This window comes from Psychrobacter sp. 219-2-C (assembly GCF_049560815.1).
GTDB classification, from domain to species: Bacteria; Pseudomonadota; Gammaproteobacteria; order Pseudomonadales; family Moraxellaceae; genus Psychrobacter; species Psychrobacter faecalis.
The window spans coordinates 692,056-749,726 of the sequence record NZ_CP186933.1 but is presented as its reverse complement, the minus strand read 5'-3'; the positions used below and the strand labels follow the sequence as shown (position 1 = coordinate 749,726).

The window sequence follows — 57,671 nt, the reverse complement described above, 5'->3', positions numbered from 1 at the left end:
TACGCCCATCAACTGCGGGGCAAACTCTACCACATAAGTCTCTAATCCTAAGGTGACCAGTGCTTTTGCCGCTTCAAGCCCGAGTAGTCCTCCACCCACGACCACGCCTCTTTTTACTTTGGGCTGCTCAGCAATGGCAAGAATGTCGTCCAAATCAGCAATGGTGCGATACACATGACAGTGTCGATGCTCTCGTCCTGGAATCGGTGGCACAAACGGATATGAGCCTGTTGCCAGTACCAGCTCACTATATTCAATTTGCTCGCCAGCTTTAGTGGTGATGTATTGATTGGTGGTGTCGATATCTACAATACATTGATTCAAATGCAGCTGAATCTGGGCTGATTCATAGGTGCTCAAATCAACCAAGTTGAGTTTGCTGACATCTTTATGCTCAAAGTAGCTCGATAAATACACCCGATCGTAAGCAGGACGGTTTTCTTCAGCAAACACATGAATTTCAAACTGCTCATGCAAGCCTTTTTCTATGGCGCGCTCAATAAAATGATGCCCAACCATACCGTTGCCAATCACTACCAACTTAGTTTTACCTGCCTTATTCACTATAGTGCTACTCATGTGATTATCCTTAGTCATGCGTTTATCTAAATAGTGCTTACAGCAATTACACCTTCAATAACTGTGCCAAGCACCGTTATATAGCACCATATTTCTAAGCGAAAGGCTGATTACTACAGAAGAAAGCCTGTGTCAATGACAGTGTCTTTCTAAGGCAGCGTGGTATTTTCGAGTATATGAATAGGCATGATAAATAAGACAGTCTTCGCTCATTGAATGTGAGGATATAAAAAATAGATGCACCAAAATAGATAAAACTATGCACCAATTTGTTTGTTTTTATAGCAGTGAGGATTTTAAATTTATCTCGATAAAGTTAGTATTTTCATATAGCTATTAGAGTATGAGTAATTTATCCAAGCTACTTGGATGTCATCTATAGCAACGTATAGACGCTTTTATCAAAGGTAAATTTTATCTTCACAACACGGCTCATAGCGGCAGCTGGCACAGCCATTGCACCCCCTTAAATGCTCTAACAGGTTAGCTCGTTCAATACAATATGTTCTTCGACTTTCCCTGTTGGCCCTAAATTTCACTATTTAAGGAAACCGCTTATGTCGTCATCGCCATCACCGAGCCCTACTGCACCAAATAAAAACAAGCTTAATATCCTCTCCTTTACTGGTAAGAATAAGATACTCCATCTTGGATGGATGGCTTTTTTTCTGACCTTTTTTGTATGGTTTAACCACGCACCATTCTTATCTGCCATCGGTGAGACCTTGAGCTTGACCAAAGACCAAGTCAAAACCTTGTTGATATTAAACGTTGCTTTGACTATTCCCGCTCGAGTCATTATTGGCATGCTGACCGATCGTTTTGGTCCGCGCCTCGTCTATACCGCCATTTTGGCTATTGGAGCGATTCCCTGTTTTACCTTTGCCTTTGCGCAAGATTACAACACGCTGGCATTGTCTCGTTTCTTTTTGGGCTTTGTGGGCGCAGGGTTTGTGGTGGGCATTCGTCTCATGAGTGATTGGTTCCCTGCAAGCGAGTTGGGTACGGCTGAAGGTATTTATGGCGGTTGGGGTAATTTTGGTTCTGCTGCTGCGGCCTTGCTGTTGCCAACAGTAGCTATTATTGCTGCGGCTATGTTTGGTGGCGATGAAGGATGGCGTTATGCGACGGCCACCTCTGGGGTGGTGATGATGCTCTATAGTGTGATTTTTTATAAGATGGTACGTGATACTCCCAAGGGTGCCACGTATTTTAAACCCAAAAAATCTGGTGCCATGATGGTAACCTCAACAGGCGACTTTTGGCTAATGATGGCGTTTAAGCTGCCAATGTATTTGGCGTTAGCGCTTCTGGCATGGAAGCTATCACCTGCTGGCGTCAGCTTACTCAGTCAGTCGAGTGTCAATATCGTATACATCGGATTGGTTGTTTTATATATTTATGAGTTCGTCAGTAGCTATCGTTTTAATAAAGAGGTGTTTACGACTCCTGTGCCAAAAGCGCATCAATATGATTTTAAGCAGGTCGGCATCCTAAATGTTTTATACTTTGCGACCTTTGGCTCAGAGCTTGCCGTGGTGTCTATGTTGCCACTTTTTTATCAAGAGACATTTAACCTATCGATTGTGATGGCAGGGGTTTTGGCCTCAAGCTATGCATTTATGAATTTAATGTCGCGACCGGGCGGCGGTTGGCTCAGTGATAAGTTTGGGCGCAAAATCACGCTGTTGATTTTGACAGCAGGCTTAGCCGTTGGTTATCTATTAATGGGCATCGTTGATTCAACATGGCCGATTGCCTTGGCACTATTCATCACAATGTTTTGCTCGTTCTTTGTGCAGGCGGGTGAAGGCGCTGTATTTGCTGTCATTCCACTGATCAAGCGTAGCATGACCGGACAATTTGCTGGCATGACTGGTGCTTATGGGAATGTTGGTTCAGTTGTTTATTTAACTGTATTGAGTCTGGTCTCTTATCAGGTGTTCTTTATGGTGATTGCAGCGACCGCCGTCATTGGCTTCTTTGCGCTGTTCTTTTTAAAAGAACCTGAAGGTGTCATCATCGAAGAGATGCCTGATGGTAGTTTTGCCCAAATACAAGTGAGCTAAATATGCAAATGAATGAGGCGCTGTGGCAGCTTGATTTTCATAGCATGCAAGGGCGGAAATCCGAGAATCAAGACAGCTTGCTAATCACAACCTGCTTACCATATGACAAGCTTGCCGCATCTGCACCTTTATTGGTGCTGATGGCAGACGGCGTCAGTGCCTGTCAGTTTCCCAAACAAGCCAGTCAATTGGTGGTCAATACTGTCGCGCACCATCTTACCTTAGCACTCAAAAATAAGGCACTTCAAGAAATGGTATTGGCAGAAAACCAAGCGCAATCAGCCCATAAAACACAGGCCAATGGTCAAGAAACATCCATAGACTTTGATGACCATCAAATTGCAATATTGATTCGGGAGGCGGTCCATAAAGCCAACGATGCCCTCTATTTCCCGCAAGTCTATGAGCGCGTGCCACCACTATTATCGACCTTGTCAGGCCTGCTATGTATCGGCGACCGTATTCATCTGTTTCATACAGGCGACTCACGTATTTACCGTATTGGTATTGATAGCATGGAAGTACTTACTAAAGACCATCGCATTCATCATGGGCAAGATAAAGGCGCGCTATCTGCCGCTATTGGCGCGGATACGATGGTCAATCTCCAGCAGTCAGTGTTTACCTTGCATCAAAATGAGTGTTTAGCCTTGATGACCGATGGTGTTTATGAGTCTATTGCAGCGCCCGAGCTTCAGTTCGAGTTATGTACAGCAGTAAGGGCGCTATGTCATCCGAATCAGACGATAGATACGTCGGAGCATAGCTCTATTGACTGGGCGATGAATAGTCTTAGTGTCAGCCAAAGCATATGCCAGCAAGCGTTTAATGAGGGCAGTCATGACAACTTAAGTATGATAATGCTGGGCATGAATATACAAGCACGCCATAAGCAGACGTTTAATGAGCAGAATTCTAGGTCAGGCGAAAGTGCTCATACTAAGGACAATAGTGATTATGAAAACCCTAGCCTTCATGATATCCATCGTTATCAGTTGTTAACGGGGTTGGAAGTTGGGGCGCGGATTGATGGTTTTATCGTCAAGCATATTATAGCCCGCACTGCTCGTAGCGAAGTATATCTAGTAGAAGATGAAAACCATCATCCATTTGTATTAAAGTCACCAAGTCTTAGTGCTATTGCCGATGGTCATTATCTGCGCGAATTTTTAAAGGAGCGTAAAATCGGCCTAAGCTTATCTAAGCACAGACGGGCAGGCGAGCCTGCCTATAATCAAGCGGATCCTAACACCCTATCTATCGACCGAAACTTTACAGACATCACAGACATCACAGACATCACAGACATCAGCGGCATAAAACCCTATATAGACGCGAGCTCAGCGCTTAGCTCATCAGGGTTGCTGCGCTATTACCCCATACCAGCCAGCAGTACATATCTATATTATCTGACCGAATATATTGAAGGTGGGAGTCTAAGAGATTTCATGGATCGTCATGCGCCTTGTGATGTGTGGCAGACCTATGACTTACTCACCAAGATTGGTATGGCGGTTCGGGTGATGCATCGAAACTATCTATTACATCAAGATATCAAGCCTGAAAATATACTACTGACACCGTCAGGTGCGGTCAAATTGATAGATTTCGGTTCAGCCAGCTCATCTATACTCAAAGACAGTACGCGACCTCCCAATGGGGATTTGCACTACGTTGCACCAGAATATTACACCGATGCACCAAAAGGTGTGCACTCTGATTTATTTTCCATAGCTGTGATTGGCTATGAATTGCTAACAGGTGAGCTGCCATTTAGCTCACAAGCGTTAATGCATTCACATCAGGAAAATCATACATTGACCCTACCTACTGAGTTATTACGTCAGCACCGTGTACCCGCTGCCAGCCAGCAAGCATTAATGCGTGCGCTGCATTCTAATCCCCACGCTCGCTATCAAGCGATTGGCGAGTTCTTACAAGATTTTAACCCTGACAATCACAATCCTAACCATATTAGCGACCCTGAGCCGCTCATCATACGCAGTCCATTACTGGTATGGCATAGCATTTGCTTTATCCAGTTTATAATTATTTTTTCGCTGTTGGCTTATTTTTTATAAGTTCAGTCTCAGCACAAAAAATGATATGACACGCCATTAATTAATGCTGCGCGTTGCGGCTAAGGGATTTTTTGCTCATGTCATCAGATAGATCAAAATTAACAATACAGACAACGTCTTATGCTCATTTAAATGCGGGTATTGTCATTATTGGTGCTGGCATGGCAGGCAGCCGTTTTGCCATTGAGTTGGCACGTGCGCGCCAACAAAGTCAGTCGTCAAATAATCAAAGGTTATTACCGATTATCCTTATCAGTAAAGAGCCGGAGGTCGGCTACAACCGCATTATGCTATCACCAGTACTGGCAGGAGATAGTGCCTTTGACGATACTTATTTATACCAGCAATCAGATTATGAACAGTTGGGTATTATTGTCTTAGCAGGGACTGCTGTTACCGCTGTGGACACCAAGCAACAATCTATTGAGCTAGATAGTGGACAGACGCTGGTTTATGCCAAGCTGGTTATCGCTACGGGTTCGAGCGCTCGAGTCATACCTTTTCCCAATCATGATGCGACAGGCGTACATGTGTTCCGAGAGGTAGCTGATGTTAATGCTTTAATTGAATACGCGAATCAAGGGAAAAAAGGTTTGGTGATTGGCGGCGGTGTCTTAGGATTAGAAGCCGCTTGTGCGCTAGCTTCCCAAGGGGCAGACATGACGGTCGTTCATGTAGATAGCTATGTTCTTAACAGGCAGCTTGACTTACCGGCTGCCCAGCTATTGCAAGCTGAACTGGCTCGTCGGGGCGTAGCTGTGGAGGTCTCTGCTATTACTGATTGTATTATGGTCAATGACCAGCATGAAGTGGCGGGGTTATCACTGAAAGATGGACGTATCTTGCCAGCAAATTTTATCGTGATGGCAGTAGGGGTGATGCCTAATATAGCACTGGCGAGAGACTGTGGTCTTGAGGTCAACCGAGGCATCCTTGTAGATAACTTTATGCATACGAGCTGTCCTCATGTCTATGCAGTTGGCGAATGCGTAGAGTTGGATGGTGAGCTATTCGGTATGGTGGCACCTGTTAATCAGCAAGTGGATGCCTTAGTCTCTGTGCTAAAAGACACTCGACTATCGGGCGACAGCTTAGGTTCTAAAGAGAACTGGCAGCCTTTTCGCAGTACACCGCTGTCCTTAAAGCTAAAAGTATCTGGCATCAGTGCTTTTTCAGCAGGGCAAGTCGACTTTGAAGAGGAGGAAGCGGCAGCTATCGAAACCATTACTTATCAGCAAACCAGTATAAATCACTATCATTGCCTTTACCTTAGAAACAATAAACTGATCGGCGCTGTACTCTACGGTGAGGTCAATGAGGGCAGTTTCTATAGCCAGCTGATCAACAGCAATAGTGATATCGCGCCTATAAAAGCGGATTTAATATTTGGCGAGGCTTACTGTGATTTGGAGAAGGTAACGACAGATAGTGAGGCTAACGGAGACATGGATAACGATAGCGATCTGGATTTATTAAGCGCAGCAGACATAGTAGGAGCGGCGTCATGAGTGAAGTGATCTTGAGTAATAAACCGAATACTAGTCAAGAATTAGAAAGTCGTATACGTCGATCTAATAACAAATCTGATGACATGATCAATCCTTCAAAAACGGCTCTTATTGCCACTTATACTGAAGAAATGACATCCACCATACGCACCACTTGTCCTTACTGCGGGGTAGGGTGTGGCGTCTTAGCCAGTGTCGATGCGATAGGGGTAGTGAGCGTAAAAGGAGATCCTGAACATCCTGCTAACTTTGGTAAACTATGCTCAAAGGGCAGTGCGCTGGCACAAACCTTAGGCAGCGAGCGCCGCTTAACTGAGCCTTATTATCAAAATAAACTAGCATCGATGGCACAACAGCAACCCATAACTTACCACTCTCATGCTTATAGCGCTACCGCAGCACTGAACAATCTAGCCTCTACCGTGCCGACCGATTGGAATAGTGTTCTAGATGATATCGCTACTCGCTTAAATGAAACTATCACCAAGCACGGTCGCGACAGCATTATGTTCTATGTCTCAGGGCAGCTGCTCACTGAGGATTACTACGTTGCCAATAAGTTTATAAAAGGCTTTATCGGTAATAATAATATCGACTCCAACTCACGACTGTGTATGTCATCGGCGGTAGCAGGACACAAACGTGCCTTTGGCGCAGATTTAGTCCTCGGTAATTATGAGGACTTAGAGGCCTGCGATTTATTGGTGCTGGTGGGCTCAAACATGGCATGGTGTCACCCTATTTTGTTTGGACGCTTTTTGGCCGCCAAAAAGGCTGATCCCAGTAAAAAACTGATTGCCATTGACCCACGTCGTACCGATTCCTGTGAGTTTGCCGATTTGCATCTACCGATAGCAGCGGGCACCGATACGCATTTATACAATGGTTTATTACATTATCTTAGCGAACACAGCTGCGCTGATATAGGTTATATCGAGCATGGTCATGGTGTTGATGATGCTTTAGCGGCAGCCAACGTCTGGAGCATTGAAAAAGTTGCTCAAGCTTGCCAAGTCAGTATCGACAGTATCCTTGAATTTTATCAGCTAGTCGCAGCTCATGACAAAACAGTAACTGCGTTTAGTATGGGCGTCAACCAGTCAAAGAGTGGCACTGATAAGGTTAATGCCATTATCAACACCCATCTGCTTACGGGACGAGTGGGCAAACCGGGTGCCAGTCCTTTTTCACTCACTGGTCAGCCAAATGCCATGGGCGGTCGAGAAGTAGGCGCGCTGGCTAATTTGCTGGCGGCACATTTAGATTTGAGTAATAGTGTTCATCGTCAACTGGTGGCTGACTTTTGGCAGGCACCTCAGCCTATTACTGCAGAAGTAGGCGTCAAAGCGTGCGATGCTGCCGATGCTATCTTAGATGGGCGGATTAAAGCCATTTGGGTTATGGCAACCAATCCGGTCGTGAGCTTACCTGACGCGGATAAATTTCGCCATGCATTAGCGGCTTGTGACTTGGTCATTGTCTCTGACTGCTCGGTAGACAGTGATACGGTTAAGTGCGCAGATATTGTATTACCTGCCCAAGGTTGGGGTGAAAAGTCAGGCACAGTCACCAATTCTGAGCGACGAATATCAAGACAACGCGCTGTAAAGCCTGCACTCGGTCTTGCCAAACCTGATTGGTGGATACTCTCGCAAGTGGCGAGGCGTATGGGGCTATCAGGGTTTGATTATGATCATCCTAGTGAGATATTTAATGAGTACGTGGCGCTCACTGCTTTTAAGAACAACCCTAGTCAATCAGCATCAAAAAACAATCAACCGCGCTATCTCAATTTGGCTAAAGACTTACCAATGCCAGTTCTAAGTCGCGCTGACTATGAGGTAATACCCCCCTTTCAGTGGGGTGGCGCGCGTATTACACCCACTCAAGTAAACCTCATTGCTATTACGCCTTCAGATAGTGCTAGCCTGCCTAATTTTCATCACTTCCATCAACATCAACGTCGGCAAAACTCGAATAAGAGCGATGTTAAGAATAGAGATAAGCGGCATAACACTGACTTCGACCCCTCAACCGTGAATCTACGCCTGATTACGGGCAGACTACGAGATCAGTGGCATACCATGACACGCACAGGGCTGTCGCCACAGCTCAATCAACATGAATCTGTGCCGACGCTGACTGTCCATCCTAATGAAGCCAAACAACTCGGTGTTGAAAAGGGCGACTATGTGCAGCTACATTCTCGCTATGAGCAGATCCTGCCGAATAGTGAGGCAACAACTATTGATACGAATAATGTTAGTAAAAATGCCGATACAGATAATGAGAATATCGAGCAAACGGTTTTAGCGCAAATCGCTATCAGTGATAGTATGCGTGTTGGTGATGCCTTTATGCCCATACACTGGAGTAATGCCTTTGCTAGCTTTGCACGGGTAGGGACGCTCATCCCGACATTTATAGATCAATATTCAGGACAGCCTGAGCTAAAAAACTCAGCGATTCGCATGAGCGCCGTGCCTATGCAGACACTTGGCAAGATTATGGTGCATCCTGATTTGCAGGACACCATATTAGTGCACTTGCGTGCGATGACTGCTCATTTTAAGAAGAAAGCAATAGCGGGTGAGTCGCAAACAGCGTCTACAAATTTTGAGTTAAATGGTGCATGTTCGTCTCTCTCACTACCAGCGCTGACATGGAGTATCAGCAGGCAAGCCAATAGTGTGCTCATTACTCTTGCCAGCCCAGCCGAGCGCACAGCTAGGCAGTTGCTTGACCCTAAATTTTGGCAGCAGTTTATCGATGACTATCAAAAGTCTGTATCAGAAAGATTGTTGATTGACAATGCTGACGATACTCTGACGGTTAATAGCGCTTTCACCTTGAGTAAACCAGAGAAGCAACTACGCTTTATCTCGACTCAGTCGGAGGTGAGGAGTGAGGCGTTAGACCATATACCAAGTCCTTTATACTCTGCTATGCCGAGTGATCAGCTGCTATTAGCCATTTATTTTGCACCAAAAGTGATGTATTTGCCTAGTACACATTGGCTTGACATCTGCTTTGCCAGTACCGATGCCATACCAGTACAGCAGCGTTATAAATGGTTGCTGGCAGGCCGTCCAGCTACCGGCTATATCGATCCAGGTCCGTTGGTGTGCTCTTGCATGGCAGTCGGAGAAAACATTATTGTCAATGCAATCGCCAAGCAGCAGTGTCATAGCGCACAAGCAGTGGGCGAAGCGTGCCGTGCTGGTACCAATTGCGGCTCGTGTGTGGGTCAAATCAATGCGCTTATTGAGGAGTATGCGTCATAGCTGTCTTATAACTTCCTTATAGCCGCCTTATGAAATACAACCAATTGATCAATATGGCATGGGGCTTGCACCGTATATTGCACTAACAGCATCATTAGGAGTCACCGTCATGACGGATTCATCTGCCTTTATCGCAACACTACCTCCAAACGATTTATCTAATAAAAAGTGTGTCGTCAATACACTAAACGCGCCATTAAATATAGCAGCTACAAAAGTAGGTACTGTGCATTTAGTCGGTGCAGGCTCTGGTGATCCTGAGCTGCTCACACTAAAAGCTTTGCGAATCATGCAGAGCGCTGATGTGGTGCTTTATGATAGTTTGGTCTCAGAGGATATCTTGGATATGTGCGAACCAACAGCAGAGAAGATATTCGTCGGTAAACGCCGAGCCAATCATGCGCTGCCGCAAGAAGGCATCAATGAGCTGCTGGTCAAGCACGCGCTGGCAGGTAAAACAGTTGTAAGACTTAAAGGCGGCGACCCTTTTATCTTTGCGCGCGGCGGAGAGGAGCTTCAAGAAGTGGTACGCCATGGTATCTTTTTTGAATCTATTCCCGGTATTACTGCCGCCAGTGCCGCTGCTAGTAGTACAGGTATTCCATTGACGCATCGAGACCATGCGCAGACAGTGAAGTTTGTAACGGCATATAAGAAATCAGGAGCGCCCAACAATAACTATGACGAGCATTTAGATAGCACCCAAACCGTCGTTTTTTATATGGGATTGCATCAGCTAGATGAATTGACCGAAGGGTTAATAGCAGCGGGACGAGATAGCGAAACGCCTTTTGCGGTGATTAGCCATGCCAGCTTGCCCACGCAGCAACTGCTCATCGGTACGCTTGATAGTATCGCTAAGCAGCAAGCCGAAGCGAAATTGCCAACCCCAGCATTACTGATTATGGGCGATGTGGTGACGCTATATCATGAATTTGCAGACTACAACCTTGGTGCATTTGGTAAGCGTGCAGTCTGCAATATTAAGCAATCCATCACCGATAAACATCTTATACCTACTTTTGAGAGTGTTGCATAAAATATAGGGTTAGCCTAAATGCTCAATAAGATGACTTTAAGACAGGCTAATCTTTTAACTATAAATTTCGTAATTGCTCAATTAACCAGCGATGTATACCACTGTCACTGGTACGTGGATGCCATGCTGCGATTACCTTAAAGGTGGGCGGTAATGCTTCGATTTCAATCTCTTTGACTTTATTATTTGGTAATAGTCGCGCAGGGTAAAAGGCAATCATGTCGGTGGTGTGCAGGATATCTGGCACGGCTGAAAAGCTAGGAACTGACATCACAATATGGCGTTTAAGCCCTTTTTCTGCAAACCATTGATCATGCGATCCGCGCAAATTGGCACGCGAAGGCGATACCACCAGCTGTGGGTGTGCGGCAACTTGCGCCAGTGTGAATATCTCTGTTGCAAAGGTGTTTTTATAACCCGTCACACATAAATGCTGTTCTTCAAATAGCGTCACATACGATAAATTGTCAGGGATAAACTCTGGAAAAGTAATCAGTAAATCAAGTTCGCCTGCCGCAATCAGCTGATTGATATTGTCTGATGCAAAATCTCTCACTATCAGCTTTAAATGAGGCGCTTCACAGCGTGTGATACTAAATAACTGCGGCAATAATGCCTGCGTCGCATAGTCGGTTGCACTAATCGTAAAGACGCCTTTGTAGGTTTGCGGCGTAAACACTTCTGGCTCTAACAATACTTCCAACTGTTTTAATATCTCGTCAATCGGCTGCCGCATTGCTAGTGCTTTTGGTGTTGCCACCATGCTATTGCCTTGACGAATAAACAAACGATCATCAAACAAATCCCGTAGCTTACGCAACTGCTCACTAATCGCTTGTTGCGTCAGTCCCATTTTGCGCGCAACTTGCGAGAGATTTTTTAGATCAAGTAGTGCCTGCAATACTCTAAGCTGCTTGATATCTAGCCGATTCATACCATTCATAACACTTACCATTAATAGTTGTACCCTAGACAAGAAAGGCTTGTTTCTAATTGTACCTACAAAACTCTATGCTAACCAACATTACTTAAGCAGCCCATTAAACCTAAAAATAGATTCAGTGGCTCAAAAAATACGCCTATCCGTTTGCTTTAAAAGAGAGTGTTATGAAACAAGCTATGCTAAATGTGCCAAAAATGAAAAATACCAGTGCGTTATTTTCATCTGTACAACTTGGACCTTATACCCTTAAAAACCGTATCGTGATGCCGCCTTTGACGCGCTCTCGTAGCACGCAACCTGACAATATCCCTAATGATTTAATGGCAAGCTATTATGCACAGCGTGCCTCAGCAGGTTTTATGGTGACTGAAGGTACACAGATTGAGCCGCGTGGCCAAGGCTACGCGTGGACGCCCGGGATTCATTCACCAGCGCAAATTGAAGGCTGGAAAAAAGTCACGCAAGCAGTACATGCTAAAGGCAGTATTATTTTTGCGCAGCTGTGGCACGTTGGCCGCGTGTCTCATACCAGCTTACAACCCAATCAAGCGCAGCCTATCGCTCCATCTGCCATTACTGCCACTAACGTCAAAGTGTTTATTGAGACAGGTCCAGGCGAGGGCGCTTTAGCCGACCCAAGTGAGCCACGGGCACTGAGCACAGAAGAAGTGGGTGAATTGGTCGCTATGTATGCACAAGCCGCGCGCAACGCACTAGAAGCAGGTTTTGATGGGGTAGAGCTACACTGTGCCAATGGGTATTTGGTCAATCAATTTATCTCTGAGCATAGCAATACACGTGATGATCAATATGGTGGTTCGTTGACCAATCGTCTGCGTTTTTTAAAAGAAGTGGTTGCCGCCGTCAGTGAAGTGGTTGGCGCTGATCGTTTAGGCGTACGTTTTGCGCCTTTATTTGCCAGCACGGATGAGACTCGTGTGTATCTAGGCTTAGTAGAAGCAGACCCTCATCATACCTATATTGAAGCGATTAAAGTACTTGAACAGGCGGGCATTGCTTACTTATCCATTGCAGAGGCTGATTGGGATAATGCGCCTGATTTGCCAGAGCCTTTTTATCAAGCGGTCAGAGCTGAGTTTTCAGGACGTATTATTTATGCCGGTAAGTACACTGTGCAGAAGTCGGTCGATATATTATCTAAAGGTTATGGGGATTTATTTGCTTTTGGTCGTCCTTTTATTGCTAATCCCGATTTACCTGAACGCATAGCCAATCATTGGCCACTCAATGAGGCAGATCCTGCCACGATGTATGGTGGCACTGCCATTGGCTATAGTGATTATCCTCGCTATCAAGAATAGTCAAAAAAGTAGTGCATAAAACAAGGTCGATCACGGCCTTGTTTTCACCGCAGTAAGCGATGGGTATAAGCGGTACGATGACACTGTAAAAATGCACATAATTCTAAAGATATTTTATTTGTCAGTATTTATCAGTTGGTAGACGCAATGAATAAAAGTTTGAAAGACAGGCTGATACGCATATTAGTAGGATATGTCGGACTTTATCCGACGCTCAAAACCCATGCTATCAGTGACTCTAAAACAGTCTATTTAACATAATATACATTATGCGAAAACAAACCAACGGTCTTAAGAGTTATGTACACAACATTTTTATCTAACTTCATCTGTCATAACTGTCGTTCGTTTCCAGCCAAACTTAAATATCTACAATATTCATCTTCGCATTTAATATTAATACCAGCACCGACTTTAAAATTCATTTAAAACCTCAGCGCCAGCTAACGACAATGCTCTAGCAAATACTCGCGTAAAGATTTTCCATCCTTATCTAGGATGACATCCGTCACTTGGCAAGCCACGTCATGACCAACGCTTTTACATGACAGTTCATAATACACATCATCGCCTTGTGCCAAACTGACTTGCACCAATCCTTGCTCGGTCACTGCAAATTGCTTATCTTGCTCATAATCAGGATCTTGCGAACTCCATAAAACATCATAACCGATATGACAAGACATTTGCTCTCTATCAAAATAATCTCGCTCAAGCTCCATGGCTGCTTTTAGCTCTTGACTGCCATATTGGTGCAAAACCACTGGATAATCCTGACCCTGATTATCGATATCTTGTTGGTACATATCTGCGATGGTCGTGACTTTCATGGCAAACGTCGTCTGCAAGGCTTCTGTTAGATTGGCGGTCGCAGAAATAGCAGAAAACCCTAGGAATAGCATGATTATAGAAAATAGTGTCTTCTGCATGGCGTCCTCCATCTGCTATCACATATTTAGTGGTATATTCATTAAAACACATATAAACTACTACTTTACTGCACAATTGTGTTGGTAAGGTTTATCGGACAAAAACCTTGTTTACACAGCACCATTATTAACTTTGAGCAGTTATGAGTACTATTGATGAGCAAAACCTCATTTAACTCAGTACTTATTTAGGTTTCAGGTCCAATGCCGCTATTATAATTTTAATAAGCTACGATAAGGATATTCTTATGATGCCGTCATCTCGTTCTAATATTTTTCAGTCAAGTTTTTATAAATTAACGACTGTTGCCTGCTTTGCCTCCATACTTGTTGCGACTGGCTGCTCATCTTCTGCTGAATCCAATGTCAAAATACCCAGCCAACAAAATGGCAACACCTCAGCACCCGTTGTCTCCGATATGAGCCAGCAAACGCTTAAGCAGCAAGCTTTACGTATCCAGCGAGCCCTAGCGAACAACGACTTTGCGCGCATTACCAACGACATTCATCCGACGCGCGGCGTGCGTTTTTCCATGTATGCCTATGTGCGCCCTGAGACTGATAAAGTCTTTAGCCGTGAACAATTCGCGCAGTACTTACAACAAGCCAAAATCCGCTTTACTTGGGGTGAACGTGATGGGTCTGGTGAGCCGTTAGTGATTCCGCTCCCAGAATACTTGGAAACATGGGTCGATGGCGATACCTATAACAATGCCAGTATCAGCGTTAACGAGTTTAAGCACAGCGGCAATATGATTAATAATTTAAAAGAAATTTATCCCAATTCTGAGTTTGTTGAGTTTTACCATAAAGGCTCAGAGCAATACTCTGGTATGGATTGGCGTATCCTACGCTTAGTGTTTGATGAGTACCAAGGCAAGCGCTATTTGGTCGCTATCGTCAATGAACAATGGACGGTTTAAGCAATTCTTATCTATAAAAACAATTGCTTACAGTCGTAAAAATCAATAACGGGCAGTGTGATTAAATCAATACACTGCCCTTTTTATTTGCTTTTATTGCTATATATTCACTTTTGATTAGAGCGGCGTTTGGCGAAAAAACTTCACCATTATGTCGTAAATATCAGGATAAGCCTCAATCAGCTTTTGCGGCGTCTCAAAAAATACTTCACTGAGTACCGCGAAGAACTCCGCTGGATTGGTCGCGCCATAACGGTCGAGACCTGATTTATGATGGCTTTGAAAATCCTCAAAGTCTCGGCTCATAATCTTGGTCCAGTGCGCCGGATCCATATCAGGTTGCAGCGGCGGAAAGCCATTGGCACGACCATTTAGCATATCAAGCTTATGCACAAACTCATGAATGACCACGTTGTGACCATCGCGCTCGCCTGAGTGTTTGGCATCCTTCCATGACAGAATGACAGGCCCGCGCAGCCACGCTTCTCCGCTACGGTGCTGACTGCCCTCATGGACAATCCCCAACTCATCGACAGTGGTGATTTCGCTTTTATAAGAACCTGGATAAATAATAATGGCCGACCAGCCAGCGTACCACTCAAGGTTTAGGTTTAAAATAGGGAGGCAAGCTTGTAAGGCGATAGATTGCTTGACCGCGTCGGTAATCTCAAAACCCTGTGCGCCAGTAATCGACTTATCCGCCAAAAATAACGTCGCCAGCTCAAACAGACGTATTAGCTCATCCTCATCTAGCCTATCAAGTATCACAATACGCTTAGCCGCTTGCAGCCAGTCAGCATGGGTAAACTCGCTGTTGTCTAATATGCGCTGCTCGCGCCAGTCTTTTATCATGCTAAACATATTGAATTTCCTTTAATTTTTGTTGTTAGACTGTGCTTTTTATTATTGGCGTTATGTGTTTCAAGGGGTTAAGTGATGCTGACAATAAGCCTGTTTATCAAGATTCTAACGACAACATATTCATAATTAATTTAATCAAGGTTTCTTTTTGGTTGGGGTCAGATTCAGCGACCAATAACGTTAATGCGGCAAGGCCTGTATTATTAATAACCATGTCACCTTTATCATTGAGCAGTCGATTATTACGATGCAGAAAATCTACAAACAAAAAAGCGCCGCTGCGTTTATTGCCATCGGTAAAAGGATGGTTTTTGACCATAAAGTACAGCAGATGCGCCGCTTTACTCTCGATGGTCGGGTATGCAGGCTCGCCAAACACCGTCTGCTCTAAATTACCTAGTACACTGTCCAAGCCATCACCACGAGGCTTGGCAAATAACTCAGTCGCCTCACCTCTATCTATCAGCTGTGCTTTCAAATCCGTCAGCGCTGCCATTGCCTCAGTTGGACTGGGTAAGATACCGCCCTCTTGCCCTGCGGGATCGTCAAGCAAGCCTTCATCATAGCGCTGTAACCATAAGAATGTCTGTGTATAACGGCTGATAATCTCAACCAAGCCGCGACCTTCATCGGTTTTCAGCTCGGGACTTTGCGCGGTTTTTCGAATTAAATTTAACGCTTGTTGTAGCTCGCTTGAGTTTTTATCAAAGCGCTCTTGATTGAGCGTGTAGCCTTGGACCAAGTATTCACGTAAGCGCTGCGTTGCCCAGCGTCTAAACTGCACACCTTGAGGGGACTTGATGCGATAGCCTACTGAGATAACCACATCTAAGTCATAAAACGTCACAGGGCGATCAGAATTTGCAATATGCATTTTTTGCATATTGCTTTTTTCAGCAATTTCTTCATCGTTTATAGCATTGGCAATATGACGCGAAATCACTGATTGGTCACGACCAAACAGCTCAGACATTTGTGCTTGCGTAAGCCAGACAGTCTCTTGCTCAAAGCGAACGTCTACCTGTGCCTTTCCATCAGCGCTTTCATATATCTCTACCTTTGCCACGTCATCATTCATAACGTTAATCATCTCAGCTCTCCCCCAATCCTAATCCCAATATAAATGCTTACGCTGTGCTTATTATTCTTAATAGGTAAATCATACAGCGACTGCATGATAGAGTACATAACAATGACTATTCTGTGCCTGTGCCGATGCTTGGAGTATCTCGTGGTGTATAACCGAAATGCTGCTTATAAATACGAGCAAAGTAACCTTGGTCGCTATAACCGACTCTATGCGCCACTTCATCGATGGTTACGTAGCTTTTGGTTTTTAAAATATGATTGGCTTGCTTTAAGCGCAGTTCTTTTACCCATTCCGAAAAACTATAGGGCAACTCAGCAAATAGCTTATGCAAGTATCTGACCGATATATGACAAGCAGCAGCGACCATCGCTGGGGTTAAAGTAGAGCTTTCTAGGTGCAGATGGACGTAATGCTCGATGCGCTTTAGGTGTACCGACTGTATGGACGAGCTGGTACTCATCATCACCTCTTTCGGGGCGCTCAATGCCAATATAATAAGGTTAAGCAGCTGCTGCTCTAGGATTTTAATCTCTAAAGCCGCCAATCTATGTTGTTGAATCAGCTCTAATATCTGTCTGATTTGAAAAACCAGCAACCTACCAGCCCCTTCATCAATAGACAGGCTACGGGCAAACTGCCGCTCTATGGCGCCCATTTGCGGGCTTAATAGCGCTAAAGGCACCTTAATCACATATAACGATACTTCTTGCAGGTGATAAAACTCATAAGGTAAGTTTGATAATTCAATAAAAAACTGACCCGGGTTTGAGGTTAATTGGCGGTTTTTTTGCGCAAAACGGACGCTACCGGTCACAGGAAAGGTGATTAAAATACTGTCGTCGCTACGGTTATTACTATTGCCTTGACTAGACTGATTGCTTGCTAAGCTGCGCTTATAATGGACGGTATTGGCATGATAATGCGATACCCCAATATCCAAAAGCTTGGCGTGTTGCAAGTAACCAGAAAACTGACTTGGCTGGCGAAAGCTGACATTGAGATCAAAATAGGTGTCATTGATGGTGCGCTTCCAATCAAACGCGTCTAATGTTTGTGCCGTGCTTATAGGAGGCGTTGAAGGTAACCATAAGGAAGGGGTTAATTTTGCATTCATCCTTGAATACTCTGTGTGTAAAAATAGCTATCACAAAATTGATAGGCATTTAGTATCATGCCAGCTAATAAAATGTCGTTCTCCTTTATATCATACCTGTATGACGACTGGATTTCTAAATATGATGCGTACTAAATACGATATCAAAAATAAAATCAGGCATTAAATGAGATTTAATGCCTGATGGGAAGTTTATAAGGTTATAGTGATAAAAGAACAGTAAGCTAAGCCGCTTTGGTCAGCTTATAAGTGCCCGTTTCATGCAATTCTGCTCGCCAGCCTTTTTTAATCACAATCGTGGTGGTTGGCTCTTGAATAAGCGCCGGTCCTGCAATCAGCGCCCCTGCACCAAATTCCTCACCATTATAAATAGGCGTATCAATCCATTCGTATTCTTGATCCATGATCATCTCACGGCTACCGACTTGCGCTTGACTGACATCACCTTGTTGCTTAGCAAGCTCTGGTAGCTTGGGCTTACTGATTTTACCGATGACAGCGACTTCGATATTGACCAGCTCGACCTTATTATCACGCTCATCATAAGTATAGAGCTCTTTATGACGGTGATGGAAGGCTTCCAAAATCGTTTGCACGCTATCGGCATCAAGCTTGCCATTGGGTATCAGCACATTACACTCATGCACCTGCCCGACGTAGCGCATCTCCATGGTACGCTCGATGATGATATCATCTTCTGCAAAGCCATCTTCTAACAGCTTTTGTACGCCTAGGCTTTCTAGCTCGTGTAAGGTAGCATTAAGCGACTGTAGCTCTGAATCTGGCGCAATAATCATCATCTGCGTGGCCAGATAGTTATATTTAATATCAGAGATGATTTGACCAAAGGCGCAAAGACAAGAGGCAATCTTTGGTATCAAAATAGTACCAATCCCCATTTCTTCTGCTAAATCGACAATATGCATGCCACCTGCGCCGCCTGCACAAATAAGCGCAAAGTCGCGAGGGTCATAGCCTTTTTCAATGGTAATACGGCGAATACCATTTGCCATGTTTTGATTAACAATGGCACTGATACCAAAGGCGGCATGTGCCAAGTCAATTTTTAATGGATCGGCGATGTGTTTTTGCACCGCTTGCAGCGCTTTGTCTTTATCCAAAGTCACGCAGCCGCCTAGCACGGCATCGGGCTCAAGGTAACCTAACACCAGATTAGCATCGGTCACCGTTGGTAACTCACCGCCTTTACCATAAGACGCAGGACCTGGGGTCGCGCCAGCACTTTGTGGACCGACCTCGAGCATCCCAAAGTTATTTACATGACCAATAGAGCCGCCGCCCGCGCCCAGCGTTTCAACATGAATCATAGGCACGCCAATACGATTGCGTAAAAAATCAATATCACGGTTTAGGCTCGTTCGACCAGATTTGGCCATCGTGATATCAAAAGACGTCCCGCCCATATCAACGGTGATAATGTTATCAATGCCAAAGGCGCTGGCAATATACAGTCCTGCTTGCGGTGCTGATGCGGGTCCTGAATTGATGGCATTAACCGCGCGTTCACGCATGATGTTACCGACCGCAAGCCCGCCATTCGACTGAAAGTAACGGACCGGCTGCTCAGCGCCGAGTGCCTTAAAGTAATCATCAATCTTATGTACATAAGACGCCATAACCGGGCTTAAATAGGCATTAACCAGTGTCGTTGAGGTACGCGTATATTCCTTAATCTGCGGATATACTTCACTACCGCAGCAGACAAACACCCCCGGCATATGCTGCTCAATCAACTCTTTGGCACGTTGTTCGTGCTCGGTATTACGGATAGACCACACAAAAGAGATGGCAACCGCTTGCACGTCTTGCTGTTTTAACACTTCAATCGCATCGAGGATATCTTGCTCATTTAACGGCTCGTGTTCGCTGCCGTCTGCCAAGATACGACCACGGATAGGAAAGCGGCGGTCACGCGTGGCAATCTGCGGCGCTGGCGGGTAACTGGCATCGTAGCGGTGCCCTTCTTCTTTGTGCCCTAAGCGTATCTCGATACTGTCTTCATGTCCTTTGGTACATAGCAAGCCTACTTTCACACCTGTCATCTGAATCAGCGCATTTAGGGCGACGGTCGTGCCATTAATACACAAATCGCAGGCTTGAATGATGTCTTCGATAGGACGGTTAAATTTATTGGCAATTTGCTGGAGACCATTGGCAATGGCTAAGGTGCCATCCTCTGGGGTTGATGGTGCTTTAAACAGATGAATATCACCGGTTTTTTCTGCCAAGACAAAATCTGTAAAAGTCCCGCCAGCATCAACGCCAATACGAAAATCGTTGTTCATAAGTCATCCTTAACTCAATCATGAAAGTTCAATGTGTGTTTTATGCGGTTATCTGGCGGCGTAAGTACTCAGTTTCGGCTTCATTGAGCGCCAGAGTTTCTGGGTCAAGTACCACGCCGTATTCAATCTTTGCCGCAGCAATTGAGATAATTCTTTCTTTTACATCCTTGATGACCGCTTGAATATCGCGATCAAATGAGCTGCCGTAGCCGCCGCCACCCGGATTGATATTGCGCGCGCGTTCACCCGGCGTGATTTCCGTAACGGTGTTTTTTCTATATAAGTCCGTTTGCCCGTCTTTATGTAGTATCTCTAGACGCCCAACTTTTAGCTCAGGTGAGATTTGTTCCGCGCCGCCAGCGCCCATAGTAGGATGCTGACGACCTTCGCCAAAGGCAATAACCGTCATAGTATGGTCTAATGGCTCAACTTCCCAAACCGTACCACAGCCGCCGCGGTACTCGCCTGCGCCGCCACTGTCTTCTGCCAAGCCATACTTATGAATTAAGATAGGATACTGGTACTCTAACAGCTCAATATCTCCCGAGCTTAACGCCCCAAAGCAGCTTAATGGTCCACAAGCATGCCAGCCATCCATTTGTTGTGTAGCACCTGCGCCTGAAATAATAGACGCCAAAATCATGGTGACGTATTGCTCGCCAGTTTTTGGGTCGATACCAGCGATATTAATCCCTGAAGAATGCCCCCAAGAGGCGGTAACGCGCTCAGGTGCCGCTGCTTCAAATGCCATACGTACCGCATCGGTTAAGGTTTCCATCGGCGTGGTCGTACAGTTGACGTGCGGCGCCGGTTCTTTGGCATTACATAAAGTGCCATGCTCACCCAAATCAACGGTCACACAGCGGTATAAGCCTTCGTTATACGGCGGCTCTACTTGGGCAAACATCATTAGCCCAAGCAATACTCCTGACATCGAGTTACCAGCATAAGAGTTGATAAAATAAGGGACTTGCGGCGGACTGGTGATTTTAATATGTACATCACTGTCTTTGATGACAATGTCGGCGCTGATGGTCATATCACCCAAGCCATGACCTGAGTCTTCTAATACTGCCTCGCCATGATAATCGCCATCTGGGATAGACGAGATTAACGAGCGCATATGATGGTCAGCCATGCTCTTTAGCTCTTCAATCGCTCCACGTACCGTCTCAATGCCATATTTGTCTAGCAGCGCAATCATATTACGCTCACCGACGGCACACGCGCCGTACTGGGCATTGAGATCGCCTTCTTGATTACGGCGTGAGCGCATATTGCTGTGCAGCAAATTAATGACATCATGGCGTTTGACGCCTTTTTCCCACAGCTTAATGGGCGGAATGCGTAAGCCTTCGGCATATATCTCTTTGGCATCAGGGTTATAGCCGGCTGGCACAGGGCCACCGATATCAGTGACATGACCTTTACAGACCGTCCAAAAGACCAGCTCACCTTTATAAAACACCGGCTTATACATACAGCAATCTAGGATATGGCTGCCCATCATCACAGGATCGTTATGATAAATCACATCGCCTTCATTAATGTCATCACCATAATATTCGGCGACGGCTTTCATGGCGGGCATGAGTGAGCCTAAATGAATGGGAATGTCTTGCCCTTGCAAAATCATCTCAGGCAGATGATCAAACAGCGCATTACTATAGTCATGAGCTAAGTTAAAGACACTCGAACGGGCGGTTTTTTCTAAGGTGGTTGTCATCTCACGCTGCGCCGTTTCTAGGGCGCCACGTACGACAGACAAGGTAATGGGATCTATAGAAGGGTGAGCGTTGCTCATGAAAGACTCCTTGTCGAGAAATTTGGGTCGGAAACAGCGCGTTTATATAGGCGAAATAAAAGAATATACCGGTCTATATGACCATTTATCCTTATCCTTCAGCGCGCGCTTTATCTGGCTTATCATCTATCCTAATGATCAAGCTTTTTCACTATAGCGAGGTTTTGGTCAAATAGATGGACTGTGTGTGCAGAGTTTTTGACTGTGAGTGTACAGATGTAACGATAAGCAGCCTGTTTTTACGGTTATCATAGTGCGATATAAAGCGTTTAGCATAAAAAAAGAGCAATGCCTCATATGTGCGGCACTGCTCTTTTTGTCTATTCTTACTAACTTCAATTGTATACGTTATTCAATACTAGGTACGAACCGCCTTTCTCCATAGTCCTATCTTTATATTAGCCAATACCAGCCCAGATAAGATAAGCACCATCGCTAGCATCTTCCACCATGTGACCACCTCTCCTGTAAACAACACTGAAGTCGCCATCCCAAACACGGGCACCAGTAAGGCAAATGGCATCACCTTAGAGGCGATATTTTGACTAAGCAGATGCGCCCACAATCCAAACACGCCAGCATTTAGTTAAGTGCTATCACCCCACCACCAGCCGCATCATCTGGGTACTGATATAACCACCAAAAGTGCCCACGGCATAACCTAAAATACCCAAGAATACGCCAACTGGAGCCAGTGACGGATGAAATGCTGTAGCGACAATCGGTGCTGATGACGCGCCGCCGGTATTGGCATTCGAGCCAACTGCCAAAAAGAAGAATGGCGCACGAATCATTCTAGCAACCGCAAAAACAATCACAACGTGAATACTCATCCATAGTAGACCAATGAGTAGTAAGCGCCACTGCGAGACAATGCCCGCTAGATTGATTTGCATGCCGATAGCGGCGATTAAGACAAAGATAAACACCGTACCGATTTTGGAGGCGCCAACATGGTCAAGACGGCGGATTTTGGTAAAGGAAAACACCACCCCTATTAAGGTGATAATCACCACCATCCAAAAGAACGAGCTGGCAAAGCTATATTGTACTGCCCAACTATAAGGCGCAAAGAAGCCTGCTATCTGCCCGCCTGCGAAATGCGCCACCCCGACCATGGCAAAACACAAGCCAAACATCACCATCAAATCATTGATAGTAGCAGGACGCGCATGGTCTCGTTCATAGCTTTCCACCGCGGCAATCACTTTATCAATACTACTGCTATCCGCCCGTAAAAACTTATCTATCTTCGCGCTGTGCTTGGCCATAACCAAAATCGCCAATAGCCATAATGAAGCATTGGTGGTATCGACCAAAATCATCATGCCAAATAAATCATCACTGACGCCAAACAGCTCTTTCATCGCCGCTTGGTTTGCTGCCCCGCCAATCCAGCTACCCGCGACCGCTGAAAACCCGCGCCATAAGGTATCGTCGTTAAACATCTCAGGCGAAATCCATTTGGCAATACCTAAGCTAATCGGCCCACTAATAACAATGGCAATACTAGCCGCAAAAAACATCGCAATGGCTTTCCATCCTAAACCTAATATTTTTGGCACATCCATCGACAAGGTCATCAATAGCAAACTGGCTGGCAACAGATAGGTGGCGGTAAAGCCATAAATCTGCGAACCAATACCGTCAGCAAAGACACCCAAGCTATTTAGGGTTGCGGGAATAAAGCAGCACAGCACAATACCCGGCAATACGGCATAAAAGCGGCGCCAAAACTTACCAGGCAGCCCTTGGGTATAAAACACCAAACCAATAATGGCCATGATAATGCCAAAGGCTAACGGCAGATTACCAATGGCTAAATGAGAAATATCGGGCATCAGACAGCTCCGCAGCACACGATGATTAAAAGCCTGTCAGTATAGACAAGGCGAAAAAGACGCGCAAGCAACGATATAGCATTGTTGACTTTTTATTAGTGAAACATACAAGTATTTTGACGCACAAAAAAGCCAGATAACAAGTATCTGGCTTTTTAATATGACGCTATATGATTAATAATGACATTTATTTAAGCCATTATTAACCATTCATTATAACGTTATTACGAGTTTCTACCACGGTTGCCGCCTGTTGGACGACCTTGACCACGGCTGTCAGAGCGATTCGCTGGGCGACCTTGGCTGCCACTTGGACGACCGCGACCGGTTGCAGCGCGATCGCCGCGTGGTGCGCTGGTACCGTCACCACGGCTAGGCGCGCCTGTGCGTTTGCCTTGATAGGGTTTGCCACCTGAGCGCTCACTTGGCTTGCCTTGATAACCGCTGTCATTGCTGGCGCGTTGACCAGTCGGCGCGCTGTCGCTTGAGCGACCACGGCCTTGACCATTGCCGCCGCCGTTTGAACGACCTGCATAACCGCCTGCTGAACGACCACGACCTTGACCACCGCCGTTAGAGCGTCCGCGACCACGGCCACGACCATTACCTTTGTTTTCGCTCGGTACATAAGTCTTCTTAGGTTCCATACCTTCGATGACACAGACTTCCATTTTGCGATCTAAGTAACGATTGATAGCGTTTAGCTGTGGACGATCATCCATGCTACATAAGCTGATAGCAATACCAGTACGACCAGCACGGCCACAACGACCGATACGGTGGACGTAATCTTCAGTTTGACGTGGCAAGTCATAGTTAATAACGTGTGAGATCGCTGGTACATCAAGACCGCGAGCAGCAACGTCGGTCGCTACTAGGATTTTAACCTTGCCATTACGTAAGTCTTGTACGATACGGTTACGCTTGCTCTGCGGCAAATCGCCATGTAGGAAACTGGCTTTATGACCCGCTTCTTGCAGCTGTTTGGCCAATTTTTCTGTACTACGTTTGGTCGCTGCAAAGATAATGATTTGTTCCATATCTTTGTCACAAACAACTTTATCAAGCAAACGGTTTTTGTGATCAAAATCATCACAGTAGTATACTTTTTCTTCGATATGCGCCGATTCAACTTTGATTGAAACGCGCTCAGGATTTTTGGTGAAGCTCGCAGCAATCTTGCCGACAGGACCATCCCAAGTCGCTGAACACATAATCGTTTGACGATTATCAGGTGCCGCTTTCAAGATATCGTTGATATCATCAGCAAAACCCATGTCTAGCATGCGATCAGCTTCGTCAAGTACCAACACTTCAAGGTTTGATAAATCAACGCGACCGGCTTTGATATGATCAAGTAAACGACCAGGCGTTGCTACGATAACTTGAACGCCTTTTCTTAGCGCAGTAATCTGGCCGTTGTACGGTGCGCCGCCGACTAATGGCACGCAGAACAGACCGCGCATGTCTTTTGAATAGGTACGAACGCTGTCATGTACTTGTTGAGCAAGCTCACGCGTTGGCGTTAAGATAAGGGCTTTGGTTAATTTGTCAAAGCTCGTGGCACGACTTAAACGGTCAAGTACTGGGATAACAAATGCCGCAGTTTTACCACTACCGGTTTGCGCTGACAATAATAAGTCGCGACCCGCTAGAGCAAAAGGAATGGCTTGTTCTTGAATAGGTGTTGGGTTGGTATAGCCAACGCGGTCAAGCGCGGTCAAAATCGGCTTGGCAATATCAAGGTCGCTAAAAGTGATTTTGTTTTCTTCAGCAGCGCCAGTAGTAGCCGCTTGGTTATTGGTATCAGCAGTTGCAGTTGTGTTTGGGGTATCAGTGCTGTCGATAATGCCGTTTTCAGCGGCGATAGCAGATAAGATGTCAGTCATAGTAATCCTTGGTAAGTATAAGCTGCTGTAAATTCAGCAAGCTTGATGCATACCACTGATAACCGTTCATCACGCCGCATTTATAAAATTATTGTCTCACCTTAAAAAGGCTTAACAATCAAAAGCCAAGCCATAAAGCTTGTCAATATTATAAAGGCGTTCGTGCTGTCTGACGTATTTTGGTGGTAGTGCCGAGTGTCTTATCCTTGTTTGCTAAAAGCGCATTATCAATGCTTTGTCCAAAGCAGATAAAGGCTGGTAACAACCAATCTAACCGATATAGCGGTCAGTAGATAAGATATGAGTCAAAAATAACGGATTTTTCACTATTAATAGAAAAGGTTATTTAAGTACACAAAATCATCGGCAACAATTACTTATGGTCATCCTAGACCCAAAATCGCAGGCGATGTTATCAATCTCATAATTCACGCTAGTCTATGCTAACGTGGCGACGCAGTATAGCACAACATAAACGCAAACAGTACCTATTTTTCTGTTTATGGTAAAAATAGGTCATATCTCAAACAGTTTAGGCTAAAAAACCGCTGCGCCAGTCTCTAACACAGCCGCTTCAACGCCTTTATCTTTAATGCAATAACTTCTAACGTGCGCGCTATTAACGCGACATTTTCACTTCCGTCACATAGGTTGGCAATTGCCAAGCGCCGCCCGCCTCTATCAGCCGGCACATACCTGTGGTGCTTTCATGACTTTTCTCAAACGCTCTGCCTGTCCATACCCATTCACTTTTGGCTAAACAGTCGCCAAGCCCGCGGCCTTTTTGCACCGAGGTTATTTTACCATCGCTATAATCGGTCGCGCTTGTCGTCACCAAGCTCGGCTTATAAGGCTTAGTGTCATTGAATACCCAAACACCCGTACCCGTGTTATAAGCGCCCGTCCAACAATCATGCTGGGCGAGCAGCTGCTTACTGTTTAAACGGCTGACGCGCCACGCTGTCTTATCCGCTAAGTTTGGACATTCAGTGTTGACATCTTTCATGGTGGTTTTCATCATCTCTGCCAACTGCGATGAGCGCATGGCAAATTTTTTCTTACTACTAGAGAGGGCGCTAGGATTAGGAGTGACCAGTCGTAATGAAGGAGCGGCTTGCGGCGATAAAATGCCACTATTAGATTTACTGGTGTTATTGCTAATAAAAGCGCTTGAGGTCCCTACCCGGCCTTGAGCTTCGTCGGCTTTGAGCATCACTGCACTGGCCCCTTTATCCGATAGCTGCCAGCGCGTATTGCGAATCACCAGCTCAATCTTGCTTGATTTGGTTAAGGCATCGAGCAGCGCGCTCACCTGCGCTGAGGTCAGCTCTGCATGGCCTGCGGCTACTGAGTAAGGCTTGGTTTCTCCATAATCTCTATCATTAATAAATAGCGAGATACGATGGCGATTACCAAGCTGCATCAGCGCTTTAGCAGAGCTTTCTTTAGCGCCGCCAAGCTTTACTTTGCCGTCGACGGTAGCGTTTGCTCCTGCGCGGCGTACCAATAGTAAAGACACGGGTAAATCGCTATTATTCTCCGCTTGGTAACCTGCCAGCCGGCAAGTACGGGTATTGTCGCAAGCGACTTCCCAGTCTTGATTACTAAAGCTTACAGGCGTGGCAGCCTGCGTCACGGAACTCAATAAAGCGGCGCTAAGGGCAGCAAATAACGGTAGTATCATTTTTTTTGTCATGAATAAAGGCAACTTTTTTATTTTTATCGAAATGTTTTTTCTATGCGGGTTGTTTTTGCTAGGAGCATTGTCTGTTAGCAGACTACATGCGCGATGGGATTGACGAGTGAATGGTAAAGGTAGAAAAACCATCTCGTTGAATAAAGGTAGTGGTATAGGCTGAGTTTTATTATTCTTCATAGTCATTACTCATTAATAGAAGAAATATCAACACCTGCCCAAGAAGGCGGTGGCTGCTATCTTAACGTACTAATGTTTCTATCTGTTATACTAATGTACTATTATGTAAAGACGAAAGTATAGTCAAAAAGCGATATATCGATATATATATTTGGAATAACGAATATTGAAGAAGCAAAAGGTTAACAGCAATGGCCTATTAACCTTTTTATGAAAACTTATGTTTTGCTACGACTATTTAAATATAAACTGATAAAGTTAAACCTTTAAACAATAGGCTTTAATTCTAACTCTACGGCGCGTTTTACCGCTGCACGTTCGGCGATTTTTTGTGCCCATCGTTTGACGTTTTTGTAATCATCTACTTGTAAAAATTCTGCCGCATCATAAAGCTTGCCCAGCACCAGCTGACCGTACCATGCCCAGATAATCATATCAGCGATATTATAGTCCGCCTCATCATTACCGCACATATACTTATGGTCTTTGAGATGCCTATCTAGCACATCAAGCTGGCGTTTGGTCTCCATCGTATAGCGATTGATAGGATACTCTAGCGGTTCGGGCGCATAGGCGTAGAAATGCCCAAAACCGCCACCTAAAAACGGCGCACTACCCATCTGCCACATCAGCCAAGACAGACAATCTGCGCGCGCTTTACCTTGCTGCATCGGGATAAATTTGCCAAACTTTTCCGCTAAATATAATAAAATAGCGCCCGACTCAAAAAGCGCAATAGGCTCGCCAGCATTTTTATCATTTAAAGCATCAGTATAATCAACCAGCGCCGGGATTTTAGAATTGGGGTTGATAGCGACAAACCCTGAGCCAAATTGATCGCCCGCAGAGATATCTATTTTGTAGGCGTCGTACTCAGCACCTTTAACATTCAGCTCGGCAAGCTCCTCTAACAAGATATTTACTTTGACGCCATTCGGGGTATTTAGTGAATACAGCTGTAAAGGTGCATCGCTAACCGGCAATTTTTGTTCATGGCGCGCGCCAGCTGTTGGGCGATTGATGCTGGCGAACTTACCACCATTTTCGCTGTCGTTTTTCCATACTTTAGGTGGCGTATAACCGCTGGCTTTGTCGCTGGCATGGTCATTGTCATTTTGAATGTCGTTATTTTCGTCATTGTTTGATTGATGATTGTCACTACTCATAATAATTCCTATTTTTTTTGTTGTATAAAAGAGAGCCAAAGCGAGACTGAGGCGGCAAAAGATTTATATTAGTCTCACGTCGTCCTATATGACAATTCTACTATAGCAAATCTGCGGTTAAAGCCCTGTCTTGTAACCCATTTTTAAAAGTAACGAGTACGAGTATCAAAGCGTTTGAGAACAAACTTCTTATGAATGAGCTTGCACCGTTACTTTGCTACTCTTTAACTCATAGGCGGTTATTTTTATACTAGCCCAACTTAACAGCTTTTTAGAGATGGGCTTAACAACAGAAGTCAAAAGATGAGGTCAAAAGACATGGTGATGACAATATGGTAACCCTAACCCCAACGCAAGATAAATACCTACCCTATGTCTTGGCGGTGGCGCTATTTATGCAGATTTTAGATGCTACCATCTTAAACACCTCTTTGCCGCAAATGGCGCAAGCCCTTGGCGAGTCACCATTAAAAATGCAGTGGGCGGTTATTAGCTATGCGCTAACCTTGGCGATTTTTATTCCTATAAGCGGCTTTTTGGCTGATAAATATGGCACGCGGCGGGTGTTTTTATATGCTGTAATCATCTTTTGTATCGGCTCACTATTGTGTGCCGCCTCCCCAACGTTGAATTTATTGATTGGTTCGCGCGTCATCCAAGGTATTGGCGGCGCGATGATGACCCCTGTGGCGCGTCTCATATTGGTCAAATCTTATCCGCGTAATAAGCTATTAACCGTGATGAACTTTGCGGTGATACCCGCGTTAATCGCGCCCCTAGTTGGACCAGTATTGGGCGGTTATATCGTGCAATATACCAGCTGGCATTGGATATTTCTCATCAATATCCCGATGGGTATATTTGGTTTTATCATGGGTAAAAAGCTGGTACCTGCTTTGTTTGAGGACACCAAGCGTTTAGACTGGACGGGTTTTGCTTTATTTGCTGCCGCCGCTTGCGGATTTACTTTGGCGGTCGAGTTTGGCTCACAGACTGGGCGCGGGTTTTACGGTTTGCTACTCGCACTCGGCGCTAGTATCTTGATAGGCGCGTATGTGTGGCATGCCAAACGCCGTGCAGCGCCATTATTTCCACTAAGTTTATTTAATATTCGCACTTTTCGTATCGGTATTACTGGCAACTTATTCACCCGTTTAGGCATCAGCGCCGTGCCTTTTTTATTGCCGCTATTACTACAGGTGGTGTTTGAATACTCACCGTCGCAAGCGGGTTGGCTGCTTGCACCTATTGCCGTTGGTGCAATCGGTATCAAGCCTTGGGTCAGTAAAATTATTCAGCGTTTTAGCTACCGCAAGGTGTTGGTGGCCAATACCTTTTTGATAGGCCTGCTTATTATTGTCTTAGCGCAGTTTAATGATGCGGCAAATTGGATTTGGTTTATCCCTATTTTGACCGTCATGGGTGCCTGTAACTCCATGCAGTTTAGTGCCATGAATACCATTACTATCGGTGATTTAGAGGGCGCGCAGACCAGTAGCGGTAACAGCTTAATGGCGGTCAATCAGCAATTGGCGATTAGCTTTGGCATCGCTTTTGGCGCAGCGGTCTTGAATCTACTGCGGGAGCGCTTCGAGCTTGATACCTTGGTCGCCTTTCAGACCACCTATTGGATATTGGGTATATTAACCATTCTTTCAGGTTTATACTTTTTACGCCTCAAACCTGAAGACGGTCGCGGCTTGTATTAAGTTATTGGTATTGAAAAATACTTATCTCTAATAGTAACAAACATTAAAAAAGCATTAAATATAAAAACGCCAGCGTATCCTAAAATCAGTCAATCTATAACTTATCTTAGGATACGCTGGCAATTAACAGCAATTCTTATAACTTTAAGGCGTGTGGTCATCATCCATTTGTGATTGGATATAATTTTCAATGCCAACGTCTTTAATCAAGTCCTCTTGGGTTTCAAGCCAGTCTTGATACTCTTCATTGCCGTCTTTTAGGATAACCAATAAATGACGCGAAACATAGTCACGCTTGCTCTCACACAAGGTAATTGCATCAGTTATGATAGAAAATTTCTGCTTTTCTAAGCGCAAGTTGCAGTCAATCATTTCAGGCACATCTTCTGCGATGAACATTTTGCCGTAATCTTGCAGGTTTGGCAGACCGCCTAACAATAAAATACGCGCAATAAGATCATCCGACCATTTCATCTCTGCAATAGATTGCTTATAGAAATTTTCGTTTAATGCCTCTAAACCCCAATGACGGGCAATACGGGCGTGCAAAAAATACTGATTGATGGCGATTAATGACTGACCGAGCACTTGATTGAGTGCGCGAATAACTTCTTTATCCCCTTTCATGCTGTTCTCCCTGTCTTGCTTATTCGTTTATCAATTTAATATTCGTGAAAACTGCTTAATATATAAAATACTAAACAATATCAGGAGACACTTCCGCCATCTGGCTTTGTAAATAATTGGGCAGACCAACCATATCAATCAGGCGCAGCTGCTGCTCTAACCAATGGGCATGATCTTCTTCGGTGTCTTTGAGCTGCTCAACCAACATCTCACGCGTCACATAATCGTGCTCTGCTTCACAAAGCGCAATACCGTCTTTTAGATGCTGCTGTACTTGATATTCTAAGTCCAGGTCCAATTGCAGCATTTCAGGTACCGTTGCGCCAATATTAATCTCATTGACGCGCATCTTCGGCGTACCGCTTAACATCAAGATACGGCGGATAATCGCCTGCGCGTGCTGCGTTTCATCTTGCATCTCATGGTGGATACGGTCGTATAATTTACCGTAATGCCATTCTGCATACATCTCAGAATGAATGAAGTACTGATCACGAGCCGCAAGCTCGCCACCTAATAAAAAATTTAAATAATCAATGACCTTTTGGCTGCCTATCATGACTCATACTCCTATGTTTTTATTTGGCTACTAATACATTCACAATAATAAATATAGTTGAAGTACCATTCGTAAACTAATCAGTAAAGATTAAAACCCATCAAACGTCTTACAAAGTTAGATAGATATAGTAGCATAGGCACGCCGTAGCGCTTGTAACGATATGAACTAAGAATAAGATGCTAATTGAGAATTATAATTAACTCGCTTACACCGATAGCGTTTAGCGAGTAATCTTAATAGGTGATTTATGAAGGCAAACAGAGATAAAGGATAGCCGCACTCGCCTTTTGAGTTACTTATCGTCTTTCATGGTGATGGCTTTTAACCATAAATAACCATAAAAAGATGATTTGAACGCGGATAAAGGCGAATTGGCGGCTAAAACACTACAGATAGAGGGAAAGCAGAAACGGGATTTGAACGGATTGGCAATAGAAGTGGATACAAGCAAATGCTTAAACTGTTTCTTAAACTGCGTAGGCCAACGCATCAAGCTTGGCATGATGTTCGTCAAGAAAGTCGTTGACCATAGGTTCGCAGCAGCCACAGCACGTCGCTACATCAAGGGTGTCTTTTAACCCCTCTAATGTGTCAATGCCTGAAGCAATGGCAGCTTTGATTTGTTTGTCTTTGACGTCGTTACAGATACATACGTACATGTGCGGCTCCTACTATGAATATCTAGCTAATTATGCTTTATAATAACGATAATTATTACCATTTACAATAGTATTTGGTATATTTATCCGTCATATTAGGTACAGCTAAAAGATATATTACCCTAACTTTATCCATGTAACTGAATACAGTCTTAGGTGTAACCACAAAGTACCAAAGGTAGTAAAATGGCGACGAACTGTAAATCTGCTCATTTTTTAATCGTTTTTACCGTTAACTGCTGTTATATTTACCCCCTATTAACTAAATCTATATTGGAATTGTTCTATGTCTAATAATAATTCTACGATACAGCCGCTTGAGTTATTTAAAGTCTTGTCTGACCCAACGCGCTTAAAAATTTTTCAAATCTTATTTAATAAAGAGTCGCGCTGTGTTGGTGAATTGGTAGAAATACTCGATCAGCCGCAGCCGACCATCTCGCGTCACTTAAATCATTTGAAAAAACTGGGCATTTTAAGCTGTGTTCGTGATGGGACGTGGATGTGGTACGAGGTGTCTGATGATTTGCCAAAATGGTGCCAAGATATTTTAGAAATCACCTATAAGCAAATATCAACTAAAGACATCAATATGCCAAAGCCTGCTTAATGTCAAAAAAAGCAGATTGAGAAAGTCTAACGACAAATAATTGAGCACATAAAAAAGACCTATCATTGATAGGTCTTTTTTGTTTTTAAGCGTTGTATTTAAAATACGCCCTTAATATAAATACGCCTTTAAGCCTAAATTAGACTAGGTCTAAAAAATCACTGACAAAGGCGTTTGCTGGCTGGTGAATCAGCTCCTCTGACGTCCCTACCTGCTCGACGCGGCCCTGATTCATCACCACAATCTCATCCGATACCGCCCGCGCCTCTTCTTGGTCGTGGGTTACCATAATGCTCGTAATACCCAGCTCGTGGTGGATATTTTTTAGCCAAGTGCGCAGCTCTTTACGGACTTTGGCATCTAGCGCGCCAAACGGTTCATCGAGTAATAATAGTTTTGGCTTTACTGCCAAGGCTCGTGCCAGCGCGATACGCTGACGCTGACCACCTGATAATTGATGCGGATAAGCATTGGCAACTTGCGGCAACTGTACTAGGTCTAGCAATTCAGCAACACGCTTATTGATATCCGCTTTACTTGGGCGCTCATTCTGCGGTAGCAAGGTTAAGCCAAAGCCGACATTATCGGCGATGTTTTTGTGGCGAAATAACGCATAGTGCTGAAACATAAAACCAATATGGCGCTTTTGCACTGGTGTATTGGTGACATCGAGCTCATCAAATAATATCTGCCCAGAGTCCGCGTATTCTAAACCTGCAATGATACGCAGCAAAGTGGTTTTACCGCAGCCTGACGGACCAAGCAACGTCGTCAACTTGCCCGTTGGTACAGTGATATTGATATCATCTAAGGCGGTAAAGTTACCGAATTTTTTATTAACGTTGCGAATCTCGATACTCATAATGGGTTCTCTTATTATATTTTTGGCTTAGCAGATGCCTTTCTTGCTGATAGATTTGTAAAATAGCGCTTATAAATTGCCTGTGCTTTTCGCTAAAGTGGCATCCGTATCTGACGCTTTCTTAGCACCTTTAGTGTTTGACGTATTGCTAGCATTGCCAGCGTTGTTAGCATTGTGATCGTTGGCACTCACTGGCAATTCAGGCGCACTTGCTAGACGCTCAGACTTGGCGAATTTGCGCTCTTGCAGCTTGGTCATCACTTGTTGTATCAATAGCGTTACCAGCGCCAAGGCAGCCAGTAAACTAGACAAGGCAAAGGCGGCAGTAAAGTTATAATCGTTATAAGCAATCTCAACCAATAGTGGCATGGTGTTGGTTTCGCCGCGGATATGACCAGATACCACGCTTACTGCGCCAAACTCGCCCATCGCGCGCGCATTGGTCAAAATCAAACCATACAGCAGCGCCCATTTGATATTAGGCAGTGTCACATGCCAAAAGGTCTGCCAACCGCTAGCGCCCAAGGTTAATGCCGCTTGCTCTTCACTATCGCCTTGGGTCTGCATCAAGGGTATGAGCTCACGCGCCACAAACGGAAAGGTCACAAATAAAGTCGCTAAAATAATCCCTGGTACGGCGTAAATCACCTGAAAGCCCATGCTCTCAAGCCAGCCACCGATGCTAGAGTTTAGACCAAATAGCAGCACAAACATCAAACCTGCCACCACCGGAGATACCGAAAATGGTAAATCAAGCAAGGTGGTTACCAGCTGTTTACCTTTAAATTGATAACGGGTCACAAGCCAAGCTATTGCAATACCCATCACCATATTAATCGGCAACACGATAGCGGCAGTAATTAAAGTTAATTTAATTGCCTGCAAAGCTTCAGGGTCAACCAGGGAAGCTATATAAAGCTGCCAACCGTTTTTAAAGGCTTCATAGAACACTGCTAAAAGTGGCACCACCAACATCGCCACCATAAACAGTACGGCGATACCGATAAAAGTACGGCGTATCCACGGCGTGTCTTTGGTCGCTGGATTGCTTTGGTAGTCGTAGCTATTAGAAATTTGCATTAGCGGGCTCCTACGCGGCGCGACAGCTTCCACTGTACGATGTTAATGGTCAATAAAATCACAAACGAAATCAGTAGCATAAACAGTGCGACAGCGGATGCGCCTTGCACATCAAACTGCTCAAGCTTACTAATAATGATTAAGGGTAGAATCTCAGACTGCATCGGAATATTACCAGCAATAAAAATCACCGAGCCATACTCGCCAGTGGCACGGGCAAACATCATACCCGCGCCCATCAGTAAAGCCGGCAATAGCTCTGGCAAAATTACCTTACGAAAGGTCGTTAAACGATTAGCACCCAATACCGCCGCCGCTTCTTCGAATTCAACGGACAATTCTGCAAGCACTGGCTGCACCGCACGGACGATAAACGGAAAGCTGACGACCACTAAAGCGAGCCAAATACCGAGTGGCGTAAAGGCGACTTGGATGTCAAATTTGGCAAACCACTGGCCGATTAAACCATTGGGTGCATAAAGAGTCGCAAGCGAGATACCGGTAACCGCTGTCGGTAGTGCAAATGGCAAATCAACCAAGGCATTAATCAGCGACTTACCCCAAAATTCATAGCGCACCAGCACCCAAGCGACCAGCGTACCAAACACCATGTTGGTTAGCATCGCCAAAAACGACATCCATAAACTGAGTTTGATAGCAGCAGTGACTTGCGGCTGAGTAATGGTTTCCCAAAAACCCGTCCAGCCCATTTGTGTCGTGGTATAGGCCATCATGGCAAACGGTAGCACCACCAGTAACGATAAGCTAAAGACGGTGATGCCCATGCTTAGCCCAAACCCTGGTAGCACATTGCGTTGACGCAAGCGCGTCAGCCACCCTTTCTTGATGGGTTTTCTGGCAGGAGAAGTTGTTGCACTCATAGTGATGTCCTATTGCCTAACTGCTGGCGCTTATTTTCTGCTTGTAAGCACCACGTGCTATCAGATGTATTTAATGTATTTATTATGGGTCTGTGTAAGCGATAAAGGACATAGCGTGGGTAGCCATGTCCTTTAGGTGCTTGGACGTTATGGTAAAACTGACGGTTTAAATGCTATTTAAGAAAATTTCTAAATAGCACAATCAGTCAGCGTACTAGCGGCTTACTTTGGTGCATTAATGGCTAACTGATCGAACACGCCGCCATCGCTAAAGTAAGTGCTCATGATTTCATCCCACGTACCAAAGGCATCGTTTGGACGGAAAGTATCGATAGGTGGCAACTTATCGCTGTTTTTATCAAGCACACTCTTCACGCTTGGGCGAAGATATAAGTTAGCTGCCAATTGCTGTGCAGGCTCGCTCCATAAGTAATCAAGATAGGCTTTTGCCGCATCGGTGGTGCCCTTTTTGTCAGTCACGGTTTTGACAACAGCGACTGGGCTTTCAGACTTGATAGAGTATTTTGGATAAACAATATCGACTTGCCCTGCACCAAAATCTTTGGCAGCCAAGTTGGCTTCGTTTTCAAAGGTGACCAAGACATCACCGATACCGCGCTGAACAAACGTCGTCGTCGCTGCACGTCCGCCATTCTCATAGACTTTGACGTTTTTCAGCATGTCTTTGACGTAGTTTTTGGCCTTAGTTTCATCTTTATTAAAGGCATGCAAACCATAACCATAAGCGCCTAAAAAGGCATAACGACCATTACCCGTGACTTTTGGGTTGGCCATGACAATCTCAACGCCTTCTTTGGTCAAATCTTGCCAATCATTAATACCTTTTGGATTGTCTTTACGCACCAAAAATACGATGGTACTGGTGAAAGGTACGGCGTTGTCTGGGAATTTGCTTTCCCAATCAGCCTCAACCAAGCCTTTTTCCTCAAGTAATTCGATATCTGAGCCTTGGTTCATGGTCGCCACATCGGCTTGTAAACCGTTAGCCACAGACAATGCTTGCTTACTAGAGCCACCGTGCGATTGCTTGATTAAGATATTGCTGTTTGGGTTCTCGCTTTTATAGTGCTCAACGAATAATGGGTTGTAGTCTTTATAAAAGTCACGGGCCACATCGTAAGAGACGTTTAATAGCTCAATATCTTGACCTTCACTAGCGGCTGGCGTGCCTTCTGCATTGGCAGTTGGCTCAGCTTTTTCACTATTGCTACAGCCGGCGATACCCAACGTAAGCGCCACACCGGCGATACTTAGTACGCTAAGCGTTTTGTTTTTATATTTATAACCTGTGGTATATGATGTCATGGCAGCCTCAAAAGGGATTAATTGGTGAATGCAAGTATGCTAACAGCGCTAGCTTATTATGTTTAATGATGAATATGCGTATGTTATTGCCAAAATGGAATAATGAAGTAATGGTGATTAAAATACAGCCTTATCAAGCACTTAAACGAGCAATCTCTTAAATAGCCTTTACACTTGTATTATTTGCTAATAAAAATTGTTTATAACTATGTAAAACCCAGCTCTACTTCACCCTTGCCAGCTGATCAAAACGCCCGCCATCGACAAAGAACGTCGCCATGATACTGTCCCAATCACCAAATACCGCCACAGGCTCAAAGGTTGCAATCTCAGGTAAGGTCTTGCTGTGTGCGGCAAGCACCTTGGCATTACTAGGGCGCATATACATCTGTGCCATCAGCTCTTGTGCGGGCGGCGACCAAAGGCCTGTTAAATAGTCATTTGCCGCGGCGGTGGTGCCTTTTTTATCGGTTACGGTTTTCACCACAGCCACAGGGTTGGCAATCACAATCGAGTAACTTGGATACACGATATCGACTTTTCCCTTCGCGAACTGCTTAGCAGCCAGATGCGCTTCGTTTTCGGTGGTGATTAAAACATCACCAAGACCGCGCTGGGTAAAGGTCGTGGTGGCAGCGCGCGCGCCATTGTCATAGGTGACGACGTTTGCCAGTAGTTTTTTGATAAAAGCATCGGTTTTGGCAGGGCTTTGCACCTTTTCTTTAAAATGATGTAAGCCGTAGCCATAAGCGCCCAAAAAGGCATATCGCGCCGTGCCACTGGTCTTGGGATTTGGCAATACTACGGCAATATCGTTACGCGCCAAATCTGCCCAATCTTTGATACCTTTTGGGTTGCCCGCACGAACCAGAAGCACCATGGTACTGGTATAAGGCACGGCATTGTTTGGCAATGCCTGTTGCCAATCGCTAGCCACCAAGCCTTTTTCAACCAGCAAGTTCATATCGCTTTCTTGGTTTAAAGTAACGACGTCTGCCTGCAAGCCATTGGCAACCGCCAGCGCTTGTTTGCTCGAGCCGCCGTGCGATTGGTTGATATTCACCTTGATACTTGGGTGTTCTTGCTGATAATTTGCATTAAACAACGGGTTGTAGTCTTTATAAAAGTCGCGTGAGACATCATAAGACACATTTAATAAATCAATATTTTTTGCCTCGTTTGCGGCGTCATTTTGGTTAGCTTCGGTAGGGTTGCAGCCTGTGATCAGTACCGCCGCTGCAAGCACACTACCAAGACCAAAACTGCTGGTAAGATTGACGGTAAAACTAAAGCGATTGGTGAGCACTTTGCCGATGCTTTTAGGTTGAATGGCGAAAGAAGCACGCGCATTGATATGCTTGTGAGATGTTTTTTGGCCGCTCTTTTTATGTGGCTGCATATTTGCTCTCGATAGGAACGTTGTTCTCTAATAATAGGGATAAAAACCTTGCATTTCGAAATTCGGTTCTATGGATAATGAGCAACATGCTAACAGCCTGTGAGACAATTGCTTAGTGACAAATACGCTTATCGAGTGATTAACTTGGCATAAGTAATTTTATTAGTTATTCTAAAGTGCTTGTCTTTCCTCGGTATTTTTGCAGTTTTGTGATAAGCAGACACTTTTGAGTAAGTTACGGTATTGCTTAGGCTCTAGACGAGCCTCTATAGAGTCGATATTATCCCTTAGCTTGTTGTATATCAGGCGATGCACTGATAAAACTTAGCCCATCCGCTTTCACTTATTTCCTGTTTACTAACCCCTTTATTAAAGGTAATGCAATGATCAAGTCTCCACCTCGTCATGCCCGTCAGTCACGCTTTTTTGTAGGTATTTTAACGACCTCTATCGCTTTATTGGCCTTAAGTGGCTGTAATAACGTAACGCCAAGCGTTAATAACCAAACGATTAAGCAACCAAACGCTGCTGTCACACCAGCGGTGCAGACGGTCGTTGGCGATTACGCCTCTGACGGTTATGCCAAGCGTGCCCAAGGCTATGATTGGGTGGGTGTGATGATAAGAGCTGACGGCGCAGACAATGGCGAGCAAATTGATATTAAGGTACGAGCGCGTGGTGATGTGAAAAAACCAACTTGTCACTTCGATGGTAAAGCGACATTAATGGGACAAGACGAGGCGCACGGTGTCATTTTTCAAACTAAGGTCAATGACAGTACCGCCTTTTTCCAGTTTAAAGATGATGCGTTGACCATTGATAGCCAAGATAAGTACGCGCTGAATTATTTTTGTTCGGGTGGAGCCTCACTCATTGGCGAATATCAAAAGCTTGAGGGTGATTTAGCGCTCAATTAATAGTTTTAATTGCCTATTTTAGATAATAAAATGAGATGATAAAAAAGGTGCCAGATAGTTACTCTGACACCTTTTTTCTTGCGCATTATCTTTTTTAAATATTAAGGTTCTTATACTGCAGAGGCACCGACCAACTTCACCTCAGCACGCTCCTCTTTTGCGATACCAGCGTAGTAGTCACGCAAAATTTCTAGCACTTCAGGACGGCTAAAGTTCTCTGGTACATCGAGGTCTTCTGATAGCGCTTTACGTAGCTTGGTGCCTGATACTTTGACATGCTCAGACGCTTCATGCGGGCAGGTTTTATCAGAAGCCATGGCATTACAAGCATTACACCAAAACGTCCAGCCAATTTTTAACGGCTGGGTAATCAAGTCATCTTTACCAACATATTCAAAGATGGTTTGCGCATCAAACGCGCCATAATAATCACCGACGCCCGCATGGTCACGACCAACAATCAGATGACTACAGCCGTAGTTTTGGCGGAATACCGCATGTAGTAGCGCCTCGCGTGGTCCAGCATAACGCATATCGAGCGGATACCCAGCTTGGATAACGGTGTCTGCTCTAAAGTAATTATCAATCAAGGTCTTGATAGCTTCTTGACGCACTTCGGCTGGGATGTCGCCCGGTTTTAGCGCGCCGAGTAGTGAATGAATCAATACGCCGTCGCAAATCTCGATAGCAATCTTGGCAAGGTATTCGTGCGAGCGGTGCATTGGATTACGCGTTTGGAAGGCGGCAACCGTTTTCCAGCCTTTGGCATCCAAAATAGCGCGAGTTTCAGCAGGCGTCTTATAAATCTCTGGGTATAAGGTTGGGAACTCACCTTCGCTTAGTACTTCAACACTACCTGCGATGTTTACCTCACCCTGGTTAAGTACTTGCTGTACGCCCGGATGCTCGCTGTCCGTAGTGGTAAAGACTTGCTGACACTCATGGGCTTTATCGATGGTATAAGTCTCTTCTACCGTCAAAACACCCATAATCTCGCCATCTTGCGCGACCAACGCCACTTTATCACCTTGGTTTAGGCTGTCGGCAGTCGCTTTAGGCGCTGATAAGGTAATAGGAATCGGCCAAAACAAGCCAGCATTGTCACCACTTTGCAGGCGCATATTATCGACGACGCCTTGCCAATCTTCCTGATTCATAAAACCATTTAGCGGGGTAAAGCCGCCAATCCCAAGCATAATCAAATCGCCGCGCTCACGAGAGCTTAAGGTAATCGTCGGCAACGTGCTGGCAAGCTTTAATGCTTGCTTGCGCGCCTCACCTTTTAATAGTAATGGTTTTAGCTCGCTGCTGCCGTGCGGCGGAACAAGTTTTGATGAGGAAAGATTGGGATTGGTAGATGTCATTTTTAAAACCTTAATAATGAAATTGAGAGATAGTTGGTCAGGAGAATGAGCGCTTAAATTTGATAAACATAGGCTACCTAACTTTGGTTATGAAAATTTATGCTGTGTTTGGATATGGATATGTCTTAAAGGAATTTATGTTTATAGATTTAAGCTTATATGATGTGACTCTGAATTGTTTACCTTGCGATTGGCAATACAAGCGATCACACGCAAATCATTTTCGTCGCGGCTTTTTAAGTTAAAAACAAAATTGAGATTACGTCATGTATCAATATAATTACGCTGACCAAACCTTGGTAGAGGAACGAGTCGCCCAGTTTCGCGACCAAACCGAGCGGTTTTTGGCAGGTGAACTGCCAGAAGAGCAGTTTTTACCGCTGCGTTTACAAAACGGGCTGTATATCCAGCGCTATGCACCGATGCTACGTATCGCCGTGCCATACGGCTTGCTGGCAACCTATCAATTACGCAAATTGGCTGAGATTACCCGTAAATATGATAAAGGTTACGGCCACTTTACCACCCGTACCAATATGCAGCTGAACTGGCCAAAACTTGAAGAAGTGCCAGATATTTTGGCCGAATTGGCATCGGTGCAAATGCATTCTATCCAAACCTCGGGCAACTGTATCCGTAATACCACCACCGACCCTTATGCGGGTATTCATAAAGAAGAGATTGCCGATCCGCGTCCTTATTGCGAGATTATTCGCCAGTGGTCAACCTTTCATCCGGAATTTGCTTTTTTACCGCGTAAATTTAAAATTGCCGTCATCGGTACGGCAAAAGACCGCGCGGCAACGCAGGTGCATGATATCGGACTGCATTTAAAGAAAAATGACGCAGGCGAGCTTGGCTTTGAAGTGATAGTTGGTGGCGGTCTTGGGCGTACGCCCGTGATTGGCAAAACCATTAATACATTTTTACCACGCCAGCATCTGCTCAGCTATTTAGATGCGATTTTGCGTGTCTATAATCTGCATGGTCGCCGCGACAATAAATTCAAAGCGCGTATCAAGATATTGGTCGATAGCATGGGCGGCCCTGCGTTTGCCAAATTGGTCGATGCCGAATGGGAAGCCAATATCAAAGATGGGCCGTTGACCTTGACCGATGCCAACTTTGACAAGGCCAGCAGCTATTTTACTGAGCCTGATTATCTAAGCTTTGATGCGCTACAGGTACAGTCGGACTTGCAGCAGCAACTAGAGGCTGATAAAGACTTTGCCAATTGGTATCAGCAAAATACCGTGGCGCATAAAATCGCAGGCTACCGCGCGGTGGTCATTTCGTTAAAAGCGGGCTTGGTCGACGGACGCTACGTACCGTCAGGTGATATTACTGAGTCGCAAATGGACGCCCTCGCCGACCTCGCTGACGAACATAGCTTTGGCGAGCTGCGCGGTACTTATCAGCAAAATCTGGTCTTTGCCGATGTACAAACCAATCGCTTGTACGAGCTATGGCAGCAGCTGGCGGCGCTACATTTGGCCCGTCCAAATATCAACACCCTAACCGATATGATCGTCTGCCCAGGCTGGGATTTTTGCTCGCTTGCCAATGCCACAACCCACAATATCGCTGAGCAAATCGAAAAACAGTTTAATGATCTCGACTACCTTTATGACTTAGGTGAGATTCGCCTCAATATGTCTGGCTGTATGAATGCCTGCGCCCATCACCATACCGGCGATATCGGTATCCTTGGGGTCGATAAAAAAGGTGAATACTGGTATCAAATCAGCCTCGGCGGTAACTCTAGCAACGACGCCAAACTCGGTAAGATATTGGGCAAGGCTGTACCAACCGATGCCGTAGCAACGACGATACAAAAGATAATCGACGTCTACCTTGAGCAGCGCGTCAGTAATGACAATGATGTCGAAGGCTTTGGTGATTTAGTTGACCGTATTGGTATTGCCCCTTTTAAGGAGAAGGTCTATGGCTAATCATCATGTGTTCAATAACGATGGCACCGATATCAGTGAGACTGACACTTGGCTTGCGCTTAGCACCAATGAGCTGCCTGATGGTATTACCCTGACCGATATATCACTGCTAGAGCTGCTGCAAAAACAAGAGAAACTTGAAATCGTTTTACCGCTTGCTGATTTATTAGATGCTAAAGGCAATATTGCAGGCGGACTACTATTACAAGTACGTGAATTGTTAGCCAAGCATATCAGCCGTACCGGTGTCTGGGTGACATCCGATAGCGACACCGAAGTGCTGACGCGTATTCCAGAGTTTTTATTACAGCAAGATTTGATTGTGATTCACGTCCCCGCTTTCACGGACGGACGCGGTTTTAGTTACGCCCAAACCTTACGCCAAATGGGCTATCAAGGCGAGATTCGTATGGCTGGCAATTTTGGTCGCGATCAAATCGCCTATCTGCTACGCGCAGGCGCAGACAGTTTTGTGATAAGTGCGCATGATTTGCACTCTATTTCTGATATCAGCCAAGCATTTAATGCGCTTGCCAGTAGTTATGACGGTCGTAACGCCGCCGACCTACCGATGTTTGCTGGTGCTTAATATTCATAGTCACCACCCTACTTATTATCAATCATTTATATATTTTTTTACCCTTAAGGAATCCATCATGAGCCAATTACACCCAAATTTAGATATCGATCAAGCCAACCAGGAACTAAAAGGTAAATCACCAGAAGAAATCGTCGCATGGGCGCTTAGCCAAGCAAAAAACCCAATTATTACCACCAATTTCCGCCCATATGAGTCAGCGATTTTGCATTTGGTTGCTAAGCAGCGCCCTGATATTACGGTATTGTGGGTAGATTCTGGCTATAACACCGATGCGACTTACCAGTTTGCCAATAAAGTCATCCGTGATTTAAACTTAAACGTCATCACTTATATTCCTAAGCAAACGGCTGCCTATCGTGACGCAACCATGAACGGTATCCCAGGCATTGATAATCCGCAGCATGATGAATTCACTGACCAAGTAAAACTTGAGCCATTCCGCCGTGCGCTAGATGAGCTAAAACCTGATGTCTGGTTTAACGCCATTCGTAAAGATCAAACGGAATTTCGTCAAGGTCTTGATGTGCTTAGCTTATCAAAAGATGGCGTGTTAAAAGTTGCACCTTTATTTGAAAAAACAGACGCGGATTTAGACGTGTATCTTGAAGAGCATGATTTGCCTAACGAGTTTGATTACTTTGATCCAACCAAAGTTGAAGAAAGCCGTGAATGTGGATTGCATACGCAGCTATAATATTGCTGGTTCAATAAACCACTATGTTTGAACGTAAAAAGCCCTTTTAAATAAAAGGGCTTTTTTAAATTCGATAGCTTAGAGCTTTTTAGGACGTTATTTACGACCGAGAACCCAGCCACCATCCATAAAGACGTTCGAGCCATGCATATAGTTTGAGTCATCAGACGCCAAAAATACCGCGAGCGCTGCAATCTCTTCGGGCTTGCCAGCACGCTTAGCTGGTATACGATTTAAGCGCTCATCATCAATACCATCGGTCATAGGCGTTTCGATAAAGCCCGGTGATAGAATATTTACTTTGATCCCTTGACTGCCAAAATCAAATGCCAATTGTTTGGTAAATCCTAACACCGCATGCTTGGAAGTCACATAAGCGGAACCGCCGGGTCCTGCCATTTGCGTCGCTTGCGAGCCAACATTGATGATAACTCCACGTCCTTGCTTGATAAAGTGCGGAATCACCGCTTTTGAGGCGAGGTATGGCGCTTTGACATTAATTGCCATCAATTTATCGTATAAGTCTTCTTCTAACTCGACGGCATTATCATAAGCGTCGTGGATGCCCGCACCATTATATAAAATGTCAATTTGACCATAAGCTTCTAAGGCTTTATCGACCACCGCTTCAATCTCTGCTTTTTTGGTCACATCGGCATGCACAAAGAGAGCGTCTTGACCTTTATCGGTTATGTCTTTGATAATACGTTTGCCGTCTTCTTCATCGCGACCCGTGACGACAACCTTTGCCCCTTCGTCGGCATACGCTTTTGCAGTCGCTTCGCCTAGTCCTGAGGTACCGCCAAATATAATAGCCACCCTGTCTTGTAATTTCATCATGTTCATCCTTGTTTTTTATATTGTAAATGAAACTTTTTCCTATCTGATAACATCTGGGTTAGATTAACATAGTCACCTAACTGTGAATGTTAGGCTATGTTAGACATTTTTAATCAGCCAATAACTGGCACTTATCTAGCCTTTTAGTTGCATAAATAACGTTTCTTTAACGTTTTATTGTCAAATATTGGGGTATTCTATGGCTCACTTAGTTTCTGCACGATATTAAACCAACACTTTAAGGCTTTATAAAGCGTGGTATTAAAAGGTTTTGCCAATTTTGATGGCTGGTTATGCTAAATTTTATACTCAAGCTCGGTAGTGGTTTTGCCACCCTCAACAATATGGATAGTTGTTATGCCCTTTATAAAAAAAATTGATTCATTCTATGAAAAACTGCACGATAAGCTGCCAGTCGTAGGCAGAGCGGCTTCTTTTCTGACGGGTACTGGCGTCCTCACTGCCAATAGTGCGTTGGTTGGTCTACCGGTCTGGACTATGGGCGCGGCGAAAGTATTGACTGGGTCAAAACTGACCGATGATGCCTTAATTGCGATTACTAAGTATTGGATTAATACTAATAATGCCGTGATTGACCACGCGCTACCCCATAAAGACTGGCGCATTAATCTGCCCGACGATTTGAGCGAAGACAAGCAGTATCTTTTGGTCAGTAACCATCAGTCGTGGGTCGATACCAGTATTGTGCAATATATCAGCCAAGATACCCTGCCTCTAACAAGGTTTTTCACTAAGTTTAATCTGATTTACATTCCCGTTATCGGTCAAGCGTTTTACTTTTTAGACTTCCCAATGATGCGCCGCCACTCTAAAGAAGCGATTGCCAAAAATCCTGCCCTCAAAGGTAAGGATATCGAAGAAGCAAAGCGTGCCTGTCGTCAATTAAAAAACAAACCCTTTGCCTTACTCAATTATTTGGAAGGCACGCGCTTTACTAAAGAAAAACATGATAAGCAAGGCTCACCTTATCAGCATTTGTTAAAACCACGCGCTGGCGGGTTGTCGTTAGCGCTTAATGCGTTAGGCGATGAATTGGATTCTATTTTAGATATCACTATCGTCTACCCAGACGGCGCGCCTGACTATGATGATTTATGGAAAGGTAATATTCGCCGCTTGGGCGTCGATGTGACTCGCTTAACCATACCAGACGAGTTATTTGTGGCCATCATGGACGGCGGTTATGACCGTGACGAGACCACTAAAAAAATGATGTTTGATTGGTTAGAGGATATTTGGCAACAAAAAGATGCGCGCATTACTAAGATGCTAAGTGAGTTTGAATAGGTTGCTTTACAAGGTTGAATCTCGTCCTTGTTAATACCTAACGCAAAAATCTAATATAAATAACAGCCACAAGCTTAAAAGTTAGCTTGTGGTTTTTTTCTGCCACGTTTCTACGTTTTTATTCCCCAGCTATTCCACATCTTAGCAAAAACCATCAGCAACATGACAAAAACGAATATGTTAATGCCAATTCACTGCATGAGACGCAGCGCGTGATACCGCATAATGATGACATATTTTATATTGACTGAATCATTGGTGAAGCTATGAACACCTTTCCGCTATTTTTTAAATTAGAAGACCACAAAGTATTAATCGTTGGTGGCGGTGATGTCGCGCTACGTAAAGCTGACTTACTCAGGCGCGCTGGTGCTGCGATCACGATTCTTGCACCAACTATCAGTGCTGAAATACAAGCTTTGCTCAGCCATACTAAGGACAAAGCCAAGCACGAACTGATTTATGAAAACTACAATAAAGCTTATATGACTGGCGCACGCGTTATTATCGCCGCTACCGATGATGAAGCGCTCAATCATCAGATTCACGCTGATGCCAGCGAGCTGAATATTCCCGTTAATGTAGTTGATACGCCGCATTTATGCGACTTTATTTTCCCAGCCATCGTTGATCGTAATCCAATTGTGATTGGCATATCATCCAATGGCAAAGCGCCGGTGCTGGCACGTTTACTGCGCGCACGTTTAGAGACGTTAATCCCGCAAGGTTATGGCAAATTGGCCAAGCTGGCTGGTGACTTTCGGGATGAGGTAAAAACCAAAATCCCAACGCTGACAGGACGTCGTCAGTTTTGGGAGCGCGCTTTTGAAGGTGACGTCAGTCAGCTGATGTTTGCTGGTAATGAAGATGCAGCAGCGGCGCGACTGCAAGCGGATTTAGATAACACTGCATCCGCTATCAATGAAAAAAGTACAGCAGATAATACATCTACAGAATCTCACACCGTAAAAAATCCAATGGGTGAAGTTTATATCGTCGGTGCAGGCCCCGGTGATCCAGAGCTGCTGACCTTTAAAGCGCTGCGCCTCATGCAGCAAGCCGATATCGTCTATTATGATGCGTTAGTATCACCGCAAGTATTGGATTTATGCCGCCGCGATGCTGACAAAGTATTTGTCGGTAAAAAACGTAGCAACCATGCCGTCGCTCAGCTTGGCATCAATGAGCTGCTTGTCAATAGTGCAAAAGAAGGTCGCCGTGTGGTGCGTTTAAAAGGCGGTGATCCCTTTATCTTTGGCCGCGGCGGTGAAGAGATTGAAAGCTTGCGTGCGCATGGCGTCCCTTATCAAGTTGTGCCTGGTATCACTGCTGCTAATGCTGCTGCAAGTTATGCAGGTATTCCTTTGACGCACCGTGATCACTCGCAGTCGGTACGTTTTGTCACGGGGTTTTTGAAGGCTGGCACGCCAAACAGCAACTTTAAAAGCTTTTTAAATACCGACGAGACGGTGGTGTTTTATATGGGGCTGCATTCACTACCACGCTTGACGACAGGTTTGATTGATGCTGGACGTAGTAGCGATACCCCTATCGCCATTGTCTCTAATGCCAGTATGCCCAATCAGCAAGTATTGACTGGTACGCTTGCCAATATTGTTGAATTGCAAGAAAAAAATCAGCTACCCACGCCTGCTCTGCTGATTATGGGAGATGTGGTCGCCCTACATCATGACTTAGCTTGGTATCATGTAGACAATGAGCAAAACAACCAAAATGCTGCTGATACCGATGACAATTGGTTGCGCGGTGGCAAGACAGCGGCGGCAAAAGCCCCTACTAGCCAGCAAGCACATGCGCTATCAATGGTCACTAATTTGGCGACCGCTGATGATGTGGAGCAACTAGTAATTGGCTAAGTGCGTTTAAGGTCAAGCGACTATCAAGATTGTAGAGAGCATCAAAAACCTCTATGACGTTGACATAATAATAGTTTGTTAAAGGTATACCTATGAGGAACCAATCAGGCTCCTTCACTGGTTCGGTTCCCTAATGAGGACTTGAACAATAGGCTGTAAGCTAATGGTATTAAGGTTTCAACTTGCTGAGATAGCCACAGTGTACTTCATGATGTACTTACCATAGATATTCTATCTATGATCGGTGCTCTAGTGAGGACTTGAAGAGACCATCCCAGATTCTGTGTAACTGACGTTTAGATTAAATACTTACACAAAATTTAGGAAGGTCTCAAAGCGCCAACTTATCCTTATATTCACACATACCTTTTAATGCATTATCGATTAACGTTTTCATCTTAGACAGTTCTGAAATTTTAATTTCTAGCTGTTTGTTTTTTTCTAGAAGCTTTTCACCCATTTGTGATTGCGTCAGGTTGTTTGAATACAATAGCTCTGTTAGCTCTCTAATCTCTTTTAAGGTGAAACCTAACTCCTTCGCCATAATAATCATATTGAGCTGTTCCATAATCCTGTTATCGTAATCTCTATAACCATTAGATTTTCTAGATGGTGACGAAATTAATCCTTCCCTTTCGTAAAAACGGATCGTATCTCTGCTTAGTCCGACTGTTTCAGTTAATTCTTTTATATTCATTATCGAGCACCCTCAATTAACGCTTGACTGTGGAGTAATGTCCATAGTTTATAGTAGGCGTTAATTAACAACAAGTAGGTTCTTTTATGGATATAAATATTCTGACGGACGACAACGTCGAGCTGCGTGCAACCCTCTATAAAGCGAATAACCCTAAGGCCGTTGTTCTAATAAATCCAGGAACCGCTACTAAAACTTCTTATTATTTGCCGTTTGCTAAATACTTAAGAGAGCATGGTTTTCATGTCATTCTTTGGAACTATAGAGGGTTTTGCGATTCTAAAATAAGTCATCTAAAGGATTGTCATTATCAGTATTCCGATATCGGACGGTACGACATTCCAGCTGTTATCGATACAGCCAAGCGCCTGTTCAATGACTTACCCTTGTATTGCGTAGGGCATAGCGCTGGAGGTCAACAAGTTGGCCTTGCTCATAATGCTGATCAATTGGATGCTTTAATCGCAGTGGCTGTCTCAGCAGGATACTTTAGCTATATGCCGCTTCGCTATCGCCTTAAAGCCAATTTCTTTTTTCGTTTTTTAGCACCGCTTAGTAATAAAGTCTTTAATTATGTGCCGGCTAAAAGCTTCAAACTCATGGAAGATTTACCAGCTGGTTTTACAGAGGAATGGGGTGCTTGGTGCCGAGAAAAAGAGCTGTTTTTCTCAGATAAATTCTATGGGAAAACCATTCCCCTTGGTACTTACAAAAATTTTAATGTGCCAACTTTCGTCTTCACTGCCGATGATGATGAAATCTGTACTGAACGCAACCTGCATAATTTTTGGAAAAATGTGACCAGCGATCGACCTATCACTTTTAAACGCTATAGCATTGGCAGGAGCTCAGACCAATCAGTTGGACATTTTGGCTACTTTAGAAGTAAAAACACTCATATTTGGCAAGATATTTTAGAGACGATCAACAAGGTACATCATGATAAACCGTTACAAACACTATAAAACCCTGATTTTCATTGTATTACTTAATGTGTTTTCGAGCATTTTACACTATGTTCATAATGTGATTCATTTCGATCACTATCCTGAGCCTGATTGGTTATCTCCTCAGCTTGTAGATGCCTTCTGGTTCGTCATGACACCAATTGGTATCTATGGCCTGATTGTGGCTGTCAAAAGCCAGATGACCAAAGGACGTTGGTGGCTTTATTTGTACGCCTTAATGGGGTTGTTGTCGTTACTGCACTACAACATAGAGACTGATAATATCATGACTGTTACCATGCACAGTCTTATCTGGTTTCAAGCAATTTGTGCCTTTTGGTTAATCGCCTATGTAACGATGTACTTTAAAAATAAAAGTGGGCATTAAGAGTACTAATTGGTGAAACTTTAGCCTTTATAAAAATAGCCTAACCTCTTATTTATCGTTTTAAGGAATTGAAAATGAATGTCGAAGAAACAATAGCAACATGGGAAGCAGAAGAAGCACGTATTAGAGAAAAGCTAGGTAACGCTGATGTTATTCCATTATCAGACTTAACCACTCGCAGTGGTATGGATATTTTTAATGCTATGTTTGCAGGAGAGCTGCCTCATCCTCCTATTGGTCTGACACTTGACTACACTCCTATCCATATGGAAAAAGGTATTGCCGTTTTTCAAGGGCGGCCAAAGCGTCATCATTACAACCCATTGGGTACAGTCCACGGCGGCTGGTTCTGCACGCTTTTAGATTCCGCTGTTGGCTGCGCTGTCCATACCCTTTTGCCAGCAGGAAAAACCTATACAACGTTAGAGATAAAAGTAAATATGGTGCGAGCTTTGACAGTGGCAACACCTTTAGTACGGGCTGAAGGCAAAGTCATTCATGCTGGTCGGAGAACAGCGACTGCTGAAGGCAAAATTGTAGGGCCTGATGGCAAATTATATGCCCATGCCATCACAACCTGCATCATTCTTGATGTTTAGATAAAATTTTTGATCGTTAATAGCTTTTAAACCAAAGAAAAATGCTAAGAATATAATGGATATTATATGGGTATACCCTAGCGGAACCAGCTATTTTACCCTTCAAACCTATTAACAGACCACTTAAAACAGACTGTATTTGCGGAACTACTAATAATAGACCGCTAAACTTTTTTAACGAAGTTTTTTAACTCTTACTCTTATGACATCACCGATACCCATTTCTTGCATTTGATGAGCATTTTACTGACCAAAGTTGAATTTACTCATCAATGCTGAATAAGTCTTTCCGTCTTTTTCACAGTGAATCAATCACAAGTTTATAAGCACAGCAAACCACAGCAATTCTTGCTAGAATAATCGCAGTCTTTTAACCATTATTAAGTTCACTTATGCCTGCATTTGCTATTAAACCGCTTACTATTCTTCATACCTCCGACTGGCATTTGGGACGCAGACTTTATGGGCGCATGCGTTATGAGGAATTTGAAGCCTTTTTAAGTTGGCTACAAGAGACCATTAGCGCGCATAAAGTGGACGTACTTATCGTAGCCGGTGATATCTTTGACACCATGACCCCAAGTAACAGAGCCCAAGCGCTGTATTATGAGTTTTTAGGTAAAGTATCAAAATTGTGCTGCGAGCATATAGTCATCGTCGCGGGCAACCACGACTCCCCGACTTTTTTAGATGCTCCAAGTAAAGTCTTAAAGTTTCTAAATGTCCATGTCATCGGTACTGCTTGTGACGATTTAAATGATGAGGTGTTGGTTTTAGACGCGGTTGATGGCACACCGCATTGTATTATCGCCGCTGTGCCCTATCTGCGCGACCGCGACGTGCGTGGTAGCCATGCTGGCGAGTCTATGGATTGCAAAGATGCCAATGTTATCAAGGGTATTCGAGCGCATTATGATGAAGTGGCTAGCATTGCCAAAGCAAGACAGGAGCATTTAAGCAACGCCCATCAGCGCCATATTCCTATTATCGCGACGGGGCATTTATTCGCCGCAGGTAGTAAGACTACAGAAGATGATGGCGTGCGCGATCTCTACGTCGGCTCGCTCGGTCAAATCTCCGCTGACATGTTTGATGATGGCTTTGATTATGTGGCACTGGGGCATTTACACGTGCCGCAGCGCGTCGGCGGCTGTGAGCATATCCGCTATTCAGGCTCGCCTATCGCCATGGGTTTTGGCGAAGCAAAGCAGCAAAAACAAGTGTTGTTGGTAGAGTTTGGCGAAGTAGAAAAATCTTTGTCTGATGAGAGTACTATTCTTCAGCCTGCCAATACCACAAGTAAGGTTGAAAAGGTCGCGAAAAAAGCAGCCATTCAAACGCCGGAATTGATGGATGATTTATTTGCTTTTGTTGAGCAAGAAGAAAGCGCCGCAATTAACGTCAATGAAGAACCCTTTACTCAGTCAAAGGCGGTGCAGCTTGATTCCACTTTTACAACGTCTGATTTAACTTCCCAACGATTGCATCATGATGAGTTACGGCAAATGCAGGTAATCTCGCTGCCGACTCCTTGTTTTCAAAAATTGGCGCAGATAACGGGTGATTTGACGACCATCGCTGCTACGATAAAATCATTAAAGTCCTCAGAGTCTATTTGGCTAGAAGTGATTTATGACGGTTATGAAATCGTCAATGAGCTGCGTGAAGAAGTGAATGCCATGATTGAGGGTTTAACTTGCGAAGTGTTAAAAATCAAAAATACGCGCACCTACAATAAAGTCCTCAATCAGCAGCAATCTTCTGTAACCTTACAAGATTTAAATGAGCTTGATGTGTTTGATAAATGCTTAGAAATCAATGGCATTGCCGATACCCAAAAAGCCTCATTACGCAGCGCCTATCAGCAGATACTCCATAATATCTACCATGATGACGTTCAAGCTGAATAAATGAGCAATGAGCGCGGCATCAAAACATAAGTTCCAAAGCCCAAGCACAACCATCCATTCAAACGACAAAGACCGACACATGCGCCTAATCGAACTGCGACTCAAAAACTTAAACTCTTTAAAGGGCGAATGGCATATCGATTTCGCTGATTCCGCGTTTATCAATGAAGGCATATTTGCCATTACTGGGCAGACTGGCGCTGGCAAGACCACGATTTTGGATGCGATTTGTCTGGCGCTATATGGTGAGACGCCGCGGATCAATAACATCAGTAAAAGTAGCAACGAGGTCATGACGCGGCAAACGGCAGAGTGTTTCGCGGAAGTGGTCATTGATTTAAATGGCACGCAATATCGCTGCCGCTGGGGGCAGCGCCGCGCTTATGGCAAGGCGGATGGTAACTTGCAAGATGCCACCCATGAGATTGCTTTGGTAACGCCCAAAACTGACGATGACAGTAATGCCGATAGCAAAGATGACAAGCTTAAAGGCGATGAAATACTAGAAAGCAAACTCTCACGCACCAAAGAAAAAATTGTTGAGCTGACACGAATGGATTTTCAGCAGTTCACGCGTTCAATCTTACTGGCGCAGGGCAGTTTTTCCGCGTTTTTAAAGGCTAAGGCCGATGAGCGCGCCGATATCTTAGAAAAAATCACGGGTACAGATATCTACGCGACGATATCGACCCATGTTTTTGAAAAAAAACGCGCGGAAGAAGAAATTTTAAATAAACTACAGTTTGGCTTAGAGGGTTTAACTTTGTTAGACGCCGATGAAGAAGCGCTGATTAAGGAAAAATTAACCTCGCATCAAACCGCGCAAATCAAGCAGCAACAACAGTGTCAACGTCTGCAAGCGCAAATCAATTGGCTCGATACGGTGGCAGAATTAAAAAAGAACGTCGATAATCATCAAAACGAGGTTACGGTTGCCAAGCAAGCGCAGGCAGATTTCGCTCCTGACGCTAAGCGTCTTAACGCCGCCAATAAAGCCTTGGAGATTGACAGCCAATACAGTCAACTTGCCCATAATCGTAATGACGTTAAACGCTTGCAAAATGAGCAGCAGGCACTAAACCATCAGTTGCCGCAGCAACAAGAGCGCCTTGCGCACGCGGTGAATGCGCTAAAAGCAGCTAACACTGATACGCAGAGCGCCTATGACGAGCTGCAAATCACGTTACCAAAAATTGCTCACGCTCGTAAGCTCGATGGGGCAATCGCCCAGCAAATGCAGGTGTTAGACGATCAGCAGCAAAGAAAACAACGCCTAGCGACCAATACGCAAGGCTTACGCCAAGAGATAGAAAATCATACCGTCCAATTCAATCAGGACAAGGCCCAGTTAGCAACGATAGAAAAATATTTGATTGACGCCGCCGCTTTGCACGATATAGATACCGATGCGGCAAATTTTGATAGTCATGGCAGCCGCCTAAAAGCGCTGCTGCAAGATAATGCCGCTTTGGCAAACGAAAAAATTGCTCATCATCAGCAATCAATCCAATATCAAACCAATCTTGATCAATGTCAGCAGCAGCAAGATGCGACCAACGCTTTGATTGCCAAAGCGCGTGAAGCGCTAGCCACTTTGCAAAAACAGCAGGTAGCATTAACCCAAACGCAGTCATTGGCTGCTATACGTGATGAGCAAGAGCAGATTGAGCACACGCACAGCCAGATAGAGCAAGTGAGCTCTAAGGCACAGCAAATTGAAGCGCTTGCTAGCCAAATCAATAAGATAAACACTGCCCTGCCGACCATTAATGATACCTTGACCAAACTGGCGGCGAGCATTACTGACAACGAAGCGCTTATGGCAGACGCCAAAGACCGACGTCAAGATAAGCAAAAGCTGCTCGATTCATGGCAACAGGTTGCCAGTTTAGAGCGTTATATTACCCAACTAAAAGAGGGCGATCCTTGCCCGCTTTGCGGTGCGCGCGAGCATCCCTACGGCGCGCATCATCCTGTATTGAACAAAGAGCCGGCCGAAGTGACTCAAATGCAGCAGCAAATAAGCGAGCTGGATACGACGATCAATGCGCTAGAACAAACCCTATCCAAGCAGCGTATCGAATATGCCACCACACAAAATCAGATTAAGCAGTTGCACGAGCAAAAAACCCCACTCTATGAGCAGATCAAAAAACTGGGCGCGGACAGCAATGACTTAATACAGCCGCTTTTGGCTAAAACCTATTCTAACGCCGTGACTGCAAGCATGACTCAGCTTGGCCAAATTGGCATAGATATGGATTTGTTGAGTGAACAAATAGCTGACGACTCAACAGATTGCACACTGATAAAAGAGCGCTTAATAAAAGATGGTTTGTTATTGCTAGAGACGATTAAAGACCAACTCAGTAAGCGCAAGCAGTCTTTAAAAGACACACTTACACAACATGAAGCACTAAGCGATGAGCTTGCTAAAACGAATAAAACCATTGAGACGTTTGAAAAGCAGCAGTATCAGCTTGCCACTGATATTCATGAGATTAAGAGCAATAGTCAAATAATCACGCTGGCTTTGGATGCTATCGAGAAAAAAATCTCGACGAATTTTGCCGAATTAACACAGCTTAAAGACGCTATATTGGCGATATTAAATAAATATCTTGCGGGCAAGTATGAGCTAGATGCTGTTACCAAACCTGCTGCTTTACAGCCGCTGCTGGCGAGTATTGACCAGCAAGTTATGCTAAATAAAGCTGACTATGAGGTTCACCTTGATACGCTGCGTCAGCAGCGTAGTAGCTTAGTGCAACTAAAGCAGCAGTTTACTGCTTATAAAAATGCCCAACAAAACCTAATCACTGCGCTTAGCAGCATTACCGTGCAAATCGAAACCAAGCAAGCCCAGTTGGATAAACAAAAGGTTGAGCTTGATGATTTGCTGCAAGCAATTATTGCGAAAACCGAGACACTGGCACAATTAACCACTGAGCGGCGTGATATTTTTGCAGATAACGTGCCGAACATTGGTGTTGATAATAGCAACATGAATATCAATCCTGATGCAGAAGAAGCAAGGTTACGCACTGTCCTTGAACAGGCGCATAGCGAACAAGCAGTAGCGCAGCGGCAGTTAGATAGTGCTGAGCTCACTCTCAAACAATTACAACGACAGCAGCAGTTGCTTGCCGAGCAATTAACGACCGCTAGCACTGCTCTGACGACGCAAGAAGATATTTTTAAAACCGCGCTCGCCAGCTCTGACTTTAGCGATGAAGCAGAATTCATGCGCGCGCGCCTGCCAGCTGCCGAGCGTCATCACTTAACCGAGCAGCAGCAGCAAATCAACGATACGCTCAAGCAAGCGCAATCCTTATTGACTCAAACCCTGCAAGCACTGGCGGAGAAAAAAGCCAACCCTTTAACCACTGAAGATAGAGAGTCGCTGGCTGAGCAGCAGCAATTGGCACAAAATGAATTGCAGCGCTTGATTGAAGCAATCGGCGCCATGAGCCAACAGCTCAAAGACAATGAAGAGAAAAAAGGCAACCAGCAGGCTCAGCGCCAAGCCATTGCTTATCAAAAAGACACCTTGCAAGTCTGGCGACAGCTCAATGAACTGATAGGCTCAAGCAGTGGCAAAAAGTATCGTACCTTTGCCCAAGGTCTGACCTTTGATATCATGGTGACCCATGCCAATGCCCAGCTGCATAAAATGAGCGATCGCTATTTGCTGGCGCGTGACGACAATAGTCCGCTCGAGCTCAATGTCATTGACAACTATCAAGGTGGCGAGAGACGCAGCACTAAAAATCTCTCTGGCGGTGAAGGCTTTATTATCAGCCTAGCATTAGCGCTCGGACTGTCGCAGATGGCCAGTCATAATATTCGCGTCGATTCGTTATTTTTGGACGAAGGCTTTGGCACCCTTGATGAGGAATCACTGGATATCGCCCTCGATACCTTGACCAGCTTACAGCAAGAAGGCAAATTGATTGGCGTCATCTCGCACGTGCAGGCGCTAAAAGAGCGTATTTTGACCCAAATTCAAGTCACTAAGCTCTCAGGTGGCTTTAGTAAAATCACTGGACAAGGCTGTTATCATATTGCCAGTTAATGGCTAAAGTAATTTTAAGGTGGCACATTTATGCATACTCTATTTAAAATTATTTATATTAATGCGCGTTTGCTTATTGCTTTTATATTTACCATTACTGCTTTTACTTTAAGTTTGACGTCTGCGCAGGCGACGATTAATTGCGCCGGAACTTTACCCAGTAGCTACTTTGAGCGTATTGAAAATAATACGCCGTTTGCTGGCAAGTTGATCGAACAAGCTGACGGGTCGCAGCAGCTGCAAGACCTAAGTGGTCATGTTGTCATGGATAATTTGTCCGATGCTTATATGTTGATGGACAGCTATGTGCTTGCCAAACAGCACGGTAAATACGGCGTTATCAATGCTGCTGGCAAGATTATTGTCCCTTTTGAATATGACGCTATTCAAACCGAGCCGGATATCGCAACCAGCTTTATTGTCAGCGTCAAACCATCAGATGCGACAACCAGACAAGGTATTATCAATCGTCATGGCGACTGGATTTTTCCACTCACCGCGGCGCGTATCGAGCATGCGCACTACGATTCTGATCATGACCAAGATTATTTTAAAATAACTAGCAATCAAGGGCGCACAGGACTGCTTGATGATAAAGGCTACTGGGCAATCATGCCAAAGTATGAGGCGATTCATCCGTTAAATGCTTGTACAGGTCAGCTTTTATATTTGCAAGTGAGCTTAAACGACGAGACAGCACTCATTGACCAAAACAATGACGTTATCATTCCGTTTGCCGCTCATCAACATATCGAAGCGTTTAATAACAATGTCAGCCCTTTGCTTTTTTTGCGCAGTACGTTAGTCGCTGGTAGCACCGCTACAGGCATGAGCGAAGATATCCAAGACGAGATTGTTAGCGCGCAGATTATCGATGCTAATGGTAAGTTAATCCTTGCATCAGACGCCCCCATCAGAAAGCTGCTATACCATCAGCTTTATACTTATAAGCAAGCGGGCAAGTTTGGCATTATAAATAATAAAGGCAGTGTAATACTAAAACCACAATTTGCTAGTTATCGTGACGATGGTGAGAAAGTCTGGGTTGAAAAAGACGGCAAAATGCGCCGTTTAAATACCTTTATAACCTTAAATTAGCCTTTTTAGTTTTCTTTTTATTATTGAAAAACAAAAAATCACCGTTAACTCATAACGGTGATTTT

The 57,671-nt window shown here is 44.6% G+C and carries 45 protein-coding genes (1 of these 45 running past the window's edge); 21 read left to right on the top strand and 24 right to left on the bottom strand.

The window, feature by feature from the left end; translation table 11 throughout:
- A protein-coding gene (gene nirB / locus ACPEGP_RS03015) for a nitrite reductase large subunit NirB (RefSeq protein WP_423813889.1) crosses the window boundary here: on the bottom strand, nucleotides 1-579 show its 5' portion. Its footprint begins 2,031 nt before the window's first position; the window shows 579 of its 2,610 coding nt (coding positions 1-579); it begins with the start codon at nucleotides 577-579; the stop codon falls past the left edge of the window.
- 557 nt (nucleotides 580-1,136) lie between these two features.
- Here nirB and ACPEGP_RS03010 point away from each other — a divergent pair.
- The 5 genes from ACPEGP_RS03010 (at nucleotide 1,137) to cobA (ending at nucleotide 10,560) form a co-directional block, all read left to right on the top strand.
- Entirely contained in the window at nucleotides 1,137-2,648 is a 1,512-nt protein-coding gene (locus tag ACPEGP_RS03010) for a NarK family nitrate/nitrite MFS transporter (protein ID WP_423813888.1), read from the top strand.
- A 2-nt stretch (nucleotides 2,649-2,650) separates the two neighbouring features.
- Entirely contained in the window at nucleotides 2,651-4,729 is a 2,079-nt protein-coding gene (locus tag ACPEGP_RS03005) for a protein kinase domain-containing protein (RefSeq protein WP_423813887.1), read from the top strand.
- A 77-nt stretch (nucleotides 4,730-4,806) separates the two neighbouring features.
- Complete coding sequence (locus ACPEGP_RS03000) at nucleotides 4,807-6,237, top strand: NAD(P)/FAD-dependent oxidoreductase (protein ID WP_423813886.1); 1,431 nt, start codon at nucleotides 4,807-4,809, stop codon at nucleotides 6,235-6,237.
- The gene (locus ACPEGP_RS02995; protein ID WP_423813885.1) at nucleotides 6,234-9,521 is read left to right on the top strand and encodes a molybdopterin-dependent oxidoreductase; all 3,288 of its coding nucleotides are present in this window, start codon (nucleotides 6,234-6,236) and stop codon (nucleotides 9,519-9,521) included. The genes ACPEGP_RS03000 and ACPEGP_RS02995 overlap by 4 nt, the downstream gene beginning before the upstream one ends.
- Nucleotides 9,522-9,630: 109 nt before the next feature.
- The gene (gene cobA / locus ACPEGP_RS02990; RefSeq protein ID WP_068408011.1) at nucleotides 9,631-10,560 is read left to right on the top strand and encodes a uroporphyrinogen-III C-methyltransferase; all 930 of its coding nucleotides are present in this window, start codon (nucleotides 9,631-9,633) and stop codon (nucleotides 10,558-10,560) included.
- 58 nt (nucleotides 10,561-10,618) lie between these two features.
- On the opposite strand, the gene ACPEGP_RS02985 is transcribed toward cobA, so the two are convergent.
- A complete protein-coding gene (locus ACPEGP_RS02985) occupies nucleotides 10,619-11,503 on the bottom strand; it encodes a LysR family transcriptional regulator (protein WP_068408009.1) in 885 nt (294 codons plus the stop codon).
- 194 nt (nucleotides 11,504-11,697) lie between these two features.
- On the opposite strand from ACPEGP_RS02985, the gene ACPEGP_RS02980 reads away from it, so the two are divergent.
- Entirely contained in the window at nucleotides 11,698-12,825 is a 1,128-nt protein-coding gene (locus ACPEGP_RS02980) for an alkene reductase (protein ID WP_191690031.1), read from the top strand.
- A 443-nt stretch (nucleotides 12,826-13,268) separates the two neighbouring features.
- On the opposite strand, the gene ACPEGP_RS02975 is transcribed toward ACPEGP_RS02980, so the two are convergent.
- Nucleotides 13,269-13,754, bottom strand: a complete 486-nt coding sequence (locus ACPEGP_RS02975) for a hypothetical protein (protein ID WP_423813884.1) — start codon at nucleotides 13,752-13,754, stop codon at nucleotides 13,269-13,271.
- 248 nt (nucleotides 13,755-14,002) lie between these two features.
- Here ACPEGP_RS02975 and ACPEGP_RS02970 point away from each other — a divergent pair, with 248 nt between their 5' ends.
- Complete coding sequence (locus ACPEGP_RS02970) at nucleotides 14,003-14,677, top strand: hypothetical protein (protein ID WP_423813883.1); 675 nt, start codon at nucleotides 14,003-14,005, stop codon at nucleotides 14,675-14,677.
- Between the two features lie 117 nt (nucleotides 14,678-14,794).
- Here the strand turns inward: ACPEGP_RS02970 and ACPEGP_RS02965 are convergent, their stop codons facing one another.
- From ACPEGP_RS02965 to yghU, 10 genes are all read right to left on the bottom strand, one after another.
- Nucleotides 14,795-15,538 (bottom strand): zinc-dependent peptidase, encoded by a 744-nt coding sequence (locus ACPEGP_RS02965; protein ID WP_423813882.1) that lies wholly within the window; start codon nucleotides 15,536-15,538, stop codon nucleotides 14,795-14,797.
- A gap of 97 nt (nucleotides 15,539-15,635) precedes the next feature.
- Nucleotides 15,636-16,628 carry a RhuM family protein gene (gene rhuM, locus ACPEGP_RS02960; protein ID WP_423813881.1) on the bottom strand — a complete coding sequence of 331 codons (993 nt, stop codon included), beginning with the start codon at nucleotides 16,626-16,628 and terminating at the stop codon, nucleotides 15,636-15,638.
- Nucleotides 16,629-16,734: 106 nt separating this feature from the next.
- A complete protein-coding gene (locus ACPEGP_RS02955) occupies nucleotides 16,735-17,742 on the bottom strand; it encodes an AraC family transcriptional regulator (RefSeq protein WP_423813880.1) in 1,008 nt (335 codons plus the stop codon).
- 224 nt (nucleotides 17,743-17,966) lie between these two features.
- Entirely contained in the window at nucleotides 17,967-20,048 is a 2,082-nt protein-coding gene (locus ACPEGP_RS02950) for a hydantoinase/oxoprolinase family protein (protein WP_423813879.1), read from the bottom strand.
- A 40-nt stretch (nucleotides 20,049-20,088) separates the two neighbouring features.
- Entirely contained in the window at nucleotides 20,089-21,852 is a 1,764-nt protein-coding gene (locus ACPEGP_RS02945) for a hydantoinase B/oxoprolinase family protein (RefSeq protein ID WP_423813878.1), read from the bottom strand.
- A gap of 358 nt (nucleotides 21,853-22,210) precedes the next feature.
- Entirely contained in the window at nucleotides 22,211-22,426 is a 216-nt protein-coding gene (locus ACPEGP_RS02940; RefSeq protein ID WP_286796933.1) for an EamA family transporter, read from the bottom strand.
- Between the two features lie 22 nt (nucleotides 22,427-22,448).
- Entirely contained in the window at nucleotides 22,449-23,693 is a 1,245-nt protein-coding gene (locus ACPEGP_RS02935; RefSeq protein WP_289048851.1) for a DUF819 domain-containing protein, read from the bottom strand.
- Nucleotides 23,694-23,917: 224 nt separating this feature from the next.
- Nucleotides 23,918-25,582: a DEAD/DEAH box helicase gene (locus ACPEGP_RS02930; protein ID WP_423813877.1), complete on the bottom strand. Its 1,665-nt coding sequence runs from the start codon at nucleotides 25,580-25,582 to the stop codon at nucleotides 23,918-23,920.
- Nucleotides 25,583-26,201: 619 nt separating this feature from the next.
- On the bottom strand, nucleotides 26,202-27,278 hold the full coding sequence (locus ACPEGP_RS02925; RefSeq protein WP_423813876.1) for a DUF1176 domain-containing protein: 1,077 nt from the start codon (nucleotides 27,276-27,278) through the stop codon (nucleotides 26,202-26,204).
- A gap of 446 nt (nucleotides 27,279-27,724) precedes the next feature.
- Complete coding sequence (gene yghU, locus ACPEGP_RS02920; protein WP_423813875.1) at nucleotides 27,725-28,624, bottom strand: glutathione-dependent disulfide-bond oxidoreductase; 900 nt, start codon at nucleotides 28,622-28,624, stop codon at nucleotides 27,725-27,727.
- A 332-nt stretch (nucleotides 28,625-28,956) separates the two neighbouring features.
- On the opposite strand from yghU, the gene ACPEGP_RS02915 reads away from it, so the two are divergent.
- The gene (locus ACPEGP_RS02915; RefSeq protein ID WP_068405478.1) at nucleotides 28,957-30,333 is read left to right on the top strand and encodes a DHA2 family efflux MFS transporter permease subunit; all 1,377 of its coding nucleotides are present in this window, start codon (nucleotides 28,957-28,959) and stop codon (nucleotides 30,331-30,333) included.
- 144 nt (nucleotides 30,334-30,477) lie between these two features.
- Here ACPEGP_RS02915 and bfr (ACPEGP_RS02910) read toward each other — a convergent pair whose 3' ends face one another.
- The 3 genes from bfr (ACPEGP_RS02910) to ACPEGP_RS02900 form a co-directional block, all read right to left on the bottom strand.
- Nucleotides 30,478-30,960 carry a bacterioferritin gene (bfr, locus tag ACPEGP_RS02910; protein ID WP_068405482.1) on the bottom strand — a complete coding sequence of 161 codons (483 nt, stop codon included), beginning with the start codon at nucleotides 30,958-30,960 and terminating at the stop codon, nucleotides 30,478-30,480.
- A 70-nt stretch (nucleotides 30,961-31,030) separates the two neighbouring features.
- Nucleotides 31,031-31,519 (bottom strand): bacterioferritin, encoded by a 489-nt coding sequence (gene bfr / locus ACPEGP_RS02905; protein WP_068405485.1) that lies wholly within the window; start codon nucleotides 31,517-31,519, stop codon nucleotides 31,031-31,033.
- Nucleotides 31,520-31,989: 470 nt separating this feature from the next.
- Nucleotides 31,990-32,181, bottom strand: a complete 192-nt coding sequence (locus ACPEGP_RS02900; protein WP_068405488.1) for a (2Fe-2S)-binding protein — start codon at nucleotides 32,179-32,181, stop codon at nucleotides 31,990-31,992.
- A gap of 286 nt (nucleotides 32,182-32,467) precedes the next feature.
- Between ACPEGP_RS02900 and ACPEGP_RS02895 the strand changes: the two genes are divergently transcribed.
- Nucleotides 32,468-32,791, top strand: coding sequence for an ArsR/SmtB family transcription factor (locus ACPEGP_RS02895; protein ID WP_144296175.1), 324 nt, complete (start codon nucleotides 32,468-32,470; stop codon nucleotides 32,789-32,791).
- A 139-nt stretch (nucleotides 32,792-32,930) separates the two neighbouring features.
- On the opposite strand, the gene ACPEGP_RS02890 is transcribed toward ACPEGP_RS02895, so the two are convergent.
- From ACPEGP_RS02890 to ACPEGP_RS02870, 5 genes are all read right to left on the bottom strand, one after another.
- Nucleotides 32,931-33,653 carry a sulfate/molybdate ABC transporter ATP-binding protein gene (locus tag ACPEGP_RS02890; protein WP_423813874.1) on the bottom strand — a complete coding sequence of 241 codons (723 nt, stop codon included), beginning with the start codon at nucleotides 33,651-33,653 and terminating at the stop codon, nucleotides 32,931-32,933.
- 69 nt (nucleotides 33,654-33,722) lie between these two features.
- Entirely contained in the window at nucleotides 33,723-34,733 is a 1,011-nt protein-coding gene (gene cysW, locus ACPEGP_RS02885) for a sulfate ABC transporter permease subunit CysW (RefSeq protein ID WP_423813873.1), read from the bottom strand.
- A complete protein-coding gene (gene cysT / locus ACPEGP_RS02880; protein ID WP_423813872.1) occupies nucleotides 34,733-35,614 on the bottom strand; it encodes a sulfate ABC transporter permease subunit CysT in 882 nt (293 codons plus the stop codon). Before cysT ends, cysW begins: the two co-directional genes overlap by 1 nt.
- Before the next feature lie 222 nt (nucleotides 35,615-35,836).
- Nucleotides 35,837-36,940, bottom strand: a complete 1,104-nt coding sequence (locus ACPEGP_RS02875; protein ID WP_423813871.1) for a sulfate ABC transporter substrate-binding protein — start codon at nucleotides 36,938-36,940, stop codon at nucleotides 35,837-35,839.
- Nucleotides 36,941-37,163: 223 nt separating this feature from the next.
- Complete coding sequence (locus ACPEGP_RS02870) at nucleotides 37,164-38,339, bottom strand: sulfate ABC transporter substrate-binding protein (RefSeq protein WP_423813870.1); 1,176 nt, start codon at nucleotides 38,337-38,339, stop codon at nucleotides 37,164-37,166.
- A 383-nt stretch (nucleotides 38,340-38,722) separates the two neighbouring features.
- Between ACPEGP_RS02870 and ACPEGP_RS02865 the strand changes: the two genes are divergently transcribed.
- Complete coding sequence (locus ACPEGP_RS02865) at nucleotides 38,723-39,256, top strand: hypothetical protein (protein ID WP_423813869.1); 534 nt, start codon at nucleotides 38,723-38,725, stop codon at nucleotides 39,254-39,256.
- A 110-nt stretch (nucleotides 39,257-39,366) separates the two neighbouring features.
- Here ACPEGP_RS02865 and sat read toward each other — a convergent pair whose 3' ends face one another.
- The gene (gene sat, locus ACPEGP_RS02860; RefSeq protein WP_423813868.1) at nucleotides 39,367-40,620 is read right to left on the bottom strand and encodes a sulfate adenylyltransferase; all 1,254 of its coding nucleotides are present in this window, start codon (nucleotides 40,618-40,620) and stop codon (nucleotides 39,367-39,369) included.
- A 266-nt stretch (nucleotides 40,621-40,886) separates the two neighbouring features.
- Here sat and ACPEGP_RS02855 point away from each other — a divergent pair, with 266 nt between their 5' ends.
- The 3 genes from ACPEGP_RS02855 (at nucleotide 40,887) to ACPEGP_RS02845 (ending at nucleotide 43,867) form a co-directional block, all read left to right on the top strand.
- Nucleotides 40,887-42,572, top strand: a complete 1,686-nt coding sequence (locus tag ACPEGP_RS02855) for a nitrite/sulfite reductase (RefSeq protein ID WP_068405368.1) — start codon at nucleotides 40,887-40,889, stop codon at nucleotides 42,570-42,572.
- Complete coding sequence (locus ACPEGP_RS02850; RefSeq protein ID WP_423813867.1) at nucleotides 42,565-43,161, top strand: DUF934 domain-containing protein; 597 nt, start codon at nucleotides 42,565-42,567, stop codon at nucleotides 43,159-43,161. Before ACPEGP_RS02855 ends, ACPEGP_RS02850 begins: the two co-directional genes overlap by 8 nt.
- Before the next feature lie 67 nt (nucleotides 43,162-43,228).
- Nucleotides 43,229-43,867 carry a phosphoadenosine phosphosulfate reductase family protein gene (locus tag ACPEGP_RS02845; RefSeq protein ID WP_191689862.1) on the top strand — a complete coding sequence of 213 codons (639 nt, stop codon included), beginning with the start codon at nucleotides 43,229-43,231 and terminating at the stop codon, nucleotides 43,865-43,867.
- Between the two features lie 96 nt (nucleotides 43,868-43,963).
- On the opposite strand, the gene ACPEGP_RS02840 is transcribed toward ACPEGP_RS02845, so the two are convergent.
- The gene (locus tag ACPEGP_RS02840) at nucleotides 43,964-44,707 is read right to left on the bottom strand and encodes an SDR family NAD(P)-dependent oxidoreductase (protein WP_423813866.1); all 744 of its coding nucleotides are present in this window, start codon (nucleotides 44,705-44,707) and stop codon (nucleotides 43,964-43,966) included.
- A gap of 357 nt (nucleotides 44,708-45,064) precedes the next feature.
- On the opposite strand from ACPEGP_RS02840, the gene ACPEGP_RS02835 reads away from it, so the two are divergent.
- Together ACPEGP_RS02835 and cysG are read left to right on the top strand one after the other, a co-directional pair.
- Nucleotides 45,065-46,015, top strand: coding sequence for an acyltransferase (locus ACPEGP_RS02835; protein WP_423813865.1), 951 nt, complete (start codon nucleotides 45,065-45,067; stop codon nucleotides 46,013-46,015).
- A 266-nt stretch (nucleotides 46,016-46,281) separates the two neighbouring features.
- Complete coding sequence (cysG, locus tag ACPEGP_RS02830; protein WP_423813864.1) at nucleotides 46,282-47,892, top strand: siroheme synthase CysG; 1,611 nt, start codon at nucleotides 46,282-46,284, stop codon at nucleotides 47,890-47,892.
- Nucleotides 47,893-48,223: 331 nt separating this feature from the next.
- Here cysG and ACPEGP_RS02825 read toward each other — a convergent pair whose 3' ends face one another.
- Nucleotides 48,224-48,589, bottom strand: coding sequence for a MerR family transcriptional regulator (locus ACPEGP_RS02825; protein WP_101204400.1), 366 nt, complete (start codon nucleotides 48,587-48,589; stop codon nucleotides 48,224-48,226).
- An 86-nt stretch (nucleotides 48,590-48,675) separates the two neighbouring features.
- On the opposite strand from ACPEGP_RS02825, the gene ACPEGP_RS02820 reads away from it, so the two are divergent.
- The 6 genes from ACPEGP_RS02820 to ACPEGP_RS02795 all read left to right on the top strand — a co-directional run bounded on the left by ACPEGP_RS02820 (nucleotide 48,676) and on the right by ACPEGP_RS02795 (nucleotide 57,606).
- The gene (locus tag ACPEGP_RS02820; RefSeq protein ID WP_423813863.1) at nucleotides 48,676-49,554 is read left to right on the top strand and encodes an alpha/beta fold hydrolase; all 879 of its coding nucleotides are present in this window, start codon (nucleotides 48,676-48,678) and stop codon (nucleotides 49,552-49,554) included.
- On the top strand, nucleotides 49,529-49,924 hold the full coding sequence (locus ACPEGP_RS02815; protein ID WP_101204402.1) for a hypothetical protein: 396 nt from the start codon (nucleotides 49,529-49,531) through the stop codon (nucleotides 49,922-49,924). The genes ACPEGP_RS02820 and ACPEGP_RS02815 overlap by 26 nt, the downstream gene beginning before the upstream one ends.
- A 74-nt stretch (nucleotides 49,925-49,998) precedes the next feature.
- Nucleotides 49,999-50,523 (top strand): PaaI family thioesterase, encoded by a 525-nt coding sequence (locus ACPEGP_RS02810; RefSeq protein ID WP_423813862.1) that lies wholly within the window; start codon nucleotides 49,999-50,001, stop codon nucleotides 50,521-50,523.
- Between the two features lie 392 nt (nucleotides 50,524-50,915).
- The gene (locus tag ACPEGP_RS02805) at nucleotides 50,916-52,433 is read left to right on the top strand and encodes an exonuclease SbcCD subunit D C-terminal domain-containing protein (RefSeq protein WP_423813861.1); all 1,518 of its coding nucleotides are present in this window, start codon (nucleotides 50,916-50,918) and stop codon (nucleotides 52,431-52,433) included.
- Between the two features lie 79 nt (nucleotides 52,434-52,512).
- The gene (locus ACPEGP_RS02800) at nucleotides 52,513-56,508 is read left to right on the top strand and encodes an AAA family ATPase (protein ID WP_423813859.1); all 3,996 of its coding nucleotides are present in this window, start codon (nucleotides 52,513-52,515) and stop codon (nucleotides 56,506-56,508) included.
- Between the two features lie 30 nt (nucleotides 56,509-56,538).
- The gene (locus tag ACPEGP_RS02795; protein ID WP_423813857.1) at nucleotides 56,539-57,606 is read left to right on the top strand and encodes a WG repeat-containing protein; all 1,068 of its coding nucleotides are present in this window, start codon (nucleotides 56,539-56,541) and stop codon (nucleotides 57,604-57,606) included.
- Nucleotides 57,607-57,671 lie beyond the last annotated feature (65 nt).

What these genes read in the sequence shown, in the direction of transcription:
- ACPEGP_RS03010 (WP_423813888.1), top strand. Translation starts at nt 1,137, where the DNA reads ATGTCGTCATCGCCATCACCGAGCCCTACTGCACCAAATAAAAACAAG.
- ACPEGP_RS03005 (WP_423813887.1), top strand. Translation starts at nt 2,651, where the DNA reads ATGCAAATGAATGAGGCGCTGTGGCAGCTTGATTTTCATAGCATGCAA.
- ACPEGP_RS03000 (WP_423813886.1), top strand. Translation starts at nt 4,807, where the DNA reads ATGTCATCAGATAGATCAAAATTAACAATACAGACAACGTCTTATGCT.
- ACPEGP_RS02995 (WP_423813885.1), top strand. Translation starts at nt 6,234, where the DNA reads ATGAGTGAAGTGATCTTGAGTAATAAACCGAATACTAGTCAAGAATTA.
- cobA (WP_068408011.1), top strand. Translation starts at nt 9,631, where the DNA reads ATGACGGATTCATCTGCCTTTATCGCAACACTACCTCCAAACGATTTA.
- ACPEGP_RS02985 (WP_068408009.1), bottom strand. Translation starts at nt 11,503, where the DNA reads ATGAATGGTATGAATCGGCTAGATATCAAGCAGCTTAGAGTATTGCAG.
- ACPEGP_RS02980 (WP_191690031.1), top strand. Translation starts at nt 11,698, where the DNA reads ATGAAAAATACCAGTGCGTTATTTTCATCTGTACAACTTGGACCTTAT.
- ACPEGP_RS02975 (WP_423813884.1), bottom strand. Translation starts at nt 13,754, where the DNA reads ATGCAGAAGACACTATTTTCTATAATCATGCTATTCCTAGGGTTTTCT.
- ACPEGP_RS02970 (WP_423813883.1), top strand. Translation starts at nt 14,003, where the DNA reads ATGATGCCGTCATCTCGTTCTAATATTTTTCAGTCAAGTTTTTATAAA.
- ACPEGP_RS02965 (WP_423813882.1), bottom strand. Translation starts at nt 15,538, where the DNA reads ATGTTTAGCATGATAAAAGACTGGCGCGAGCAGCGCATATTAGACAAC.
- rhuM (WP_423813881.1), bottom strand. Translation starts at nt 16,628, where the DNA reads ATGATTAACGTTATGAATGATGACGTGGCAAAGGTAGAGATATATGAA.
- ACPEGP_RS02955 (WP_423813880.1), bottom strand. Translation starts at nt 17,742, where the DNA reads ATGAATGCAAAATTAACCCCTTCCTTATGGTTACCTTCAACGCCTCCT.
- ACPEGP_RS02950 (WP_423813879.1), bottom strand. Translation starts at nt 20,048, where the DNA reads ATGAACAACGATTTTCGTATTGGCGTTGATGCTGGCGGGACTTTTACA.
- ACPEGP_RS02945 (WP_423813878.1), bottom strand. Translation starts at nt 21,852, where the DNA reads ATGAGCAACGCTCACCCTTCTATAGATCCCATTACCTTGTCTGTCGTA.
- ACPEGP_RS02935 (WP_289048851.1), bottom strand. Translation starts at nt 23,693, where the DNA reads ATGCCCGATATTTCTCATTTAGCCATTGGTAATCTGCCGTTAGCCTTT.
- ACPEGP_RS02930 (WP_423813877.1), bottom strand. Translation starts at nt 25,582, where the DNA reads ATGACTGACATCTTATCTGCTATCGCCGCTGAAAACGGCATTATCGAC.
- ACPEGP_RS02925 (WP_423813876.1), bottom strand. Translation starts at nt 27,278, where the DNA reads ATGACAAAAAAAATGATACTACCGTTATTTGCTGCCCTTAGCGCCGCT.
- yghU (WP_423813875.1), bottom strand. Translation starts at nt 28,624, where the DNA reads ATGAGTAGTGACAATCATCAATCAAACAATGACGAAAATAACGACATT.
- ACPEGP_RS02915 (WP_068405478.1), top strand. Translation starts at nt 28,957, where the DNA reads ATGGTAACCCTAACCCCAACGCAAGATAAATACCTACCCTATGTCTTG.
- bfr (WP_068405482.1), bottom strand. Translation starts at nt 30,960, where the DNA reads ATGAAAGGGGATAAAGAAGTTATTCGCGCACTCAATCAAGTGCTCGGT.
- bfr (WP_068405485.1), bottom strand. Translation starts at nt 31,519, where the DNA reads ATGATAGGCAGCCAAAAGGTCATTGATTATTTAAATTTTTTATTAGGT.
- ACPEGP_RS02900 (WP_068405488.1), bottom strand. Translation starts at nt 32,181, where the DNA reads ATGTACGTATGTATCTGTAACGACGTCAAAGACAAACAAATCAAAGCT.
- ACPEGP_RS02895 (WP_144296175.1), top strand. Translation starts at nt 32,468, where the DNA reads ATGTCTAATAATAATTCTACGATACAGCCGCTTGAGTTATTTAAAGTC.
- ACPEGP_RS02890 (WP_423813874.1), bottom strand. Translation starts at nt 33,653, where the DNA reads ATGAGTATCGAGATTCGCAACGTTAATAAAAAATTCGGTAACTTTACC.
- cysW (WP_423813873.1), bottom strand. Translation starts at nt 34,733, where the DNA reads ATGCAAATTTCTAATAGCTACGACTACCAAAGCAATCCAGCGACCAAA.
- cysT (WP_423813872.1), bottom strand. Translation starts at nt 35,614, where the DNA reads ATGAGTGCAACAACTTCTCCTGCCAGAAAACCCATCAAGAAAGGGTGG.
- ACPEGP_RS02875 (WP_423813871.1), bottom strand. Translation starts at nt 36,940, where the DNA reads ATGACATCATATACCACAGGTTATAAATATAAAAACAAAACGCTTAGC.
- ACPEGP_RS02870 (WP_423813870.1), bottom strand. Translation starts at nt 38,339, where the DNA reads ATGCAGCCACATAAAAAGAGCGGCCAAAAAACATCTCACAAGCATATC.
- ACPEGP_RS02865 (WP_423813869.1), top strand. Translation starts at nt 38,723, where the DNA reads ATGATCAAGTCTCCACCTCGTCATGCCCGTCAGTCACGCTTTTTTGTA.
- sat (WP_423813868.1), bottom strand. Translation starts at nt 40,620, where the DNA reads ATGACATCTACCAATCCCAATCTTTCCTCATCAAAACTTGTTCCGCCG.
- ACPEGP_RS02855 (WP_068405368.1), top strand. Translation starts at nt 40,887, where the DNA reads ATGTATCAATATAATTACGCTGACCAAACCTTGGTAGAGGAACGAGTC.
- ACPEGP_RS02850 (WP_423813867.1), top strand. Translation starts at nt 42,565, where the DNA reads ATGGCTAATCATCATGTGTTCAATAACGATGGCACCGATATCAGTGAG.
- ACPEGP_RS02845 (WP_191689862.1), top strand. Translation starts at nt 43,229, where the DNA reads ATGAGCCAATTACACCCAAATTTAGATATCGATCAAGCCAACCAGGAA.
- ACPEGP_RS02840 (WP_423813866.1), bottom strand. Translation starts at nt 44,707, where the DNA reads ATGATGAAATTACAAGACAGGGTGGCTATTATATTTGGCGGTACCTCA.
- ACPEGP_RS02835 (WP_423813865.1), top strand. Translation starts at nt 45,065, where the DNA reads ATGCCCTTTATAAAAAAAATTGATTCATTCTATGAAAAACTGCACGAT.
- cysG (WP_423813864.1), top strand. Translation starts at nt 46,282, where the DNA reads ATGAACACCTTTCCGCTATTTTTTAAATTAGAAGACCACAAAGTATTA.
- ACPEGP_RS02825 (WP_101204400.1), bottom strand. Translation starts at nt 48,589, where the DNA reads ATGAATATAAAAGAATTAACTGAAACAGTCGGACTAAGCAGAGATACG.
- ACPEGP_RS02820 (WP_423813863.1), top strand. Translation starts at nt 48,676, where the DNA reads ATGGATATAAATATTCTGACGGACGACAACGTCGAGCTGCGTGCAACC.
- ACPEGP_RS02815 (WP_101204402.1), top strand. Translation starts at nt 49,529, where the DNA reads ATGATAAACCGTTACAAACACTATAAAACCCTGATTTTCATTGTATTA.
- ACPEGP_RS02810 (WP_423813862.1), top strand. Translation starts at nt 49,999, where the DNA reads ATGAATGTCGAAGAAACAATAGCAACATGGGAAGCAGAAGAAGCACGT.
- ACPEGP_RS02805 (WP_423813861.1), top strand. Translation starts at nt 50,916, where the DNA reads ATGCCTGCATTTGCTATTAAACCGCTTACTATTCTTCATACCTCCGAC.
- ACPEGP_RS02800 (WP_423813859.1), top strand. Translation starts at nt 52,513, where the DNA reads ATGCGCCTAATCGAACTGCGACTCAAAAACTTAAACTCTTTAAAGGGC.
- ACPEGP_RS02795 (WP_423813857.1), top strand. Translation starts at nt 56,539, where the DNA reads ATGCATACTCTATTTAAAATTATTTATATTAATGCGCGTTTGCTTATT.